Genomic DNA, 57,671 nt, shown 5'->3' on the forward strand with positions numbered 1-57,671 from the left:
CTGAAATGTCTCTTTTGCCATAATACTGGTAGTTAATGTTTTATTAAGCTCTGGATTCTAATATTTCTTTTTCCACGTTGTCGGGTACAGCAGCATACTCGGCAAATTCCATAGAGTATACAGCACGACCCTGAGTGATAGAACGGAGATCGGTTGAGTAACCGAACATTTCTGACAATGGAACCTTGCAAGTAACAACAGAACCTTCATTGTTGTTATCCATTTTACCTATGATACCGCGGCGTCCGTTCAGGTCACCGATTACATCACCCATGTATTCTTCCGGGGTGATTATTTCTACATCCATGATTGGCTCCAGGATGGTTGGTTTTGCTTTTTGGGCTGATCGCCGGAAAGCAAGCTTTGCACACAATTCGAAACTGAACGCATCAGAGTCAACATCGTGGTACGATCCGTCAAAGAGTCGCACACCGATATTCTGTGCAGGATAGTCAGCCTGGATACCGCCTTTCATAGCTTCACGGAATCCTTTTTCAACTGACGGTATGTATTCACGAGGTATATTTCCGCCTACAATTTCGTCAATAAATTTAAAGCCTTGAGTTACGGTAACTTTCTTGTCATCATCCTCATACTCTGAGAAATGATCGATAGGTCCGATTTCAAATTCCATATCGGCAAATTTACCGCGTCCACCGGTTTGCTTCTTGTAGGTTTCGCGATGTTCAACAACACCCTGAATGGTTTCACGGTAGGATACCTGCGGACGTCCTACATTGGCTTCAACTTTAAATTCTCTCTTCAGGCGATCGACAATAATTTCCAGATGAAGTTCGCCCATACCGGCGATGGTTGTCTGGCCTGTCTCTTCGTCGGTTTCAACCTGAAAAGTCGGATCTTCTTCTGCCAACTTGATAAGTCCAGTAGTAAGTTTTTCAGCATCTGCCTTTGATTTGGGCTCAACAGCCAGCTTGATTACCGGCTCAGGGAAAGTAATTTCCTCAAGCAAGATTGGTTCATCAATATCACAAAAGGTATCTCCGGTTCTAACTTCCTTAACACCAACTGCTGCTGCGATATCACCGGCTCGAACTACATCAAGGTCCTTCTTATCATTTGCGTGCATCTCGAGGATACGTCCGACGCGTTCTTTCTTGCCAGTCGTTGAGTTAAAGATATAAGATCCTTTCTCGAGTTCTCCCGAATACACGCGGAAGAAGGTCAGCTTACCCACATAAGGGTCAGACATAATTTTAAAAGCAAGTGCAGAGAATGGCTCTTGCACACTTGGCTTACGTTCCATCTTAACATCATGATCCTCAGGATCCTTACCGGTGATGGCAGGAATATCATAAGGACTCGGCATGTACTTGATTACCTTGTCAAGCAGTGTTTGAACACCTTTATTCTTCAAGGCAGATCCGCACATTACCGGAGTAATAGAACGGTTCAGTGTAGCTTCACGAATGGCATCTTCAATCTCTTCTTCTGTAATCTCTTCATCCATAAGATACTTTTCCATCAGCGTATCGTTATGGTCGGCAATATTTTCGAGCATAATCTTTCTGTACTCGTCAGCCTTATCCTGAAGTTCTTCCGGAATGTCGATTTCTTCGAATTCCATACCAAGTGACTGGTCATCCCAGATGATCCCGCGCATATTAATAAGGTCTACAACCCCGCGGAAATTCTCTTCAGAACCGATTGGAATCTGGATAGGTATTGGATTTGCACCGAGCTTGTCCTTCATCTGCTTAATTACATTGAAGAAGTCTGCACCGGTACGGTCCATTTTATTTACAAAAGCCATGCGAGGCACGTTGTACTTGTTCGCCTGGCGCCAAACCGTTTCCGATTGAGGCTGAACGGCTCCTACCGAACAGAACACACCGATCGCACCGTCAAGAACACGAAGTGAACGCTCTACCTCAACGGTAAAGTCAACGTGTCCCGGTGTATCAATTATGTTGATACGGTGATTTTTCCAGATACAGTGAGTAGCAGCGGAGGTAATAGTAATACCGCGTTCTTTCTCCTGTTCCATCCAGTCCATGGTTGCGGCGCCGTCATGCACCTCTCCCATTCGGTGAGTAATACCGGTGTAAAAAAGGATTCGCTCCGTAACCGTTGTCTTACCGGCATCGATGTGAGCCATGATACCGATATTACGGGTACGCTTAATCCTGTCTATAATTTTCGGGTCTGTTTTTGTAGTAGCTTCAGCCATTATTCTAAACTATGTCGTATATAAATCGTTATTAAAATCTAAAGTGAGCAAACGCCTTGTTTGCTTCAGCCATGCGGTGAACTTCATCTTTCTTTCTAACCGCACCGCCTTCGTTATTGGATGCATCCATCAATTCCCTGGAAAGTCTTCGGGCCATTGACTTGTCGTTTCTGCTGGAAGATGCCTTAATGATCCAGCGCATGCCCAGTGCCGTGCTTCTGTCAGGCCTAACTTCAACGGGCACCTGATAAGTAGAGCCGCCGACTCGTCGTGAACGAACCTCTACTACCGGAGAAACATTACTCATGGCGTTTTTGAAAACTTCCATGCCGTCTTCACCGGTCTTCTCTTCAATAATTTCAAATGCTTGATACAATATCTTTCTTGCAACGTTTTTCTTTCCGTCTCTCATCAGGTTGTTCACGAAACGGGTAACCAGCTTATCCCCAAATACGGGATCCGGTTGTACATCACGTTTATCTGCTGTTTTTCTTCTCATATTCTTGTCAGTTTATTTCCTACTGATAACGTTATCTTATTACTTAGGCTTCTTGGTACCGTAAAGGCTACGACCTTGCTTACGATCGTCAACGCCTGCCGTATCAAGAGTTCCACGTACAATATGGTAACGAACACCGGGCAAGTCTTTGACACGACCGCCACGAATCAATACGATACTGTGTTCCTGAAGATTGTGACCTTCACCGGGGATGTAAGCAGTAACTTCCATTCCGTTAGTCAGACGAACACGAGCAACCTTACGCAATGCGGAGTTCGGCTTCTTTGGAGTTGTGGTGTAAACACGGACGCAAACGCCACGCTTCTGTGGGCATCCTTCCAAAGCAGGAGCAGTTGTTTTGCTCTTCTTACTTTTTCTACCTTTTCTAATAAGTTGTTGTATTGTAGGCACGATTTTAACGCTTAATTGATTTTTCGGTCGAACAAGAGTTGCCAATGATAAGGAATTTACACCCAAAATGGCAAGAAGAATTGACTAAATATTTTCACTTTTTTCCCTTATTGTTGAGTTCTGCGTAATTCACCTGCAAATACCTCTATAAGTACCGTATTATTAAGATAAACTTATATATATCAATATATCAATTTGAAATTAATTGACCTTTCAGACCTTAGCACCAAAAGACTGAATGCCCTGGCGGAGGCCGGAATTGAGAGCGTGGGTGACCTGCTCAATTTCTTCCCAAGACGGTATTTAGACCGTACTACCGTTAGTCCTATCGACCGGCTCACCGGGCGGGGTGAAGAGGTAACCGTGGTGGGACGTGTGAAGGATATCCATGAGGCCGGTTACCGCAGAAAGAAACGTCTCGAAGTCATTATCCAGGATGAGACAGGTACCATGAAAGGAGTATGGTTTAAGGGAGTTTCCTATTTCAAGAAAACTTTCAAAGAAGATGAGATTGTGGCTTTCTTCGGAAAGGCAAAACGGTACGGACGCTCCATATCCATCGCTCATCCCGATGTGGATAAAGTGGGCGACCCCAGTGACCTGCAGGACCTCACCCGAATTGTACCCGTTTATCCGGGCAACAAGCAGTTTTCGAAAACTTATATCACCAGTAAACTTATTCACCAGTGGGTTAGCACGGTACTTAAACATGTACAGCCACCTGAATTTATCCCAAAAGAGATTTTAAAGGAGCAGGACCTGCCCGGAAGGAAGGAGGCCTACCGGATGATTCACCTGCCGGAATCACGGAATGAATACCTCAAAGCAAGGGAGCGATTTAAGTTTGAAGAGTTTTTCCTTTTTGAACTCAGCATAGCTAAAGTTAAGCACCGAATCGTTGAGCGCGCCAGCGGACATGTATTTAGCAATTTGGATAACTACACGAAACGTTTTTTCAACGAGCACCTGCCTTTTGAGTTAACCGAGGGGCAGAAGCAGGCATTGTCCGACATCAAGCAGGATGTTCGGTCCGGCCAGCAGATGAACCGGCTGCTTCAGGGTGATGTAGGTTCGGGTAAGACCATAGTAGCCATAGGTGCCATCCTCATGGCTTTGGATAACGGCTTCCAGGCTGCATTTATGGCACCCACTGAAATTTTGGCCGAACAGCACTATCGCACACTCATTGAATTACTGGAACCCCTGGATATTACCATCCGGCTACTGGTGGGGAATCAAAAAAATGCTCTGCGCACCGACATTTTAACCGATATCGAGGGCGGAAACTGCCAGGTAGTGGTTGGAACCCATGCCGTAATTCAAGATCAAGTCAACTTCCACAATCTGGGACTTGCGGTGATTGACGAGCAGCATCGTTTTGGAGTAAAGCAGCGCGCCGAGATGCTAGATAAAGGGTCCCATCCACATGTGCTGGTAATGTCGGCCACCCCTATTCCACGATCACTGGCCATGACGGTTTACAGTGATCTGGATATTTCTGTCATTAAAGGACTCCCCGGAGGAAGAAAGCCGGTCAAGACAGCAGTGCGTCCGGAGAAAAAACAGGACGATATATATGACTTTGTAGAAAAGAATTTGAAAGAAGGCGGACAGGCCTATGTAGTCTACCCGCTGGTGGAAGAGTCTGAAGCAGTGGATTTGAAAGATGCTACGGCCGGCTATGAAAAACTCAAAAAGCAATTTCCAAATTTCAATGTCGGGCTGCTTCATGGCAGGATGAAGTCTGAAGAAAAAGATACCGTGATGAAGCAGTTTATTGATAATGAAATCCAAGTGCTGGTCTCCACCACCGTTATAGAAGTAGGCGTTGACGTCCCCAATGCCAATATCATGATCGTGGAACACGCCGAGCGGTTCGGTCTCTCCCAGCTACACCAGCTACGGGGACGTATCGGGCGAGGTACCCGGCAAAGTTATTGTATTCTTATATATGGTCAGAAAGTTAGCACCGAAGCCCGCTTCCGGCTCAGTAAAATGGCCGAGACCACCGACGGCTTCAAAATTGCGGAAGCTGATCTGAAACTCCGAGGGCCCGGCGACTTCCTGGGGACCAAGCAGAGCGGGCTCCCTGAATTTAAGATTGCGGACATCATCGAAGACCAGTGGATACTGGCCCAAGCCAAGTCAGCCGCCTGGGATCTTATTAAAGATGACCCTGACCTTCAACGAAATGAACATCAGGAGTTGAAAAAAGTATTCACCCCCTATTATAAAGAAAGAGCGAAGTTTTATGGGATGGGGTAGGAGAATTGAGGGATTGAGGGACTGATTTACTGAGGAATAGGGGGATAAGGTATAAGGTATAAGGTAAAAGGATTATTAATAGTAGCTATCTATTTGTTCATCGCTCTGCGGTTGATGGGGACGCGGGCGCTCTGTGTCCATTTTATTAATTAACCAAGTTCAAGTAGTTGAAACTAAAAAATAGACAGCAGGCAAATAGTTAGTTGCTAACAACTAATTTAACGACATATGGAAAACTATTTCATTGAATATCCGGTTGGTGCCTTTCATTTCGCCTTTGCAATTATTGCACTACTATCCGGCACAAGTGTTCTGAGTTTTAAGAAAGGAACTTCTTTGCACAAAAAGATCGGATATGTTTATGCCCTTAGCATGTTACTGTTAAATGTTTCCGCGCTGATGATTTACAGGCTTTTCGATGGCTTTGGAATATTTCACTATGCTGCCATATTAAGTTTGGCAACAGTCATTGGCGGAATGGTACCGGCTTTACTAAGAAGACCAATAAAATCATGGTTTTACCTTCATTTCAGTTTAATGTATTGGTCCGTGATGGGCTTATATGCTGCTTTTGCTTCAGAGATACTTACCAGGGTACCCGAAACCCCCTTCTTTGGGATGGTAGGAATTGCAAGCGGAATCATAATGTTGGCGGCAGGACTTTACTTTTATAAAGCAAAGCAACGTTGGAAGAAACACCTGAGCTAAAATTACTATAAAATTGTTTCAATGATTTCCGCAAATAACAATGCGATCAGGTATAGTAAGGATAAGACGATTATTACGGACAAGATACCGATACTCCATACAATAACTTTGCTTTGTCGTTCTGTTTCTTCCGGATAATGCTCCAGGTCCTCCAGCAGGCGGGCATTTTTCAGATTGGCTTTCCAACCCACATCAAAGATTTCTCCCATAACCGGTATTGATCCGATGATAATATCCATCAAGATATTTAAGAGCATGCGTAGGATTATCGTGACTCTTGCTCCCAATATAACGGCATGAACCAGGAAATAGAGAGAAGCAACTCCGCCTAGCCAGTCGCCGATGCCGGGGATGAGTCCAATGATGGGATCGATACCAAAGGATATCTTTGTGCCAGGAATGGTAAACCTACTGTCCAGAAGTTCGGCAAATTGCTTTTGTTTGGATTTGGGTTTATTCTGGGACATATGCCTCATGATTAGATCTGTTCACTGAGGAGCATAATCTAAAAGTATCTCTAATTCAACACATCTTGATTCCGGATCTCGAACATCTTCGGGGCAGGCATGATGGGTCTTTGGTGTACGTTTTTTAGAAATTGCTCTATCATCCATCCCCCTAATCCTCGCCCTGAACGGGCGCAGATTAACCCCCTTGGAAGGGGGACTTTTAGTTACGCGAATTCTTTCTGCTTCTCGGCACGTTTGCGTTCGTTAGGATCGAGATACATTTTGCGAATACGAAGGCTTTGAGGCGTTACTTCCAGCAATTCATCTTTATCTATAAACTCGATATGCTGTTCTAGGCTCATATCTTTGGCCGGATCAATTTTTACAGAGTCCGCGGTTTGGGTTGCCCGATGGTTGGTAAGATTCTTTTTCTTCACCACGTTGACGACCATATCGTCGCTGCGGTTATTGATTCCAACAACCTGTCCCATGTACACTTTCTCCCCGGGCTTTACAAAGAAGGTTCCCCGATCCTGAAGCCCTTCCAGGGCATAACTGGTAACTTCCCCTTTTTCCAGCGCTATGAGTGCTCCACGATTTCTACCCGGAATCTCGCCCGCAAAAGGCTCGTAACGATCAAACTGCTGGTGCATGATTCCGGTGCCGCGTGTTTCCGTGAGCATTTCGCTACGAAAACCGATGAGTCCGCGAGAAGGTACTTTAAACACCAATCGATTATTGTCTCCCTCCTGTGTCATTGAAGTCATGATTCCCTTACGCTGCTGCAGGTTGTCAATCACACGGTTGCTATAGTCCTGGTGCACGTCCACAACTACTTCTTCATAAGGTTCGTGTATCTCTCCGTCAATCTCGCGATAGAGTACCTCCGGACGGGATACGGCAAACTCAAATCCTTCGCGCCGCATGGTTTCAATTAAAATGGCCAGCTGCAGCTCTCCGCGACCGGATACCTTATACACGTCCGGGCTCTCAGTCGGTTCTACCTCTATCGCTACATTCGTGCGGATCTCCTTCATGAGGCGATCTTTAATCTGGTTGGAAGTGACATAGTCACCTTCGAGTCCGGCAAAGGGTGAGTTGTTGACTCTGAAATACATAGCCATGGTTGGCTTGTCGATATCATAATATTCGAGAGCCGTCATGTCGGAGGTGGCTGTTAGCGTATCGCCGATATCCACATTTTCGTACCCGGCAAGGGCGAAAATATCTCCCGCTCCGGCCTGTTCCACAGGCTCGCGCTGAAGACCGTTAAAGGTAAATAGCTTGGTTGCCCGCGCTTTTTCTTTCACCTCTCCTTTTCGATTTAACAGTGCAATTTCCTGGTTTGTTTTAATAGTACCCTGCTCTACTCGTCCGATGGCAATACGTCCCACATAGTCATTCCAGTCAATACTGCTAATCAGCATTTTAAAGGGAGCATCGAAATTCTGTTCTGGTGGTGGAATTTTTTCTACGATCGTTTCAAAGAGCGGACTAAGATCTTTCCCCTCATCTTCAAGTTCATGTTTGGCAATTCCGTCGATTCCGATGGCATAGAGAATGGGGAAATCGAGTTGTTCATCAGAGGCATCCAAAGCTACAAAAAGGTCGAAAATTTCATTCAGCACATCATCGGGACGGGCATCCTTACGGTCGATTTTGTTGATCACAACGATCGGCTGGTAACCGAGCTGCAGGGATTTTCTGAGAACAAATTTAGTCTGTGGCAGAGGGCCTTCAGCCGCATCCACCAGAATAATTACCCCGTTGACCATTTTCAGAATACGTTCTACCTCTCCACCGAAATCAGCGTGACCCGGGGTATCCACAATGTTGATTTTGGTATCACCCCATTTAACGGCGGTATTTTTGGAACTTATGGTAATTCCCTTCTCCCGCTCCAGGTCACCGGAATCCATAACGCGGTCCTGCACATTCTGGTTTTCACGGAAGGTTCCGCTTTGCTTGAGCATCTGATCTACGAGTGTAGTTTTCCCGTGATCAACGTGTGCTATGATGGCGATATTTCGAATATCGTTATGCATATTGTGGTATTGTATTGTAAATCTGAAGTTTCTTGTTTGGGCTGCGGATCTGCACAGATGCAATAACCGATTTTATGACAGCCCCGCAAGATAAGGTTTTATCTTGCCAAATCATTATACCTGACCAAAAATAAATCTGTCACTCCAGCTATTCATCCTTTCTTTGACCCTGATGGCATGTTTTGGTATATATAGCAAGGCAAATGGGAGCGTTACTTCACCATGACACCCCGTGAAAGTACTCCTGTTTCTGAACCAAGATTTATCAATTAAACATCCCATCGAATGGATTTGCGTATAAAAGACCAAAGATTTATTGTTTGCGGTGCCAGCAGCGGATTTGGCAGAGCTATTGCCGAACGTCTACTTGCTGAAGGGGCATCCATTATTGCTATTGCACGAAGAGAAGAGAAGCTGGAGGAATTAAAAGAAGGCAATCCCAACAAAGTAGAAATAATTGCCGGCAACTTGCTTCAAGATGAAACCCATAATGATATTGAAGCAGCCATAGGCAATGATGCGATTCATGGAGTGGTGATTAATGCAGGCGGACCACCTGCTTTGACCCCGCTGGAGACGGCCATGTACGACTGGGATAAGGCCTATAAAAAAGTGATGCGCTGGAAGATTGATCTGAGTCTTCGTCTGGTCAGTTATTTCACCAATAATAACTATGGGCGCATGCTCTACATTGAAAGCCAGTCGGTTAAGCAACCGATTCCAAAGCTGGTGCTGAGCAATTCATTTCGTGCAGGCATGGTTGGATTTGCCAAATCCTTGTCGCAGGAAGTTGCCAAAGAGGGAGTTACCGTGAACGTGCTGGCACCCGGCTCTCATGATACTCCTGCCATTGAGCGGGTAATCAAAAAAGAGGAAGAAGACTCTGATATTAATTTCGATGAAATCAAACAAGCTATGGAAGAAAGCATTCCGGTAGGACGGTTTGGCAAAGGAGAAGAGATCGCCTCTCTGGCCGCCTGGCTGCTCTCACCCCGTGCTGCTTACGTTACCGGTCAAACGATAAGTCATGACGGGGGGAGTATTAAAGGGTTATTTGGTTAAGCAATTAGCAATTAGCAATTAGCAATTAGCAATTAGCAATTAGCAATTAGCAATTAGCAATTAGCAAAGGCTGCTGTTTTATGAAGTTTGTTTCAAATTCTATTTTACGATTTTAATTTATTTGAAAATGTGGAAACAAAAAGAAATCTCCCTATCGCCCAAGCCAAGGGGTTATCATATCATTACGGAAGAGATCGTATCGGAAGTACTGGAGATATCAGAGATTGAGACAGGGCTGGCCCATATCTTTATCAAGCATACCAGTGCCAGCCTTACCATTAATGAAAATGCAGATCCCTCGGTGCGGCGGGATTTTAAATCACATTTCAAACGCATGGTGCCGGAAGATACCTCTCTTTATGAGCACACCCTGGAAGGACCCGATGACATGACTTCTCATATCAAGAGTTCGATACTCGGCCATTCTGTTTCTATTCCTATAACAAATGGAAAGCTAAACCTTGGCACCTGGCAGGGAATCTACTTATGCGAGCATCGTAATAACGGTGGGAGGAGAAAGGTGGTTGTCACACTGAACGGCGCAACTTATTCTACCGAAAACTAGAAAAGCCATACTTAATTCAGGTAATTTTCTATCTTTTCTTATTCAAGGGATAAACAGACATGTTTAAATAACAATAAGGGGAATAGGAAAAATGAAACCAATCTATAAGAATTCCTTAGCTTTCGTCATCGGACTTATCGTCGGCGGAATTGTAAATATGGGTCTCATAATGGTGAGCGGATCCGTTATCCCTCCCCCAGAAGGGGTAGATCCTACTGATATGGAAAGCCTCAAACAGAACATGCATCTTTTTAAAGCCAAACACTTTATTTTTCCTTTCCTGGCTCATGCCCTGGGCACTCTAGCAGGTGCTTATCTGGCAGCAAAAATTGCTGACAGTCACCAGATGAAGTTTGCCTTGGGAATCAGTGCTTTCTTTCTGCTCGGGGGTATTACCAATGCATTTTTATTACCGGCCCCGACATGGTTTCTTGTCGTTGATTTGATATTTGCCTACTTACCAATTGGATGGTTAGGAGGAAATCTTGCAGTAACGAATAGTCAAATTTGATAGATAGAACACAGAATACACAGATCAGACAGATTTACAGTCACTAGATTTTTGTTTAAATAATTCTAGCGGCTAAATACCTGTACACGATGTGAACTAAGTGCCTGCAGTGCCTTAGTGGTAAGTAATGCGGAGAGGGAGGGATTCGAACCCTCGATACCCTGTTAAGGGTATACTCCCTTAGCAGGGGAGCGCTTTCGACCGCTCAGCCACCTCTCCAAGGAAGACGCCTAATATAAGTCCGTCAGTATTTGATATCAATGATTAATCGAAAAAAATAACGGGACGCTGAAACGATGGTGATCGAAGGTTTAATGGAGAACTGCGCTTATGGAATGTCACTGTTCAAAGCTATTAACCTATATCCGGTCTATTTTATCTTGGCATACTACTTTTCATCAAGTATATAGATCTGTGAAAGGTTTCTACCTTCTTGGGCATAATCAAGGCCATATCCCAGAACGAATAGTTTGGGTATGACAAAACCAACATAATCCAAGTCTACCTCGTGATGGGTCGCTTCCTTCTTGTGCAGCAAGGTAACCGTGGCTATGGTTTCCGGATTCTTTTTTTGAAGTTTGTCTACCAGATACTTCATGGATAAACCGGTATCGACAATATCTTCCACCAGAATGACATGCCTACCCTCAATATCGGCATCAATATCCTTAAGATCGGTAACCTGTCCGGAAGATACCTTTTCATCGCCATAGCTGCTCAGTTTCAGGAAATCCACCTCGCAAGGCTCCTGTACATGCCGCATAAGATCAGACAAAAAGATATATGCGCCATTTAATACTCCAATAAATATGGGACGCTTCCCTTTATAATCCCGGTTGAGTTGATCACCTAACTCGGCAACTCGGGCATCTAGTTCTTCACGTGTAATATATTCACTAAAGGTCTCCCCGTTGCACTCAACGGTTTTGGGACTATAAAATGACATTCTGAAATTCTATTTAATGATTAGGCATCGATCAGTGGTGTGATCACACTTCACGGATTCGGCGATGGTGCCGGGTGGCCTTCGATTTTCAATTGGCGGAAAGATAATGGCACAAATGGTTTCATCAAAAGAGACAATGACCAGCGCCGAATTTTTTTCTGAGGCACTGACTTTTCGGTTGGTCAGGTGGTCGGATACCTTCTGGTGACCTTCCATACCCAGCGGTTGAAATGCATCTCCCGACTTCCAGTTCCTCAGGGTAAGCGGCCATTCAAGCTTATCGATATCGAGGTACAATGCATTTTCGAAGTCAGGATCCTCGCAGGAACCGATTTCAAAAACCAGGTTATCCAAACTGAAAGGGTGGTTTTCCAGTTCGTCTTGTTTGAGTTCCAGTAATTTGAGAGCATCCGGACGATTATATACAATTTTAAACCGCTCCCTGTCTCGCAAGATCTCATAGTTCTCCGTCAGCTGTATAGCCTTTCCGGTTTGAAGCTCCTGTAATTTGTCAATTTCACTCAGGGCATCCCTGTTCAGTTCTATGCCCGGATGAACCTCTTTCATTTTCTTCAAAATCAATGCCTGTGCCAGTTCCGGTTCGAGTGAGATAAATTGATCTCTGTCCAGACAATCCCTGTCATCAGTGATTTGGTTGGAAATCCAATCCAGGGCCGTAGAAAAGAGTTCAGCCTGTGCGGGGAGTCTTTTCACGTTCTCTTTCCATCCCGGAAAGTGTTGATCGAGGCGTTCGAGCCATTCATTTCTCAAGAAATTCCTGGCAAATTCCGAACTCAAATTACTCTTATCTATTCGATAAGGGATGGCCTGTTGCACACAATATTTCATGATTTCCTCTCTTCCCGTCTCCAGAAGAGGACGAAACAGCTCCCCGTCCCAAATATCCATGGCTGACCAGCTTTCAAGTCCGGAGCCTCTGAACAGTTTCTGAAGGATGGTTTCTACCTGGTCGTCTTCATGATGAGCCAATGCGATACCATCCGCATCATATTCCTCAGCCAATGAACGAAATACCTCGTATCGCACCTTTCGAGCCCACTGCTGAAAATTTTTGTTATCAGCTTCTTCAGGATCTACTTTAACCGAATGGCAGTCGAAGCCCCATTCATAGGCCATCTGTTCTACCAGTTCAGCATCTTTTTCGGACTCCTCTGCCCTTTTCCCGTAGTTGATGTGAGCAACAATGGAATCAACATTCAATTTGTGAAATGTATAAAGTAGAGCCATGGAATCGGGACCACCGCTCACGGCAACGATAAAACGGGGAGCCGATACCTCAATGTAATCCTCCAGGTTTTGCCAAACTCTTTTTTCAATCTGCAATGATGCGGATTTGCTCATAGGAAAATGTCTCGATTTCTCCTTCCGGATTGATAATTGTCATTTGTCCCTTTTCATTGATACCCAAAAGTTTGCCCGGTTTCTCACGAATTTTATCCCCAATTTTAAGTTTTACCCAACGGCCGTACCCTTCAATCTTCTGATTGATCTCTTTTAACTGTGACTGATCGCGCTTATGCCACCGCCCATAACCGTATTCCATACGCGATAACAAACTTGCCAACAGCTCTTCTCGTGAGATCTCTTCTCCGGTTAGGAGCTTCAAGGATCCTGCAATATTCATGAGTTCTTTGGGGAAGTCTTCCTGGTTTACATTCAGTCCGATTCCCACCAGCAGCCGGTCGATCTTATTTCCGCTGAACGTAGATTCCGTCAATAGACCGGCAATTTTTTTATCGCCGACAAAAATATCGTTGGGCCACTTCATATACGGATTTAATCCATACCGGTCCTCTAGTTCATCAATAATAGCCTTGGCACAAACGAGGGTAACAATATGGAAGCGGCCGCTTTCACTTGGTTTAAAAGCTATGGTAAAGGTAAGGTTTTTTCCAGGCTTGGTTTCCCAGCTCTTATTGTACTGTCCCCTTCCTTTTGTTTGCGAATCAACAAGGCAAAGGAGACCGTGACTTATTTCCCTGCCGGGGAGCTTCTTTAGATAGGTGTTGGTCGAATCAAGCTCCTGAAAATAGACCAGGTCATGTCCGAGCCAACGGGTGGTTAATGCCTTCTTAAATGTGTTTACATCGAACAAGCGAATGCCGGTTATTGGTTACTAAGGATCATAATTGAACTTTGATATTCCAAGCGTCTGGCATGAGCTGTTTTATTTATAATTTTAAAAACTCACTACTCCTCGGCCAGACGACTTTTCAAGAGATCAATTTTTGCAATGGGCGTGGGATCTACGTTATTGATGATAGCGAGATAAAAGCTGGTCCAGTCTGCCATTTGAATGAGTGAAAACATCCTGGTCAGCCTGCTCTCCCCCCTAGTCGAAAGAACATGAATAGAGGCAACCTGGTCTTCGATCAGGTCTTTCACGATACGCATGCGCTTGCGGACCCGCTTATCGTCAGCCTTGTCGAAGAGCATGATAACGGAGAGCCTTCCGGTCAGATGCACGACCTGCTCCCATCCCACAATTTCATTATGAGTCATCTCCGGCAGTACATTCCCGTATGAAAGCGTCTTGCTGTTTTCTTCAAACTGGTTTCTCCATCTTTGGTTTACCGGCTTCATTACGGTACTATCGGAATAGACAATAGGAAGCGTGTCCTGTAACTCCCGGGCCAGCGACAGCGCCTCATTATCCGAGATATCAGATAATAATTCTCCCTGCTGACTTAAAAAAAGCTCTGTCTCGGAAAGTGCCTCTTCTCCCTCATCCAAAAACCCCAGGTAGCTGAAAATCCTAAAAAGCGGCACAAAACTGAATCCAAGAGCTGCCCGCGGAGGAATGCCTCCCGGAATCTTGATATAATCGAACTCTTCTTTTGTGGCATTAAGCAGCAGAGTCCCACCCGAGGTAATGGCGATAATCTGAGCACCCTTTTCCCTTGCCTGTTCCAAGGCTGACAAAGTTTCTTCGGTATTTCCGGAAAAACTACAGGCAATAAAAAGGGTATTTTCATCCACCCAGTTGGGTACAGAGTAGTGCCTGATAACTTCTACGGGATGGGGGCAACAGCCAAAGGAATAGGCTTTAATGAGATCCGGACCCATGGCGGAACCGCCCATACCAACGCAACAAATCTTATTGACTTTGTCACTATCAACAGAAAGACTTAGGTCTTCAGTAATTTTCATAGCCTCATCCCACTGGTTGGGAAATCCGGCTATAAGCTCCCACATATTCTGACCATCGACTGATGTAATCTGTTCTCTCGTAAGCTGCATATTGCTTTATCTCTCACTCCAACTTTTAAACAAGTTGTTTACTTCCTGGGTTGTGCCACAGTCTAATACCTTTTCAGCAAGTTGCTTCATCTCATCCAATGACCTGTCAATCAATAGGTGTTTAACACCGGCAAGTTTACCGGGTGCCATACTCAAGTCATTGATCCCCATCCCAAGCATGCAGGCTGCTGAAACAGGATCGGATGCCAACTCTCCACATACCGTAACCTGCTTGTTATAACGTACAGCTGAATCAGCCACCTTGGCAATGAGCTCCCAAACAGCGGGATGGCGCTGATTGTATATATCAGCAATTAACTCATTACCCCTGTCGACCGCCAGTACATATTGGGTCAAATCATTCGTCCCAATGCTTACAAAATCAACCATCTCAGTGAATTTATCAATTTTGAGAGCAACACTTGGCACTTCCACCATAATTCCTACCGGTACCTCCCGGTCAATGTCTTTACCCTCTGACTGTAATCGCTCCTGAACCGACCGGATCTCCTCCTTAACTTCAGTCAACTCTTCCAGTACGGTCACCATGGGCACCAGAATTTTTATGCGGCCTGGGAACTCACCGGCAATCGTTAATATGGCTTCAAGCTGCTCTCGAAGTAGTTTTCTGTTATCAAGAAGCAAGCGTATTCCCCTCCATCCCAAGAAAGGATTTTGTTCCTTTTTATTATCATCAAAAAGTTTATCGCCCCCGGCATCAAAAAGGCGCATGATGACCGGATCTGAACCGGTCTCTTTCATGATGGTTCGGTAAAACTCCTTTTGCATGGCTATATCTTCGAAATGCTCCTTCTCCATATAGATGGATTCGGTTCTGAGCAATCCGATACCCGAGGCCTTCAGGGCCCTTAAATGTTCCAGTTCCTCAGGGAACTCTATATTGGCACGCAAAATAAATGGGTGCCCGTCAGAAGTTTCTGATTTTTTATTGATGACTTCACTTAATTTCTTATCCCTCCGGCGGTTTTCCTCTATGGTTACCTCAAAATCCTTAATCCTGGTTTGGGTGGGATGTACAAATATCTCGCCTGTATCCCCGTTCATGGCAATGCGAGATTCCGAAGTAATGGACTCCGTGGCAGTTTTTGTCCCCACAATTGCCGGGATGCCAAGAGAGCGGGCGATGATAGCGGCATGAGAAGTAACCCCTCCCCGATCCATAATGATGCCTTCGATATTATAATTGGTCAGGCTAATTACTTCCCTCGGGCTCAAATCCTGTGCTACTACAATACATCCGGTTTCAATTCCAGGACTGTCACTCTCCTTGTTGATGTATTCCAGCAGACGATCCCTGATATCCGAAATGTCAATGGATCTCTCCCGGGCCAGAGGATTGTCTGAATTTTTCATCAATCTGATATAATCTTCGAAGGCTCGCTGAATGGCAAACTCTGCAGAGTAAAGTTCTTCCTTAATCAACTTCTCGATCTGGTCAGCCAAGACCGGATCATTAACCATCTCTATCTGGGCCTCAATAATATCCGTGGCTTCATTGGAATGAGAGCCGTTTTGCATTTCCTGAAGCTCCGATTCCATCTGAATACGCGCTTTTTTGAATTGGTTGATATGGTCAAGCACTTCACCCTTCTTAATCGTGGATGACTGAATATCAAACTCCTTCTTTTTGTAGACAAAAGCCTCCCCAATCACTGAACCGGATGAGGCAGGAGCTCCTTCCAATTCAATTTCTGTCCCAGACATATTACTTGTAAGATTTTCACTCATTAGGTTTTCTAATTTTCGCCGAAACCATTTTCAATAAGGCGACTGATTGCTTCTACTGCTTCTTTTTCATCCTTACCCTTGACCTCAAGTTCCAGTTCTGCACCTTTCTCTGCTGCCAAGGTCATTACACCAAGAATACTCTTCCCGTTAACACGGTATCCGTACATATGAATATAAAAATCAGATTGGAATTTACTGGCAGTTTTTACCAGAGCCGCAGCCGGTCTGGCATGAAGCCCAGCTTCATTAACTATGGTAACTTTCTTTTTGATCATGGATTGTGCCGGATTTTTTAGAGGCTTAAAATGCCAATATTCTGCACAAGTATCCACTTAGCACTTAGCACTTAGCACTTAGCAGTGGCTGGCAATCTCTCTATTTTGTGTCAAGTCATGAATTAATTTTTTAATCTTATTCATAAATGAGTCGGACGCGGTGCGTCCGTAGCTATGTCAACCGCAGAGCGATTGAGGAGGCCTTAGTTTATTTATTAGGTTCATTTCTAATTGTTAATTGTTAATTCATAATTGTTCACTGTTAATTGCTAATTGAATAAATTGCCGATTCCAATAATGATTTCTTACATTTGGAACACTTTGTAAACGCTCAAAAATGTAAGTATATGTCCGTAACTGAAAAAGACGTCAGATATGTAGCTCATCTGGCCAGATTACAATTCACCGATGAGGAAGTGGAAGGTCTTGCCAAAGATATGAGTAAAATTCTGGATTACATGGAAACGCTGGAGGAACTTGATACCAGTGATGTGGAACCTTTGGAACACGTCATCGATATGGAATACCGGCTCCGGGACGACAAAGCCAAAGAACCGCTACCGCATGAAGAAGCATTGAAAAACGCTCCTGATGCCGACTCCGATTACTTCCGCGTACCTAAGGTTATTGACTAGATACCACACCTACCTCTATGGCTCGAACATCCACGGATTCCCTGAAAGAGGACTTCATCTCCCGCCTTTCCAGAAATAAACAGCACGTTATTGCACTCATTGTGTTGTTTGTCTTACCTATTATTCTTTACAGTTCGGTATTGATCGGAGGCCAGACCTTCATGGCCAATGATGTGATGCAATGGCGTGCAGGTGCCGAATCCATCATTGAATATAAAGAAGCCCATGACGGGGAGAATCCACTTTGGGCGACCAACATGTTTTCGGGCATGCCCTCTTACGTCATCTCTGCTCCTCAATCAGTTCCAAGCCTTGACACCCTGGTAAAAGAAATTTCCGATTCTGCCTACCCCCTCCAATACTTCTGGGTACTTCTTGGAGGGATTTATTGTTTATTTATTTTACAGGGTATTCGTCCTTTTGCCTCTGTGGTCGGCTCTATTTTAATCGGTTTTACTACCTACATCCCAATCATTATTGAGGCCGGCCACAACACGAAGTTTGTGGCATATGCCATTATTACCTGGGTTCTGGTAGGTTATTGGATGATGAGCCGTTCTAATAAGAAACTCTTGGCCTTCTTCATATTCAGTCTTGCCCTGACCCTGGAACTGCGCGCCAACCACCCACAGGTCTTCTACTACTTTATCTACCTGCTTGGATTCTGGTGGATTTTCGATACCGTACAGGCATACCGGAAAAATGAGATTACCGAGTGGCTAACCCGTTCAGCTTATATTGCCGGAGCCGGATTATTGGCAATCATGGCCAGTCTGGAATCGTACTGGAGGCTTTACGAGTATTCACAATTCAGTACCCGGGGTGGCTCCACGCTGGATGTGGGTTCCGGCTCGGGTCTTGGCCTTGATTATGCCTTCAGCTGGTCGCAGGGGGTCGGTGAACTGCTTACCTTAATCATCCCCGGTATATTCGGTGGGGCTTCCGGTGAGGCTTACTGGGGTCCTAAGCCATTTACCAGTGGCCCCCATTACCTGGGGGCAGTTGCTTTTCTGCTTGCCTTAATAGGTCTCTTTGCCTATCGCAAAAAGATTAAGTACCTCTTCCTTGGGGTCGGTACATTAACAATGCTCTTCTCTCTGGGGGAGAACTTTCGGCTGCTGAATGAGTTTATGTTCAATTATGTACCATTTTTCAACAAGTTTCGGACCCCCGAAATGTGGCTGATTGTGACCGTTTTTTGCTTCTCGGTGCTTGCTGTATTTGGCATACATGCACTCTTTACTATGGCCAAAGAAAAAGTGAAACAGCCCAAAAAGCTTTACATACCTCTCGGAATGGCCCTTGGTTTGGGTCTGATTTTTGCCATGGGTAGCAATGCTCTGCTCTCCTTTGAAAAGCCGGGTGAACGTCAACAGTATGAACAGCAGGTAGCCCGGCAGAATAATGTCTCTGTTGATAATCCACAGGTGCAGCAGGCTGTTAGCAACTACATGGCGAATCAGCTGAAGCCTGCACGAAAGGCAATGGCCAAAAAAGATTCAATTCGTTACTTCGTCATCGTACTGCTAGCATCGGTTCTTATTTACCTGTTTTACAGCGGCAGAATTAGCAAAGGTTACTTCCTGGCAGCACTCATACTCTTTACGGCCTACGACATGTTGAGTGTTGGCAACCGTTATACCAGCAAAGACAGGCTAGTGCCGGACCGGATCACCGCAGAGCAGTATATTGAGCGACAAAAACGTCCGCTTGATGAGTTCATCATTAACAATATTCAAAGCGAAGAGGGATACCCTTACCGGGTATTTCCACTGCTTGACAACCCCTTTAACAATGCCGTTCCCGCGTATTTCTATCCAAGCATCGGAGGCTATACGGGAGCGAAACTGGCCCATTACCAGGATATGATCGACCGCCTGCTTATGGCCGGCCCCCAAGGCATCAATATGCCTATTTTGGATATGCTGAATGTAAAGTTTATCTCATCAGGACAACAGCTGCCCTTCCCTGATCTGCAACAGGTTTATGCCAACCAAAACAGGTTTGTCTACGAAAACACTAATGTACTACCCAAGGCATTCTTTGTTGACACTGTAGTAACTGCGGGATCACCCGGTGAAGCCGTACAGCTGATGGAGCCGGGGTCAGGATTCAATCCTGCTGAATTGGCCGTAGTAGAAACCGAACAAAGCCTGACCACGACTGCCGATACTGCCGCATCAGTTCAGGTTAGCTCTTATACAGACAACCGTATTGTATTACAAACATCCACTGAAGAACCCGGATTTCTGGTACTCAGTGAAATCTACTATCCTGCAGGTTGGCAAGCCACTCTAGACGGGGAACCGGTGCCAATCTATAAGACCAACTTTGTGTTGCGCGGATTTAGTATTCCTTCCGGAGAACATACCCTGGAACTTAGATTTAAGCCGACCTCTGCCATTTGGGGAGCAAGACTGGCATGGGCCGGACATATCATCATTTGGATCTGCGGACTCTTGGCGATTGGATTGATCTACCAAAGAAAGAGTTGAGATTTCTTTTTAGATATTCACTTAATCATTCTTTAGAAAGCCTTTGGCGAGGTATCTTTTAGCCTCATTAAGCCAAAATGAGTGCGGTACCCAACGGAAGATTTCCCAAAATGAAGTGACCTTTCCCTGGGCCCTTCGGATTTGGAACAGCTGGTATTTTCTCTGAGTCAGATTCATTTTTGCTTTGTGTTTCTTGTAAAACTCCAAATAACCGGCAAGTTGTGACTTTGGGTTCGTAATCTGTTCCGCTTCATGATCAAGATGAATAGTCTGCAGCGGTTTATTGACATTTTTAATAGGTCCGAAAGTTTCCGCCAGTCGCAGCCATAAATCATAATCTTGTGCAGCCTCAAGATTCTCATCAAAACCGCCTATTTTTTCCAGCCTCTCCTTTTTGACCAGTACCTGGTTGCCCACTTGGTTCGAATAGAGTAAATCATTGAAGGTGATTACTTTTTCTTTGCTCCACTGTACCGTTCTTTTGGGATAGGCAAGGCGAACATCGGAAGTGATGCAGGCAAATTCATCACTGTAAGCATCCACAAGAAATTTTATTCTATCGGGATGCCACTCGTCGTCGTCATCCAATCCTGCGATAAAAGTACCGGAAGAAGCTGCTATGCCCTGGTTGCGTGCGCGGCAGGCTCCAAGTGATTCTTCATTGCGTAGATGAATTAATCGATTCTCGTATTCAAAATCTTCAATTACTTTGGGAGTCAGATCTGTTGATCCATCATCAACAATCACTATTTCAATATTAGGATAGCTTTGATTGCGAACAGAGACAAGAGCGCGTGGCAGCATTCCTGACCTATTCTTTGTGGTAATAATTGCTGAAACCAGGGGATCCGTCATATGTAAGGGTTCGTCACGAGGGTGTATGACATTGGTATCATATATTAAATCATGTATTTTCAGCTTCAAATATATCGGTATTATCAAACAAATGAATCAGAATCCGGAAGTATCATTTATTATCTGTACCTACAACCGGGCAGACTACCTGGATGACACATTGAGCAGCCTGCTTGAGTTCGGCAATCCGGATTTTACGTATGAAATTGTGGTGATCGATAACAATTCAACTGATAATACGCCTCAAACTGCGAAGAAATTTGATTCCCTGGCTTCCGAAAAAGGAATAGAACTAAACTACTATAAAGAAGAAAAACAGGGCCTGTCTTATGCAAGAAACCGGGGGATTGGTGAAGCAAAGGCCAAACATGTGGTATTCTTTGACGATGATATCCGTGCCACCAAATCGCTGATTCCCTCCTGGTGCTCTTTCTTCAGGCAGCATCCCGAGGCGACAGCGGCCGGCGGCAAGATACATGTTCAGTTTGATGCTCCGCGCCCGAAATGGATGTCCCACTTTCTCTTGCCCCTGCTGGGTCACCACGACTTGGGGAGTGGGCAGAAAAAGTATCCATCCAACAAATACCCATTCGGAGGAAATATGGGCTTTGACAAAACCATTTTCGAGCGTATCGGATTGTTCGACACCGATTTGGGAAGAAAGGGCAAACAACTTAATGCCGCAGAAGAGAAAGAGCTTTTTCAACGGATTCGCAAAAATTCGATTCCTATCCACTACCTCCCGGGGGCATTTCTATACCACAGGGTTGGCCGAGAACGTCTGACGATTGATTTTGTCAGGAAGCAGGCACTTGGATTGGGTAGCAGTATGAAGATGCAATTGAATGAAGCCTCATTCTCAGAGTTTCTTAAAAACTGGCTCCTCGAACTCGGCAAGTTCCTGGCCACTGTTCCTATAGGACTTGGATATCTAATTAGTTTGCAGGGAGCCAAGACCAAACTGCTGTTCCAATTCAGATACTGGATATGGAAAGGTTATAGAGAGGAAACATGAAATTTATTCTCTCAAAATTGTTCTGGGGAATCCTGAGGCATTTTTTGTCAGATAAAAACTATGCTAAATTCCGGTATTGGCTAGAACTCGATACCTCTCTCGACCTGAAAAATCCTGAAAGTTTCACCGAAAAAATACAGTATATAAAACTGTACCAGCGAACCGATCTACGTAAACTTGTAGCCGATCGTATTCAGGTTCGTAACTATGTAGCAAACCGAATTGGGAAAGATCACCTGATACCATTGCTGGGTACTTACGAAACAATTGCCAGAAATGACTGGATAGGACTGCCCGATAAATTTGTACTCAAGGCCAACCATGGCTGTGGGATGCTGGAAATTGTAAGAGATAAATCCATCTACGATTTCAATCATATTCGTGAGAAAACCGAAGAGTGGAAAAATACAGATTACTATCGCGTAGGACGTGAATGGGTGTACAAGGAACTTCCACGCAAGATCATTGCAGAGGAGCTTTTATTGGATGAAGAGGAAGAAATCCCGGAAGACTTCAAGTTTTTCTGTTTTGATGGTCATGTTAAAGTCATACAAATTGATTTTAATCGCTTCGGAGATCAAAAAAGAAATTTGTACGATCGTGATTTTAATCTTTTAGATGCCCGCCTTCTCTATCCACGCTATGAAAAGCCTGTCTCAAAACAGGAAAATTTGGATCGCGCAATAGAAATTGCTGAAACATTATCTCAAAATTTCAATTTCATACGTGTAGATTTGTACCTTATGAAACAGCAAATCTACTTTGGTGAACTTACCAATTATCCGGGTAACGGTTTCAAACCTTTTGAGCCGGAATCCATGAATATTAAGATGGGTGAGCTTCTGACACTGTAAAATGCATTTGCAAAGTCAGCGATGGCACAGAAAATCAATAAACCATGAAACGGATTCATATAGTTGGGGTAAGTCCGAGGACAGGTACCACCCTCATGGCAGAAGCGATGGATGCCTGTTTTAATATCGATTACAGCACCGATCATGAAGACTCCCTTTTCCGCAGGGCTCCCGATGCGGCGCATATCTATTTATCAAAATGTCCCAGAGACATACTCATTGTCGGACCTAGCCTTATTTTAGATCCGCACTTATACGTAATCTGTATGATGCGTGATCCGAGAGATATAATCGTCAGCAAGCACAAAAAAGATCCCGATCACTATTGGGCCGGACTGAAATTCTGGAAGTATTACACTCGTGAACTACCCAAACTAATAAAACAATCGCGGTTCATATTGATTCGATATGAAGACTTCGTGCGTGATCCCGACCAAATTCAGAACAAAATTTTAAGCGAGATACCTTTTTTAAAAAAGCAGGCTCCCTTCAGCCGCTTTCATGAAGTGGCTACGGTCTCGGGTTCATCGGAAGAGGCATTGCGTGGAGTGCGACCAATAAGTCCGGCCAGTGTTGGCAAATGGAAGCAACATAAAAGCCGAATAGCCGGTCAACTCAAACTTCACGCTTCCATAAGTGAAGATTTAATAAGGTACGGCTATGAAGAGGATGAATCCTGGAAAACAACACTCAAGGGAATAGAACCCAACCTGGAACCCAGCCATTTTTCCGAACATATGACCCTCAAAGGAAAATTATCTAGAAGAGCCGGAAGATATGTGGAAGCCTTACGAAGAGCACTGGAATGTTTCCTGGGATTCCGTATTCCTATTCTGAAGTCCGGCTGATAGATTCCCATTACCGGATTATGGTTTCATTTGAATATTAGATCTGACAGAGACACTATATTTATGATATATTGAACCGAAATTTCAACAGAAGTTATCGTGCCGCTTGGGAGTAATATTAAAACAGAGTGTTCAGAATACCGTCATTTCCTACCTTGGAGTGGCCCTCGGTTTTGTATCTACCATACTGCTTTTCCCTAATATTTTGACGGCCGACCAGTACGGCCTCACGCGATTTCTCCTCTCCCCGGCATTTGTTTTCGCCCAGTTTGCACACCTGGGGATTAAAAACGTTGTTATTCGATACTTCCCCTATTTCAAGCACACCAGGGATTCCCGAAGCAGGTTATTTACCCTGACTGTGCTCGTGGCTATGGTAGGATTTTTGATATTTTCACTGCTTTTTTTCTCACTCGAAAATATCCTGATAGACTATTACCAAGAGAAGTCGCCTCTTTTTACGGAGTACTATCTATACCTGGTCCCACTGGTTTTCGCCATTCTATTTTTTGAGACACTGAACAACTACGTACGAGCCCTGCAGGATTCCATTACTGGTTCATTTCTCAATGAGGTTGTGATGCGAGTACTCATCATCATTTTGCTGATTGTTCACTTCTTTGATTTTATCTCTTTTGAATTATTCATGGTCGGTTTTGTCAGCAGTTACTGTCTGCAACCGCTTTACCTGGCAGTATACTTATATCGAAGGGATGAATTAACCTTTTCCAACCCTATCAACGATAACATCCGGCGATTGGCGAAGAGTATGAGCGTTTATGGGCTCTATTCCCTTCTTGGCGGAATTACTGTTCACCTGGTGGGCAATATTGACATTATCATGCTGGGGTCGCTGAGTGATCTGGCAAATACGGCGGTATATGCCATCGCTTTCTATGTAGGTTCGGTTATTACCGTACCACAGCGCTCTATCCTGAAAATTGCCATTCCGGTTCTTGCAGATCTCATCAAAGAGAAAAAACATGAGCAGATTTTAAATTTATACCGGCGCACTTCCTTGAATCAGATTATCGCCGGGAGTTTGCTCTTTATTGGTATCTGGGCCAATATGCATAATCTCCTTGGACTACTACCTGAAGCTTATCAAGGAGCAAAATGGGTCATCATCACTATAGGTGCAGCCAAACTATTTGATATGGCAACCGGTATCAATGGCGGTATCATCATGAACTCAAAATATTATCGTTTTGACCTTTATACCAATATCCTGCTGGTAATACTCACCATTACTACAAACTACCTGCTAATACCAACCTATGGTATTATGGGAGCAGCCATAGCTACGGCATTCTCCATATTTGTTTACAATGCTATAAAGATGGTATTTGTCTGGATCAAGTTCTCCATGCAACCCTTTCAATGGACCGCACCGGTTGTACTGCTTATTGCCGCAGTTTGCCTGTTGCTATCATTTGAAATACCCTACCTATTCAACTTTTATTTTGACGTCATTTTGCGGTCTCTGCTAATTGCCATTGTATTTTTAGGTTCAATTCTACTTTTTAACCTTTCCGATGATCTAAAGTCATTAGTCAATGAGACGTTGAAAAGAACAGGGGATTTACTGCACAAAAAATAGCGTTCACAAAGTACACATTATGAATCAAACTGAGTCAACTATGAAGGCCATACGTGTAATAAACAAAGGAGAAAGCTCATCTCTTGAAATCAAGGATTATCCTACACCGGAGCCAAAAGAGCATGAAATTAGGGTAAAAATTGAGGCAACAGCCATAAATCGCGCCGACCTGCACCAGAGGGCGGGGAAATATCCTCCTCCCGAGGGTGCCAGTGAAATACTTGGACTCGAGATGGCAGGCATTGTTGATAAGGTAGGAACTAAGGTCAAGCGCTGGTCGAAAGGGGATCATGTCTTTGGATTGTTGCCGGGCGGCGGCTATTGCCAGTATTGTACCATGCATGAAGATATGGCCATGCCGCTTCCCGAGAATCTATCCTTTGAGGAAGCTGCGGCAGTACCGGAGACTTTCCTGACAGCATACCAGGCGCTAAGCTGGCTGGGGAATCTACAACAGTTGGAAACGGTGTTGATCCATGCGGGGGGCAGCGGTGTCGGGACTTCGGCCATACAATTGGCCAAGCAGCTGTTTAGTGCTACGATTATCACTACGGCAGGTAAGCAGCGAAAACTGGAAACTTGCCGCCAGCTAGGTGCCCAATACGCATACAACTACAAAGAACAGGATTTCGCTGAAGAAATTACCAATGAGCTCGGTGAAAATGCGGTAAACCTGGTTGTGGACTTTATCGGGGCTCCCTACTGGGAAAAAAACATTGAGGTATTGTCGATGGACGGACGCTTGGTTTATCTCTCCTTCTTGGGCGGCCACCGGTTGGAAAGGATGAGTCTTTCGCCTCTGCTTAAGAAAAGGCTAAAGGTGATGGGTTCCACTCTTCGTTCCAGATCCTTGGAATACAAAATTGAACTCACCCAGGCTTTTAGCAGTGATTGCATGCGCCTGCTGGAGGAAGGAAGTTTGGGCCCTGTAATAGATTCGGTATTTGACTGGGAGGATACCGAGGAGGCCCATCAAAGAATGGAAGACAACGAAAACACCGGTAAAATTGTGCTCACGGGTATGTGATTTAGCCGCGAATTTTCATTCTCTTATAAAATATTGAGTGCTAAAAATCAGGTCGATTACAGAAAACTAAAGGCCAATTTCATTATTTATTGCTTTCAGTTAGTTAATAAACTGATTCGTATAAAGCTTGGCCGCGAATATTCACGGATATTTATGTGGTTTTCTTCTTTTATCAAAAATATAGCGTTGAAATTCTGTCTTGTCACCAAAGTTCAATAAAAGTCCCAAATCTATATCTGTCGCCTTCAAATAGTTTATTAATTGCGCTTTATGTTCCGAACGTATTTTAGACACAGATTTGAGTTCCAGGATTACTTTCTCTTCAACTAGAATATCAGCTCTGAATTCCCCAATAATTTTCTCGCGGAAATAGACTTCTATAGGATATTGTCTCTTTACGGAGAACCCGTAATCAATCAGTACCAGAGATAAAGCACTTTCATAAACCGACTCAATAAATCCGGGACCCAGTTCATTATAAACTTCATAAAATGCTTTGATAATTTTGCTACTCAATTCTCTATGCTTCAACATAATTTCAAAGTTTTATTACCGTGAAAATCCGCGGCTATAAGCATGACCATTTCATACAATGAACCTTACAGAAATTGGCTAAGGATTTCTGTTTGGAGTCTCTTATCTTTGAGCTGAATTATTTTTTTGAACCACACAGATAAGATACATGGCGCAGCCAAAGTTCAGCACACATCTCGGAATGGTAGATATCTTGCCCGACGAGGTAGGTAAATGGCAAGCAATTGAACGCATCATCCATGAAGAGGCCCGGAAGTTCAACTTCGAAGAGATTCGCACTCCCATCATGGAGCAGACCGAACTGATCGCCCGGGGTGTGGGACAGCTGACCGACATAGTCACCAAAGAGATGTTTGCATTTGAACGGGGCGACGACCACTATGTCCTGCGTCCGGAGTGTACCGCCCCTGTGGTTCGTGCGTTTGTAGAACATCACCTGGAGCAGCGAGGAGGTTCACAAAACTTATACTATATCGGTCCGATGTTCCGTGCGGAGCGACCTCAAAAAGGCCGGCAGCGACAGTTTCACCAGTTTGGTGCAGAAATCATCGGTCCGGATGATCCAATTGCCGATGTCGAAATTATTTCACTGATGCTCTCTATATACAACCGAGTCGGCATCACCAATACTACCCTAAAGATTAACTCCGTCGGTGATCCCGAAAGCCGTGCCGCTTATAAAGAAGCGCTTAAGAATTATTTCCGTCCACACCTTGACGAAATGAGTGAAATTTCACGAGAGCGTTTTGAAAAAAATCCGATGCGCATACTCGATTCGAAGGAGGAAGAGGACCAGGAATTTATAGCAAAAGCTCCTGTCATCACCGAATACCTGAGTGAAGAGACGGAAGAACATTATGCCAGGGTCAAAACGCATCTCGATGAGCTTGAAATATCCTACACCGAAGACCCGCACCTGGTAAGAGGTTTGGATTACTATACACGTACAGCTTTTGAGCTGATAAGTCCCGATCTCGGAGCCCAGGATGCACTGGGCGGCGGAGGTCGATACGATCTACTGGTTGAAGAAATTGGAGGACAACACACCCCTGCGGTCGGCTTTGCTGCGGGTATAGAACGGCTGCTGATAGCCTGCGAAGAGCTGGATATCTCTTTAGGTGAGGAAAAGTCCGTAGATATCTATATCGTTACGATTGGTGAAAATGCCAGAACCTGGGCCCTTAACCACCTGCCTAAACTTCGTGCCAACGGCATATCTGCAGCCATGGATTACATGGGCCGCTCGGTAAAAGCACAGATGAAAGACGCTGACCGCGAAAATGCCAAATACACCATAATCGTCGGTGATAATGAACTAAAAGAGGGAAAATTCACCCTAAGGGATATGAAAGCCAGTGAGGAAGAAGCACTGGATTTTGAAAATATTGTCGAGAGGTTAAAGAAGAAAGTATAGGCAGCTGTTAATAAAACTATCTGCTGCCCTGAATATTCATTCCATTTGATGAAAAAGTATTACGCGATAACGATTCTTATAGTCCTTGCAGCACTTTTCGCCTACCATTTTTACGCTGCTGACAAAGCCGAGCAAAATATTGATACTTCCATTCAGGAAATTACCTCCGAACTCAATCCACCATTATCAGTCAGTTATTCATCGGTTGAGGTAGGTCCTTTTAGCGGTGATGTTCACTTTACAGACCTAAATATCATTAGAAATCAGGATATCAGGCGGGCGCAGTCGGTACTATTTGACTTCAGCTATTTTGATTTTTTGAAGATCAGCCTGTTCGGGGCTGAGTATGGATTAAAAAGAATCGAATCGGCTAATATCAATTTTAACCGGCTCTCGATTACTAACCGGGCAAATCTTACAGAATTCAAGCTAAATTCATTAAATGCCGGCTACCAGGGAGAACTGTGGAAGTTGTTGCGCATCGGATTTCACGATTCCACCGCATCAAGTGAGCACACCCTAATTGCTGAGGGTTCAAATTTCACCATATCCCTACCGGGTTTTATCGGTATAATAAATACCGATACCCTGAATATAAGTAGTGTTTTAAAAAATAAATCCGGTAATGAATCTTTCTCAGCTACAGCATCGCTTAAAAAGCTTAGCTGGAATCCGACGGACTCTTTTAAAAATCAGTACCGTTTTTTCATTCAGGGCTTTGGTTACGAGCCGGATTCTATTCCCTTTCAGAAGGCTAAGCTTGATTTTGACTATAAATCGAAAACGCCAATTCTATCAATTAATGAGATGAGTCTTCAGTCTGAGCTTTTCACAGGTATACTAACGGGCAAACTGAATATCAATAGTGACACCCTCTCAGCAACCTCATTCGATAGTGCCTCCCTCCGATTTAGCGATCTCGCTCCCCCGCTTCAAAATGTGCTTTCCAACGCCGAAAAACTATTTGGCATCAAAATACCGATGGCCGACAGTACGATTTCGATGGGCATTTCAGGTACCTTCTTGAAGCCAACGATCAGAATGGATAATCAGTGATAATGATCAGAAGGTTCTTTTTGAAATCTATTCCAAAGGTTTTAGGAGTTAAAAAGGCTTAAACTAAAACAGGAACGGGATTAATGCCCCGTTCCTGTCTGTTTGTACGCAGATTTTATTGCTCAGACCTATACTACACAGCTTCTCCACCGGCTTTGCCTTCCGGCACATCAAAGGGCTGCTGAGTTTCCGCACCGAATTCCGGAGCACGGCTTAGGAAATAATAACCCAATAGACCACTAACTAAGGATCCCAAAAGAATACCAACTTTAGAGAACTCAAGCAGGTTAAATTGCTCCACCGGATCGAAGGAAAGGTTGGCTATGAACAACGACATCGTGAAACCGATACCGGCCAAAAGTGCTACACCGTACACCACCTTCCATGTCTCCTTGTTATTGGCCAGTCCGGAAAAGCCAAGTTTCGTAAGCAGCCAGGTTGAACCGAAGATACCGATCTGCTTTCCGAAAAACAGTCCAAGTGTAATACCCCAGGTCAACGGAGAGACAATAGCCTGACCCATGACTTCCGGATCAAATACAACCCCGGCGTTCGCAAAAGCAAAAACCGGCATAATTACAAAATATACGGAGGTATGAAGCTTATGCTCCAACCTGTGAAGGGGTGATTCTGCGTGTTCAAGGGTCTCATCCATATGATGCAGGGCTTGCTCCTTGGTGACCGGGAGCTTCTCATCTGCAGCCTGCTGAAACAGCTCAAATCCTTCCTGGGCATACTCAGTGAGCCGCTCTAATGACCAGCCCCTGCTTGCCGGAATAGCAAATCCAACGATAACACCGGCAATTGTTGCATGGACTCCCGATTTCAGTACTGCCCACCACATAATGAAACCAATAATCATATAGGGAGACAACTTGTTGACACCACGATAATTGAAGTAGAGTAACACAAGCAGGCAGATAGCACCAATGCCTAAAGCTCCCATACTGATCTGTTCGGTATAGAAAAAGGCAATAACAAGCACGGCGATGAGATCATCCACTACTGCTACGGCTGTCACAAACACCTTAGCCCAGATAGGCACTCTGGATCCCAGGAGAGCTAGCACACCGACTACAAAAGCGATGTCCGTAGCCACCGGTATAGCCCAGCCGTTCATCAAATCGGTTCCACCGTTGAATCCGTAAAAAATAAGAGCCGGAAGGATAGCACCGCCAAGAGCAGCCACAGCCGGTAGGATGGCCGATTGTACTGATGAAAGCTCACCGTATTTTAACTCTCGTTTAATTTCAAGCCCGATCAGCAGGAAAAATACAGCCATAAGCCCATCATTAATCCAGTGGTGCACCGACTTGTCGATGACCAGATCGGAAATACCGAGCACGATATGTGACTCAAGCATGTGATGATAGGCATCGCCCAGAGGACTATTGGCAATGATAAGGGCCGCTATAGTAGCGAAAAGTAACATCATTCCCGCTGCCGAATCTTTTTTAAAAAAACCGTAAACTCTTTCTTTTAAGCTTTTATTTGCCACGTGTCTGTTACTTTTAAGTTGAAAATTTAAAATGTGAAATCGGGTTGAAGAAAATCACTATTAGTGCGGAGGCTTCCAAACTAGGAACCCTTCTTGAGCTGTTTAGCCTGTTCTATCGCTTCTTTTTCACCGATTATTGAGATTTTATCACCTTCACGGATGATCGTGTCTCCGTGAGGAATCACGAGCTCTCCGTCTCTTTCAAGGATGGCTACAAGGCTGTCGCCCGGTAGCTTAACATCCTTAATTTCCTTGCCGATCATAGATGATGTTTCATCATCCTGTGTTATTACCAGATTGATAAAGTGCTCATCGCGAAGCATTATTTCGCGGATATCAGCCTCACCTTCTGCCGTCAACCAGCGATCCATGAAATGCCGTGTATCAACCATTTCGGCAATGTGAGCCAGTATGCGCAAGTGAGAACCCGAATGCTTTTCAGAACTGACCAGAAAGATGAAAGCTCGAACTTTCTGTTTATCGTCCTGTTTTTCACGGCTGAGGCTTTCAAATTGCTCGGCATCAATATCCAGTCCACCCTTCACTCTAATTAAAACCATCTCGGCGCGGATATCCTGCTCTACGCGAGCATGATTCAGGGCCACCCCCCGGCCTATAGGAATCGCGCCTTCCTGGTTTACACCATAAAATATCTTCGAGAGTTTGTTTTCAGGAAGTTCTGTTCGTCCGGCCAGCAGGCTCACCGCCTTATTAATAACCTCTTTATAAGATACTGATGAATCAAGGTTATCAATCACCATTGACCGGGCTACCACTTCCTCGTAAGGGTCTTCATCACGCAACCCCTTTTCCCGTAGGATAGTTCTCATCTCATGTTCAAGACCATGGTATCTCCTTTGTCCGAGCCGGGCATGCACGTGAAATATAGCACCCTCTCGTTCGATTTTGTTGTGCGCATAGTAGAAGTACCATCCCACGCTGAACACCGCAATGAGCGCAGTGAACATGATAGAGAGCAGCCCCATCTCTAAAATTAAGAACACGGATATTATCATCCCCATTATCTGCAACCAGGGATACAGTGGTGAACGAAATCCAGGATCATACTCTTCGATCTGACTCTCTCGCATTACAATCACCGCAAGATTCAGTAATCCAAAGAGAAGAAGCTGAAAAGCACTTGCCAGTTTGGCTACCGCCTCCACCTCAAAAGCCAGCAGGAAGAAAATCATCAGCAAGACCGTAGCGATGATTGCAATCTTGGGTGTTCCATATCGTTTGCTGATCTCGGAGAAACGTAAAGCCAGCAAGCGATCTCTTGCCATAGCCATAGGGTAACGCGAGGCCGACATAATACCGGCGTTACCTGTCGATGCAAAAGCAGCAATAGCAGCTATAACAACCAGGATAAGACCGGTAGGCTCTGGAAGCCAGTCCAGGAACACTTCTCCGGCCGTGGCTACAGGTGTCAGGTCAGAACGAAAAGCTTCCGGTTCGAGCAACCCCACCATTAGATACACGCCCACTACATATACAAAGACCGCTACAATTAACGACATGATCATCCCGAGCGGGATATTCCGGTCAGGGTTTTCAACCTCTTCAGCCACACTCGCTACTTTGGTCAGGCCCGCATAAGAGACGAAAACCATACCCACGGTAGCAAGCACCCCATTAACCCCATTGATAAAAAAGGGAGAGAACTGCTGCCGGGTGATCTCAAAAAAGTCCAGCGAGAATATATGAAACAAGCCCTGAACGATGTAGAAAAACATGATCCCAAGCAGTGCTGCGACGAGTATCTTTTGCAAGAAACTGGATTCCTTCGCCCCAATGATGTTCACCAAACCGAAGAAAATAGTGAGCACTACTGCAACCAGCGTAATGGGGACATCCATGAAGATACCTATGTAAGCGCCCATACCAATTAGGGCAAACGCACTCTTAAGAACAAGGGCCAGCCAGGATCCGAACCCACCGATGGTACCCATCAGCGGACCTAAGCTGCGATCGATAAAATAGTAAGTGCCCCCCGCTCTGGGCATCGCCGTACAAAGCTCGGATACGCTCAACATAGTTGGCAACACAAGCACACCAGCAAACAAATAGGCCAGGAATACGGAAGGTCCGGTTTCTGCCGCTGCTATACCGGGCAGGAGGAAAAAGCCCGAACTGAACATTGCCCCGGTACTTATGGCGAAAACATCCCAGAGGCCCAGCTGTTTTTCCAGTTTTTCATGCTTCATAGTAATAAAGACCGTATCTGTTTAAACGATTAAGCGTTGATAACATTTTTCCGGTACTCAAGCTATTATAGCTTTATAATTAAGGAGTTTACACTGAGCTACCTTAATTGATTTTGGCCGGACAAAATATATGTTTTTTTATTAATTGAAAATCAAAGTTTACCATACATAAGTAAAAAGAAGTCAATTCTGTTTCAGCTCTTTTACTTTTTTGATGTCATCGACTTCACCAATAATGGAGAGCTCATCTCCTTCCTGGATGATGGTATTGCCGTGAGGAATTCGTATGACACCCTCACGCTTTATTATGGCAATAAGGCTCTCCCCGGGCAGTTTAATGTCATGAATCTTTTTTCCTATCATAACTTTGGTACCGTTATCCGGACGCACAGTAATATTGATGAACCGTTCATCCCGCAATAAAATTTCCCTGAGTTCCCCTTCATTTTGGGCGCTCAGCCATCGATCCAGAAAATTATCCTGATCGATTATTTCAGCCATATGAGCCAAAAAGCGGAGATGTTGTGTGGCATTGCCTTCGGAGCTTACCAGAAAGAAGATCGCATAAAGCTTTCCATTTTCATCTTCCTGTAAAGCCGTTTTGTTCTTGTATTTATCTGCCAGGGTGATGCCATTTTTAATTCTAACAATAAAGAGTTCCGGCTCGGCTTTTACATCGAGCCTGGTATGGTTGAGGGCTGCTCCTTCACCGATGGGTATGGCTCCGAAATCACTCATAGAGCTGAACTCTTTCATGAGTCGCTCTTGGTCAACCTGAAGCTTCATACAGAGATCCTGACTGGCTTTTTTAATGATCTCTTCATAGCTAGTATGTGAGTCCTTAACGTCAAGTACACCTGCTTTACTCACCACCAGCTCATAAGGATCTTCCTCACGAAGTCCCTTCTCCTGCATGATATGCCGCATCTCATGTTCCAGCCCACGGTCCTTAAATTGCCCCAATCGTTCATGCACATGATATATGGCTCCATGCCGGTCGATCTTTCCATACGCATAGTAGTAGTACCAGGCCACCGACAGTATGGTAATGGCGGCGGTAAATACAATAGACACCATACCCATCTCAAAGATTAGCACGCCTGAGGTTAACATTCCTACTATCTGAATCCATGGATAAAATGGAGAGACGTAACCGGGATCATATTCCTGGATCTGGCTCTCGCGCATCACAACGACAGCTAAATTCAGGAGCCCGAACAATAACAGCTTAAAGGCACTGGCCAGTTTGGCAACCTCCTCCACATTAAATACCAACAGCAGTACAATCATCATACCGGCAGTGGCAAGTATGGATACTGTAGGAGTATTGAATTTGCCGATCTCCGCAAGTTTGGAATGTACCAGCTTATCACGGGCCATAGCCAGAGGGAAACGGGAGGCTGACATGATTCCGGCATTACCTGTTGAGGCAAAAGCTGCGATAGCAGCAATTACTACGAGTAATAAACCCACATCACCGGGAAGCCAAGTCAGGAAAATCTCACCGGCTGTAGCCACCGGGGTCAAATCTTCCCTAAAAGCACTAGGTTCAAGAACGGCAGTCATCAGATAGACCCCGCCAACGTAGACTGCGATAGCGGTAATAATCGACAAAAACATTCCTCGTGGTATATCCCTATCCGGATTTTCCACCTCTTCAGCTACACTGACTACTTTGGTCAGTCCGGCATAGGAAACAAAAACCATCCCCACTGTTCCAAAAAAGCCTTGAATGCCATTTGTGAAAAATGGGGTAAACTGTTCCCGGTGAACATCAAGAAATCCTATAGAAAAGACATAGGAAAAACCCTGAACTAAATAAAAAGCCATGATGGTGATCAGAGTGATGACCAAAATATTTTGCAGCCTGCTGGTCTCCTTGGCTCCAAAGATATTTAATGCCCCAAAAGCTATGGTAAGCGTGATGGCTACCGGCGTGATAGGTACTTCAAAAAAAATCGAGATATAGGCTCCCATACCGATCAGAGCAAAGGCACTTTTGAAAACCAGCGAGAACCATGATCCAAAACCTCCAATGCTTCCCATAAGAGGTCCCAAACTGCGGTCGATAATATAATAACTTCCGCCTGCCCTGGGAAATGCCGTTGCCAGCTCTGCTTTACTGAGCATTGTTGGAATTACCAAAATCCCGGATACCAGATAGGCCAGGAATACCGATGGCCCGGTCTCTCCCGCTGCAATTCCCGGCAACAAAAACAATCCAGAGCTGAACATAGCCCCCGTTGCGATTGCAAATACATCAAATGCACCGAGCTGTTTTTTTAGTTTGTCAGAATCTTCAAGTACTGGCAAAACGAATGAATCTCTTTATTTGGCTCTTCTGTTTTTATTGAGTCGGGTTGATCAGCAGTAAGATTTGCTATAGTAAATTGCTGGTCTTGTCCTTACTATCCCTGATTTTATCCCTATCGGTTATTCAGCATTCGATATTTTAAATGAACTCAGTAACCTGGTCACCATGCGAATGCCGTAACCAAAAATTAGCAGACCGATAATCCCCTGAATTTTTACGCTCAGTACCGGGTGTAAATCGAAAATCACAATAATGGCATATTCTGCTGCCGCAGAGCATATCAATAGTACTGCAAGCCATAGTAGTTCGTAAATAATTTTTCTCTTTAACCCGCTTTCCATAAACTCTATATGTGTATTTCGGGATTCATTGAATTAGTCAATGTAACTATACTTAAAGATATAGCGTTTCGTTTAATTTCAAAGTAAACCCTAAACGCTACAGTCAAGACCCAAAACCGGTGCCAATCTTGAGTTAATTTCAGCAGTTTCCCGGGCTTCAAAGTGCTCTTTGCTAATGTAATCAATGTTCCCCATCTTGCCCCGTAATTTTATTCCAACAAGAGGATGAACTAAGATCCTTTCGATAGCTTTTTTATGACCGAACATTTGTTCATTGCGATAGCAAGTATTTTGGTATTCGGAATCGGTGCCCAGTGGGCCGCCTGGAGATTTAATCTGCCTGCCATTCTACTTCTGCTGATATCGGGTATCCTGGCAGGACCTATATTCGGATTTCTAAATCCCGATACCCTTATGGGTGATCTGCTGACGCCTTTTATATCGGTTTCAGTTGCCATCATACTATTTGAAGGCGGACTCAGCCTGCGTTTTTCAGAACTCAAAAATGCGGGAGGAATCATAGGGAACCTAGTCAGTATAGGTGTCATCCTAACCTGGGTTATCATCTCCATTTCTGCGCTCTACATTTTTAATTTTGGATGGGAGCTCTCCATCTTGCTTGGAGCCATATTGGTTGTAACGGGGCCTACCGTGATTATCCCGCTCTTGAGACAGGTTCGCCCTTCAGGTCAGGTAGGATCCATACTGAAATGGGAAGGTATTGTTATCGATCCTATAGGTGCTATGCTGGCTGTGCTGGTCTTTGAGGTCATCCTGGCTACCAGTGTTTCAGCAGCTACCAGTGTGGCCATAATCAGTATTGTCAAAACGATCGTTTTTGGTACACTCTGTGGCCTGGCCGGTGCAGCTGTCATTTATTTTCTGCTTAAGAGACATGCACTGCCGGATTTTCTTCAAAATCCCGTCAGCCTGACGATTGTCGTTGTGGTGTTCACCGTTTCAAATATGCTTCAACATGAATCGGGTCTTTGGGCAACGACACTGATGGGTATAGCACTGGCAAACCAGAAATCAGCATACATCCATCATATTATAGAGTTCAAGGAAAATCTCAGAGTCCTCTTACTATCGGCACTATTTATACTCCTTGCCGCAAGAGTCGAACTTGACAAACTCATAGCCAACCTGAACTGGGATATGGTTGCATTTCTCGGGGTCGTTATACTCATAGCGCGACCTGTGACCGTTTATATCTCAACCATCTTCTCAGATATCAGCTGGCGCGAAAAGTTTTTTCTCTCCTGGATGGCGCCTCGCGGGGTTGTTGCTGCTTCCATCTCCTCAATTTTTGCCATAAGCCTCACGCAAAACGGCTTTGAGCAAGCCGATCAGCTGGTTCCTATTGTATTTATTGTCATTATTAGTACAGTTGCAATTTATGGGCTCCCGGCATCGTGGGTGGCCAGAAAACTGGGTGTGGCAAAGCCTGTGCCCAACGGGGTATTAATACTTGGTGCCAAGAAATGGTCAATTATTGTGGGCAAGAAAATTCAGGAAGAGGGTTTCGATGTACTGATGGCAGATTCGAACTTAAACAATGCCCTGGAAGCCCGTTCCGAAAATCTGGAAACCTATCACGGCAATATTTTATCTGAATTTGCATTGGAAGAGATAAATCTTGACGGTATCGGTCAGCTTCTTGCCCTCACTCCAAATGATGAAGTAAACTCTTTGGCAGCACTCCGTTTCGGTGAAATATTCGGTCGCTCTCACGTTTACCAGCTACCTTCAAACACCAAAAGGCAGGAAACCGACAATGAAGTATCCAATCATTTAAGCGGACGTATACTTTTTGATGATGATTTAAATTTCGCACAATTGGCGAAGCACATAACGTCTACCGAAGACTTGTCTATGCTTGAAATAACCGACGAGATTGATTTTGATGAATACTTCCGGGAAAAAGAAGATGGAAGCAGGCCCATTCCCCTCTTCCTGATTACAAATAATAATGAGCTGCGACCTTTTACTCAGAATCATCAGCTGGCTATTACCAGTGGGGTCAAAGTCATCTACATTGAACTGGAAAGTGTAACTGTAGCTGACTCTTAACCTGTAGCATACTTTTAAGAGCAAAAGTTTTATATCGGATATCGTGATCTAACAGCATTCTATGGTATCAAACGGCTGGAATATTTGGATTGACACCGGTGGCACTTTCACCGATTGCATAGGTATTGATCCGGACGGAGTCATGCACAAAGCAAAGGTGTTGAGTAGCAGTTCTCTGAGAGGAAGCGTTGTTAAATCGCTGAAAGCCAATCGTTATATTATTGAGCAGGATTGGGAAGCGCCTTCCCGTTTCATAGAGGGATTTCAGCTGAACCTGCTGGGAATTACGCATCCAAAGTGCCTAGTCACTTCATTCGACGCCCAAAATAATACTCTTGAGATCGATACCTACCTGGAAGACCTTGAAGAAGCAGAGAGAATATCTTTTGAAGTTATTTCTCCTTATGAAGCACCTATTCTCGGATGCCGGTTGCTGACCAAAACGGCCCCCGATGAAGACCTCCCTCCGATGAGTATCAGGCTGGCAACTACGAAAGGCACCAATGCCCTTTTAGAAAATAAGACAGCTCCTACCATGCTACTTATCAATGAGGGATTTGGAGATTTACTGATTATTGGGGATCAGAAACGGCAGGATTTATTTGCCAAAAATGTAATCAAACCCGACTTACTGTATAATGAGGTATGTGAATTATCCTGCCGGATCAGTGCCAATGGAGAAATCCTGAAGGATTTCCAGCCGGGAAATCAGGATGAAATAATTACCAAATTTCTAAAAGAGCCTTATGCCGCTTTTGCTGTCTGTCTGATGAACAGTTATCAAAATCAAACTCATGAACAGGAGCTCAGGAAATATTTGGAAGATTTGGGAGCAAGTTTCATATCCGTCTCTTCAGATTTAAGTCCGGTAATAAAAATTCTGCCCCGGGCCCAGACTACCGTTGTAAACGCTTCTTTAAGCCCGGTACTCAAAAAATACCTGGATAGTGTCAAATCCGGGATAGGCAGATCCTCGCTACATGTAATGACCAGTGCAGGGGGATTGATCAATGCTGATAACTTCGAACCCAAGGATAGTCTTCTGAGCGGTCCCGCCGGAGGCGTGGTGGGTGCAAGCAGCATCGGCCGGAATAACGGATTCCAAAAAGTGATCTCTTTTGACATGGGTGGAACCAGCACGGATGTTGCCCGTTTTGACCATGATTTTGACTACGTTTTTGAGCACAAAGTAGGACATGCCAAACTCAATGCCCCTGCCCTCTCCATAGAAACAGTTGCAGCCGGGGGCGGCTCCATCTGTAGCTACGATGGAAATAAACTAACGGTCGGTCCCGATAGCGCCGGTGCGTATCCCGGCCCCGCTTGTTACGGTGCAGGCGGACCGCTGAGTCTAACAGATATCAATCTCCTCTTGGGCAGGCTGGATGAAGCTAATTTTGGCATTCCCATCGCACTGGAACAGAGTGAGGTGAAATTCAAGCAGTTGCTGGAAAATATTGCAGAAACCAGTGGAGAAAACCCGGATCGCAAGGAAATTTTGGAAGGATTCCTTCAGATAGCAAACGAGCGTATGGCAAATGCCATAAGGAAAGTATCCATGCGAAAAGGATATGACCCCTCTGAATATGCATTGGTAGGTTTTGGTGGTGCCGGTGCCCAGCATGTGTGTGCTATTGCAGATGAACTCGATATAAATAATATCCTGATACCCTCCCATGCGGGTCTGCTCAGTGCCTATGGTTTGGGAACGTCTGTGATTGAGCAATTTGCAGAAAAACAGGTTCTTGAAAACCTATCAGAACTGGAGTCAAAACTGGATTCCTACTTTAAAAGTCTCACCGAAGAGGCCAAAATGGCTCTTCAGGAAAAAGAGGATGTCAGGCAGAGCCAAATACATGTCAGGAAAGAGCTTGCGTTCATGCGCCTGAAAGGTCAGGATAGCACCATAAAGATCGATTACAGCGAAAATACCGACCTCAAAACTGCATTTAAGGAGGCTTACAAAAACAGATACGGACATTGGATCGAAGGTTCGAAAATCGAGGTAGAGTCCATTCGTGCGGTGGCCTCAACCCGGCCATCTGAAGACGAATTCCAATTAGCCGATTACACTCAAAAGAACACAGGACCTGTCAGAACCAAACCCATTCAATTTCACGGCCAAACTTTGGATACACCGGTCTATATTCGCAATCAGGTAGCTACAGGAGTGCGAGTAGAAGGCCCTGCCTTGATCCTCGATCCCTACAGTACCATTGTCATAGAGCCGGGATGGAATGCCTCTGTCAAAGACGACGGTACACTGCTTTTAAGTAGCAGTACAAATAATGAACTAATCAGAAAACAGTCACAGTCGCAGTCCGTTGCACTTGAACTCTTTACCAACCGTTTTACTTCCATTGCAGAAGAGATGGGGGAAATGCTCAAGCGAACTGCCCGATCCGTCAACGTAAAGGAGCGGATGGACTTCTCCTGCGCGCTTCTGAATAGAGAAGGAGAACTGGTGGTCAATGCCCCACACATTCCTGTGCACCTGGGTGCCCTGGGCCTCTGCATAAGAAGACTTTCTGAAAGTATTTCCATGCAGCAAGGTGATGTCATTGTGACAAATCATCCTGCTTACGGTGGATCGCACCTGCCCGACGTTACCGTAGTAACCCCTATATTCAGCGCTTCAAAACAGCTTTTGGGCTATGCAGCAAGTCGTGCACATCATGCTGAAATCGGGGGTACACGTCCGGGTTCTATGCCTCCCAGCGCCCGTACCCTGTCGGAGGAAGGAGTAGTGATTCCCCCGATGTATCTCGTTCGCGCCGGCGTCCCTCAATGGGACAGCATTCGTGAGCGGTTAACCAATGCCATATACCCTACCAGGGCTATTGAGGAAAACATGGCAGACCTTCAGGCAGCAGTTGCTGCCAACCATCGCGGGGCTGAATCCTTGCGTACACTGGCTGAACGTTACGGGGAGGATACAGTTACTAGTTATATGGCTGCTATAAAAAATGAAGCAGCCATCAAATGCAGACAGATGCTGAAAAAAATTCCTGACAGCACATCTGATAGCCTGGAATATCTTGACGACGGAAGCACACTGAAAGCTGTCATCAAGAAAGAGGGGGAACAGCTGGAGATTGATTTCAGCGGAACCGAGAAAAACCATCCGGGAAATCTGAATGCCACACCGGCCATTGTAAACAGTGTCATCATGTATGTCCTGCGGCTGCTCATTGATGAACCTCTCCCACTGAATGAGGGCTTGCTTGATCCGATTACTATTCGTTTGCCCGAATGTATGTTAAATCCGAAGTTCAGTGAGGATCCTGCGGATTGTCCTGCCGTTGTGGGTGGAAATACAGAAACAAGCCAACGTCTTGTCGACCTTTTACTGAAACCTTTTAATGAGCTTGCCTGTAGCCAGGGAACTATGAACAATGTGCTTTTCGGTAACGAACAATTTGGCTATTACGAAACCATCGGCGGAGGGACCGGGGCCGGACCGGGATTCCACGGGACTGATGCGGTTCATCACCACATGACCAATACTGCCGGCACTGATCCCGAAATCCTGGAGCATCGCTACCCTGTTCGCCTAGAGAAGTACGCGGTTAGAAAAGAGTCAGGTGGCGTTGGGGAATATCGTGGAGGAAATGGCATAGAACGTGAACTGACTTTCCTTGAATCGGTTTCTCTTTCGGTACTGACCCAACACAGGGTTGAAGTCCCTTACGGACTGAAAGGAGGAAAACCCGGTGCGGCAGGGAAGCAGTGGGTCATACGAAAAGACGGTAGCAGGCTAGCACTCTCATCAATAAGCGGAGAAGAGTTGGAAGCCGGGGACCGCTTCATAATTCAGACCCCGGGCGGTGGAGGATATGGAGAAAAGGCAAATGGCAATTGACAAATTTCAGACAAGCACCAAATTGAAATTCATGAATATCAAAACACCAATAACACCTACTAACTAAAGGTTTTAATTTAAAATTTGTGTTTTAATTGATATTTGTAGCTTATGGTTTGAAGATTAACCAATACATTTAGTTTTTGCGAAAGCGTCTTTTAAATATTTTATTCTGGTCCGTTCTTTCTGCCGCCTTCATTGGGCCGGGTACCATCACTACAGCTGCATCCGCCGGGACCGGTTTTGGTTTCACCCTACTCTGGGCTCTGTTATTTTCAACGATCGCCTGTATCATACTTCAGGAAGCCAGTGCACGCTTGACTCTCAGTTCGGGTAAAAACCTGGGCGAAGCAATGAAACTTCGCTTCCAGGAGAGTTTAGCCGGAAAGATAACAGGATATCTTGTACTCATTTCTATTCTGTTAGGCTGTGCCGCTTATGAGGCAGGCAATATCCTGGGCGGAGTTGCAGGTGCCGCGCTCATTTCCAATGTACCCGCTTTCATACTGACACTCATAATCGGGTTGGTAGCTTTTCTATTGCTATGGTTTGGATCAACAAAAGTAATTGCACAAATACTTGGCATCATTGTGGCAATTATGGGCTTCTGTTTCTTTACTACAGCAATACTGATGAAGCCTCCTATAGATTCTATTCTCAACTCGGCACTGATTCCCAGATTCCCAACCGGTTCGGAAATTTTGATAATCGGTCTAATCGGTACCACGGTCGTTCCCTATAACCTCTTCCTTGGCTCTGGAATCAAGCACACCCAAAATATAAAAGAGATGCGCTTCAGCCTGACGGCTGCCATCATACTTGGAGGCATTATATCCATGGCGGTTCTGATTGTTGGGACTTCTATTAGCGGTGAATTCACCTATGATGCGCTGGCAGGTAGTCTGGGCGATACCCTGGGGAGTTGGGCATCTCTATTCTTTGGAATAGGTTTGTTTGCAGCCGGACTCAGCTCTGCCCTCACGGCACCCCTTGCAGCGGCTTTGACGGCAAAAGGATTCATGGGGAGTGAATCCGATGAAAATTGGAAGGATGCCGGAACATATATGAAACTGGTATGGGGTTCGGTCTTAATGATCGGAGTATTTTTCGGTGTACTGCAGGTTCAACCTATTCCGGCCATTATACTTGCCCAGGCACTTAACGGTATCATATTGCCCTTCGTCACAATATTTTTGCTACTCGTCATGAATGATGCTAGCCTTTTAAACAGATCATCGATCAATTCTCATGCTTATAATTTGCTAATGGGAATCATTGTGTTTACTACTTTGGTTATTGGGTTAACCAATGTGGCAAAGGCTCTGAACAATATCAGCGATGCGGCACTCGTAAATGAAGAGTACATCCTGTATGCGGCAACCGTTATTGCCCTATTTGTTGCCTGGCCGGTGATACATAAAATAAAGGAATATCGGAAACGCTGATATTTTTATAAGCATGGAGAATTTGTCCGGAATTACACATTTTGCAAATATAGAGTTATGGTTAGGCAAGGTATCATATCACTGATTCTGTCTCTGGTCGGCTTCCTTTTAGGAAGTTGTGCCTCTAACGAAATCATACAGCGTGGTGACTCGCCAAAAGCCTCTTCCACTTATACCACCTCCTTCCCCACCCGGGACGCTTCTGATCAGATTCGGTCCATCAAAGAGTCGGTTATCCGCATTTCATCTACCGGCATCTACCGTACCTATATCTTTGAAGACCGGATGCTGACGAGAGAAGAACTGAATGGCATGGACATTGAGGAGGTTGCAACCCGGGATATTACCAGCAACGAAAGTACTGCAGGTACCGCTATTTCACTGTATAGTGATGATCGAAATGTTGCATTAATTACCAATGCGCATGTCGTCAACTACCCCGATACCCTTTTTGCTTATGTAGATCGTGAGGGGGTACCTAAGAAAACCTATATCCACTCGGTTAAAATCAAGAAGAGTCAGAACAATTTAATTTACGACTTGCCCAATGTAGGCAAATTTGAAATCCTTGACCTGAATGTAGATTCCGATCTCGCCCTCTTGAGAGTTAATAGATCCAGCTTTCCCAATTTACGTGCCCCGGGACTTCAGATTCGAAGGGGTGACCCGGCCGATCTTGAATGGGGTTCCTTTGTCTATATTATCGGCTATCCGAAAGGATATCCAATGATTACTCGGGGCATTGTAAGCAGTCCGGAGCGAAATGAATATGATGATTTCCTGACGGATGCCCTTTTCAATCCCGGTATCAGCGGTGGACTCATCATGGCTACACGTACCGATTTCAGAACCTTTGAATGGGTGGGTATGACCAATACCGCCTCGGCAGATCTGTCTAAGCTGCTGGTTCCCGATCCCTTGAAATCATCTGAATACCAAAACTTTGATATATATCGAGATTCCATCTTTATAGAGACAAAAACCAGCCTGACTTACGGCATTACACAGGCGATTCCTATGAAAAGAATTATGGAGTTCCTGGAAGCAAATGAGCGATCTTTACAGCGAATGGGCATCCGAATGCACAGTCTAAAAAATCCTTGATTATTATGATCACTCAACACTTCATTCGGACGAGAATATCTTACTCCTAGAGCTACCGGTGCCGCAAGTCTGAAATAAATCTTATCTGCATTTTATAAGATCATCAAAGCCTGCTATTTTCCGTTTCATTTTAAATCAGTTGAGTTGTTTATATGCGCGTATTAAAATTCGGCGGCACATCCATGGGTGATGAACATACATGGAGAAGAGTCCTTGAGATCATCAAAACTTACGACAGACCGATCGTCATCGTATCAGCCACTGCACGCACCACACGTCAACTGGTTGCAGCTGCAGAGCTTGCTGCCGTGGATTTCGGACGTGCAAGTACGATGGCTATTGAAATTAAAGAGAGGCACGAGCTGCTTATCCGGAATTTCCTGGACCGCATGAATGATCGGAACGGTAATAATATCAATGAGTTGACCGAACAGTGCGAAAGATGGATAGAAGATCGAACCAAAACCTTGCTGCAGCTTCTCAATGAGATAGCTGAGGAAGGTAATTTAACGTCCAGGCTAAAAGATGCCGTTGCCGGCATTGGCGAACAACTCTCTTCCCGCCTCTTCAGCTATTGCGGATCGGCTTTCGGCTTGCAAACCTCATGGGTTGATGCCCGATCCATCATCAAAACAGATTCAAATTTTGGAAATGCAAATCCGGATTTATCATTAATTGCAAAAAACTCAGAAGAACTTTCACTTTTGTCAGCTCAAGGAATGATCCCGGTTATGGGCGGTTATTATGGTGAGGACTCCAAGGGAGAAGCTACCACGCTAGGTTTTGAAGGATCTGATTTCAGTGCAAGCCTGCTAGGCTCAGCCCTGGATGCCGAAGCCATTGAAATATGGACTGATGTCAGCGGCATCTATACCTGTGACCCCAGAATTGTGGAAGACGCCTTTCCAATAAAAAAAATGAGTTTCCGTGAGGCTACTGAGATGGCCTATTTCGGCGCCAAGGTATTGCACCCTTCAACCATGAATCCGGCCGAAGAAAAGCAGATCCCGATATTGGTTAAAAATATCTTTGAACCTGATCATTCGGGGACGATCATCCGTGGAGAAACCGGTGAGAATGGAAAGGCCAAAGCTATGACTTTTCTGAAGGATGTAACCATAGTGACGGTAACCTCGCCACATACACGCATGGGTTATGATTTTCTATCCGGAGTGTTCAAGGTGCTAAAAGACTATCATCTTTCTGTAAATGTGGTCACCACGACAGAGGCCTCCATCTCCCTTGCCCTATCTTCCGGACAGATTCATGCTGATATGATTGATTCCATGGAAGAGCTTGGAGAAGTACAGACTAAAGATAAGCAGGGAATCATTAGCCTGATAGGGTGTAACTTTGAAACGATGGAGGAAGTATCCGGTCAAATTTTTGCAGCTATTCCAAAAACACCGGTAACAATGATTTCCTACAGCAGTGAAAAGAAGAATTTAAATATTGTGCTTCCGGAAAACCTGCTCACATCATCCGTTCAGGCCATCCATAAAAAACTATTCGACCGTTCAGAAAAATGACGGACTATCAGTTTTCTTTTTCAGGATTCTGACGTGCCGAATGGATTTCTTCCTTTTCGGTATCTTCATTTACAATGCCCAGCCTGCGGGCTCTTTCCATCCACTTACGACGTGCCATTTGCTGCATATCATCAATAGCATCCACCTCATCCACGATTTCCATCCCCAGCAGCGTTTCAACCAAGTCTTCCATGGTCACTACTCCGGAGAATCCCCCATACTCATCAACAGCTACCGCAATGTGTTCCTGATTCTGGAGCAGTTTTTCAAAGAAATTCTGCAGCGAGATGGTCTCCGGAAGAATTAGTATCTCGCGTTTGAGATCCTTTAGCTTGATATCCTCGTTGCCTTTCGCCAGGCAAATAAGCAGGTCATTTTTGAGAATATATCCGGTAATATCGTCCTCCGTTTCTCCATAAACGGGTAGTCTGGAAAAGCGCAGTTCCTCTACCTGATCAAGAATATCGGCAACAGTCTTCTCTTCATTAAAGCCGACCACCACAATTCGCGGGGTCATAATATCCTTGATACGCAGGGATTTGAAGCGGACCAGGTTTTTCAAAATATCGGACTCCTCCTGTTCAAATATTCCCTCTTCCACCCCACGGTCGGCCAGCGCACTGAGCTCTTCCCTACTAAACGTGGCATGTTTCGTACTGCCGGAAAGCAATTTGGTAATCAACATGGAGAGCTGCACAAATGGGTAAAGTATCCAGATCATGCCTTTCAGAATGCGTCCGGAAACCGGTGCCAAGGTTCGCCAGTAGGTAGCTCCCAGCGTCTTTGGAATAATTTCGGAAAAGAATAGAATCATCAGCGTCAGCACCGCTGAGGTGATTCCCACGTAACCACTGCCGAAAACCAGTTGTGCCTGTGCACCGACGCCGGCAGCCCCGACGGTATGTGCGATCGTATTCAGGGTAAGTATTGCAGATAGCGGTTGATCAATCTTATCTTTCATGCCGCGCAGCATCTGACCGACACTCTGATTCTCTCTTTCCAGAACGGCTATATACGACTGATTTACAGAAAGCAATACCGCCTCCAGAATGGAACACAGAAATGATACGGCTATGGCAAGTATGAGGTAAAGAATTAATAGAGTCATAAAACATTAAAATAGCGTTTTTATCTTGCACCCCAAAGCTTTCTTACTTCCAAAAAATGTAAAACGGCTTACAGGTTGATATAAATCATCAGAGCGTATCAGAGGAAGATTAGCATTTAATCATTAGCCTGTAAATGCCTAACTTCTGCATTTTGATGAATAACCAAACCGTGTTAATGCATTGCTTTCTTTAGAAAATATTACACTTTCGCTGGGCGACAGGCAACTGCTGGATGATATCAGCATCCTTATCAATAAGGGGGAGCGTATCGGACTCGTAGGTCCGAACGGAGCCGGTAAGTCAACCCTTCTTAAAATTATCGCCGGTGAGATGGAGTTCAATGAGGGTACTATTCAGCTATCGAAAGCTGAAACCGTGGGCTACTTGCCCCAGGACGGAGTAGACCCCGATCCGCAGCTTACGGTGATGGAAGAGGTTGAAAGTGCTTTTGAAGGAGTACTGCAACTGGAACAGGATGTTAAAGAGCTTCAACAGAAACTGGCTGATCTTGAACCGGGTAGCGATGCCTATGACGAAGCGATGAAGAAATACGGGAAGCTTCAGGACCGATTGGAACAATCAGGTGCATATAGCCTGCATGCCGATATCGAAAAAATTCTGATGGGGCTCGGTTTTGATACCAAAGACTTTTTTCGTTCAACCCAGGAGTTCAGCGGTGGCTGGCTGATGCGTATAGCCCTGGCCAAACTATTACTGCAAAAACCCACCTACCTGCTGCTGGATGAGCCGACCAACCACCTTGACATCGAATCCTTACAGTGGATAGAGAATTTCCTGCTTGAATACGAGGGAGCTGTAATCATTGTATCCCACGATAAAGCCTTTCTCAATAAAATTACCAATCGCACCCTGGCTCTCGATCGGGGAGATATTAACGACTATGCAGGTAATTACGACTACTATGAGGAGAAACATGAAGAGCGTATGGAGCACCTGCGGCAAGCCTACAAGAATCAGCAGCGCGAGATAAAGCAGACACAGGAATTTATCGATCGTTTTCGCTACAAAGCCAGCAAAGCCAAGCAGGTACAGAGCCGTATCAAACAGCTCGAAAAGATGGATGAGATAGAGTTGGATGAACACGAAGAGGAAATTTCGTTCTCTTTCCCACCGCCCGAACGAAGCGGTGCCCAGGTGATGAAGCTGGAAGATATCAGCAAGAGCTATGATGATGTGCAGGTTTTTGAGAACCTGACTTACACCGTTGACCGGGGTGACAAAATTGCCATTGTCGGTCCAAATGGAGCCGGAAAATCGACACTGGTGCGTATTCTCGCCGGACATGAGCCGGTTGATTCCGGAAATCGGGAGCCCGGTTATAATGTAACCACATCTTACTTCGCACAGCACCAAGCCGATGAGCTCGATCTGAATGAGGATGTACTCGGTATCATGAGGGACGCTGCACCCAAGGAATCAGAAACCAGGCTGCGTACGATACTGGGTTGTTTCCTGTTCCAGGGTGATGATGTCTTTAAGAAAGTATCTGTACTCTCCGGCGGTGAGAAAAGCAGGCTTGCCCTTGCTCGCATGCTACTGAACTCGGCGAACTTTATGATCTTTGACGAGCCGACCAACCATCTAGACATGCAGTCGAAAAACATTTTGCAGCAGGCCCTCGATCAGTATGAAGGTACTTTCATGATTGTATCCCACGATCGTGATTTTCTGGATCCGATAGTAAATAAAGTACTGGAGGTTCAGCCCGATTACATTCGCACCTACCTTGGAAATGTTTCCTATTACCTGCAGAAGAAAAAAGAGGAGGAGGAAGACCTTAAAGTTGAATCAACCGGAGGAAATGAAAGTCCGGATAAGGGTGGCAAGGAGCTATCCCGAAAAGAAGAGCGACGGATTGAAGCTGAAATACGACAAGCCAAATATCAAAAAGTTAAGCCCCTCAGTAAAAAGCTGGAAAAAACAGAATCACGAATAGAGAAACTCGAACAGCGAAAAAAAGAGATCGAAGATAAAATGGCTGATTCCGGGTTTTATGATAATTCCGAACGAGTCAAAGAAACAACCATGGAGTATGAAAAGCTGAAGGCTGAGCTGGTAGAAGTTTATTCGGAATGGGAAGAGCTGGCTATGAAGATCAGTGAGATTGAAGAGGAGTTTGAGGTTTAGGGATTAGGTATAGGGTATAAGGTAAAAGGGGAATAAGGTTGTTTAGTCAGGCTTTCTTTGTCCCTCTTAAAATGCTCTTCAACCTATTCTCGTTCTCTCTTCAATCCTCTCAACGGTAGATGCTTGGCTTGGACGCTTCGCGTTCGTTTCCTAAAATCTACTACCCTTACCGTAAGTACTCGAGAAGCGAATCAGCTTATAATTATCGAAGTTTAATTTTAAGACAGCATTGAGTAACCTATACCCATTACCGCTTCAATTTAACATATAGTAATATGGGAAAACTTAACGGGAAAGTAGCCTTGGTAACCGGGGCTACAAAGGGAATTGGCAAAGCCATTGCAGAACTTATGGCAGCGGAGGGAGCTACAGTGGCACTAAACGGCCGGGATGCAGTTGCAGGTGAAATGATAGTAAAGAACATCTTGGGACAAGGACAAAAAGCTGTCTTTTTGAAGGCAGATCTCAGTTCACCCGAGGCGAACCATAACCTGATTGCCTCGGTCATCGAAAATCTCGGCGGGCTCGACATACTTATTCCCAATGCCGGAGTTTTGGGTCTAGGATCGGTAACAGATGTCAGCATCGAAACCTGGCGTAGAACATTGGATATCAACCTGAACTCGGTTTTCTATCTTTTGCGCGCTGCCATTCCCCACCTGAAGGCTGATGGAAAGAGTGGTTCAGTCGTAGTCACAGGATCCATAGCCGCCCATAAGGGCTTTCCTAATCATGCCGCCTACTGTGCATCCAAAGGAGCCCTGGAAGCACTCGTCAAGCAGGCTGCGGTTGATTATGCTCCCGAAATCCGCATCAACATGGTTAATCCCGGCCCGACAGACACCGAACTCTACAAAAATTCTGCCGTTGCATTTTCTAACCCGGAGACGGTACTGGATAAAGTGCCCGACACACTGCCCATGAAACGCATCGCCAATCCCGGAGAAATTGCAAAGGCCGTCCTCTTTCTGGCAAGCGATGATTCATCCTGGACTACCGGTTCTGTATTAACGGTAGATGGTGGCGCCTCTGCAGCGGGGTGAGATGAAAGGTATAAGGTATAGGGTATAAGGTCAGCCTAGTAAATATACACGTAGTGTGCGAAAGCTGCGTCTACTACAGAGCAGGTTGACGATAGCTGAATGTGAGTTGATTGACGATAAGTTCATAATTAGATAATCCTTATACCGTATACCTTATACCTTTCTACCCCATCTCCTATACCTTATACCTCAACTACTTGGCAAATATCTGCTCTTTATTCCTAAAAGCTTTGAATTCAAGGGCGTTACCGCTAGGATCCAGAAAAAACATGGTGGCCTGTTCTCCCGGCTTTCCTTTAAACCGCACATAAGGCTCAATAACAAAATCCACATTCTCTGATTCTAAGCGTTCAGCGAGCTCTTCCCACTCGTCCCATTCAAGTATAAGTCCGAAATGCTTTGCCGGTACCTCATGGCCATCGACCTCATTGGTGCTGGATTTACCTGCCTCTTCCGGACTCAGGTGAGCCACGACCTGGTGTCCCCAAAAATTAAAGTCTATCCACTTGTCAGAACTCCTTCCTGTTTCACAGCCCAGGATATCGCGGTAAAAGTGAAGGGTCTGTTCCAGGTCAGAGACAGGAAATGCCAAGTGAAAAGGTTGAATCTTTTTTTCAGACATAGGTCAAGAGGAATTATTTGAATATGCAGTTGATTGTTTGTTTAATTGCTATTGAAAATATAAATCCCGTACAGATTATGAAATCTAAAAAGCTTGAATTTCCCGGCCACTCAGGTGAACTCCTCTCCGCTCGACTGGATTTTCCGGATGATGGTGAGGCAAAATCTTATGTACTGTTTGCACATTGTTTTACCTGCTCAAAAAATCTGAGCGCGGTAGGCAACATTGCTCGGGCATTAAATGAAGAAGGTTTTGCTGTTTTCCGCTTTGACTTTACTGGACTGGGTGAAAGTGAGGGTGATTTTGCAAATACCAATTTCTCCTCAAATATTGATGATTTGATAGCTGCTTCTCAGTATTTGGCAAATGAGTATCGGGCTCCCGGCATCCTGGTCGGTCACTCACTTGGAGGCGCCGCTGTGCTACAAGCCGCCCACGACATTGAAAGCTGCAAAGCAGTAGCGACCATAGGAGCTCCCTCCAATCCTGATCATGTAAAGAAAAATTTCAAACCCAAGCTGGATGAAATAGAAGAAAGGGGTGAAGCGGAGGTAACGCTGGCCGGACGCTCTTTTTTAATAAAAAAGCAATTTCTGGACGATCTGAATCGAGCAAATATGAAGAATCGGATTATTAACCTTGGACGAGCACTGGTTATATTTCACTCACCCATTGATAATACGGTGGGAATTGACAACGCAGCTGAAATTTTTATCCAGGCAAAACATCCCAAAAGTTTTATATCTCTGGATAATGCCGACCATCTTTTATCTAATGAGGAAGATAGCAGCTATGTAGGTTCTATGCTCGCAACATGGTCTTCGAAATATCTTTGATTTGAATGCCTAACAATCACATCTTGTTACGATTAAGGAAATCGATAATCATTAATCAGTAAAAGTACTATGAAATTATTTAAAAATATTTTTCTGGGATTATTTGCATTAGCATTCGTTGCGGCCGGTTGTGCGCAGCAAACCGAAGAAAGCTCACAGGAAATGGATGCGCAGAGCATGCAAGAGACTACCGACTTCACCAAAGCGGTAGCCCAAATCCATGCAAAGGATGGTGGAGAAGTCCTCGGTTCTGTAACTTTTGAGCAGTCAGATGAGGGGGTAAATGTCAATGCACAGCTTTCCGGTCTTGAAGAAGGAAAACATGGGTTCCACATTCACCAGTACGGTGACTGTACAGCAGCTGATTTGACCTCTGCAGGAGGGCATTATAACCCATACAACACACAACATGGCGCACCCACTGATTCTGTGCGACATATGGGCGACATGGGTAATCTACCGGTTGGAGAAGATGGAAACGGTACATTGGATTACCTAGACAGCATGATAGAACTAAATGGTGCAAACAGCATTATCGGTAGAGCTATTATAATCCATAGCGGTGCCGATGATCTCTCTTCTCAACCTTCAGGTGCTGCAGGAGAACGAGTCGCCTGTGGTGTAATCGGTGTTGCCAATACCGGAGAATAGTACATTTTTTTCAGGAATCATCCTCTCAGGTCAAAGACCGTTTTGGGCTACTGACCGGGAGGATTTGATTCTTTGAAACCATCAGTCAATACAAAAAAGATTACCATTCCGGCAACAAAGGTCATAGCAGAGACCCCAATCAACACGCCTGAAGGCTGAATTATCAGTATGGCAGCTACAAACTGTACTATGATGATTAGATAGAGAAGATAAGCTATAGCCAATCTTTTTATTTTGTTCACAAAATAAGCACCGAAGGGAGCCCCCAGCATTACCACCGGTATACAAACCAGCCAGAAATCAATGGCTTCCTGTTGCATGTCCTGCAATATAAAGAAGTGAAGAAGAGTACCGACCACAGCGTTCGAAGCCATAAGTATTACAGAAGTCGGTGTTGCTATCTTTTCAGATAAATTGTACTTGAGCGTTACGAAAGCGAATGTACAGATGTCTATTCCATTTCCGAATATGGCACTGAGAATACCTCCCAGCATTCCGATGAAAAACAGTTCCGCTTTTTGCCGACCGTTCAGTGACGATAAAGAAGTTACTGTGTCTCTTTTCCTGATGTGGTTGATTACAAAAAGTGCGATTCCGAAACTCAACCAAAAAGAGACAAAGACCATTTTAGCATAGGCCGGTGATACCAGCGGTACAATGAAAAAAGTGGCCAGAATAATACCGAGGGTCCCCCCCGACATGGCCAGCCAGAGATAGGTTTTTTCAATGGTTATGCGTTTGGCTACAATCCAGAGTGTTGCTGCGGTCATGCCGATGCTCTGAATGGCAAGGCTGAAATTACGGGCGACATCCGGTGCGATTTGAAAACCGAGAGTCATAACAGGATAGGCAATAGCCCCTCCCCCCTCTGAACTGGCCCCGGCTATGAACGAACCAAAGATCATAGTCACAGTCATGTACCAGTCTCTCAGAAAAAGTACCCAGCTTTCACTCAGATTCATATAACTGACCCAGACCAGGTAAACCAGCAGTACCGGGAGTCCGAATATCAGAAGGGTTCTCTTATCAAGTTTCATTTCACATTCTTTGTTAGGAATTTTCGTTTAGACCATACAATAAAACCTTGCCGGAATCCGACAAGGTTTTGACAATGTGACCCAACCATAACCCTCCGGTTATGGTTTCCAGGATTTCATTTTTTCTGACAGCACCTCTTTGATGCGACTGACGGGAACCCGATCCTGGGTCATATCATCGCGGTAACGAATGGTTACGGTATCTTCCCCTTCCGATTCTACCCCGTCGAAATCAACCGTGATACAGAACGGCGTTCCGGCTTCATCCTGACGGCGGTACCTCTTGCCTATTGAACCGGACTCATCATACAACACATTATAGTCTTCCCGTAAATCTGCCGTTATTTTATGGGCAAGATCCTGAAGCTTGTCTTTTTTGATCAGGGGAAAAATCCCCACTTTGGTGGGTGCAATCTCGGGGTTCAGCTTCAGTACTGTACGGGTGTCACCGTCCACTTCTTCTTCACGATATGCATCGCAAAGTACCATGAGAACTGTGCGATCCAGGCCAACCGAGGTTTCAATGACATAGGGGGTATATCGCTTCTGTTGCTGCTGGTCGTAAAATTCCAGCTTCTTCCCTGAATGTTCGGCGTGCTGGGTAAGGTCAAAATCCGTTCGGTTGTGGATACCTTCTACTTCCTGCCAACCTATGGGGTATTCATACTGTATATCGGCAGCGGCTGCAGCATAGTGAGCCAGCTTGTCTTCTGGATGAGGATGGGTCCGTAATTTACTCTCACGAATGCCCAGCTCTTTGTGCCATGCGATGCGCTCCTCGAGCCAGCGATCATACTGTTCGGCATCGGTACCCGGCTCCACAAAATACTGCATCTCCATCTGCTCAAATTCCCTCATACGGAATACAAACTGCCGCGCTACCACCTCATTGCGAAAGGCCTTACCGACCTGGGCAATTCCGAAAGGAATCTGCTGGCGGGAAGTATCCATCACATTTTTAAAATTGACAAAAATACCCTGTGCTGTTTCCGGGCGCAGGTAAACGGCATCCTCTTCCCCGCTTCCCGAGGAGGTAGCTCCAAACTGGGTTTTAAACATCAGGTTGAACTGCCTTACTTCCGTCCAGTCAAAGGCTCCTGATTCCGGTGCCCGAATCTCATTTTCCATGATGATTTTATGCAGATCCTCACAGAGCCCTTCCCTGCTGCCGGCCGTATCCAACATCTGCTGCAGCTCGTCGGCTTCCTCGAACTTTTCATTACTCCTCAGTTTGGCAATTTCACCTTCGATGAGCATGTCAGCCCGGTAGCGCTTTTTCGACTGCTTGTCATCAATCATGGGATCATTAAAGCCTTCCACATGACCGCTGGCTTTCCAGACATCAGGATGCATAAATATGGCGGCATCCACGCCCACAATATTCTCGTATTTCTGGGTCATGGCCTTCCACCAGTTATCCCTGATATTCCGTTTCAGTTCTACTCCCAGCGGGCCGTAATCATATACCGCTCCCAGCCCCCCGTAAATGTCAGATGATTGAAAGATAAAACCGCGTGCTTTGGCCAGTGAAACAATTTTGTCTAGACTATCCAATTCTTTTACAGACATGTAAATACAAAAATACTTAGTGTTGAAATTGAAAGGCCAAAGATAGTAAAATTTAGAGCTTTAATTAATGTCCCTTTTATCGCTATCTTTAGGGCTTCATTTCAGACATATCCTCTAAAGGTCTTCCTTTCAAAAGTTAATTCATGGATATGGTATCCTGAGTACAACACTAATTAATTTCATTTTTGATAGATGCATTCTTTCCAAATTGGCATACTCGGTGCGACCGGAGCAGTTGGACAAAAATTCATACGCTTGCTGCAGGAACACCCTTGGTTTACTATTAAAGCTCTGGGTGCCTCTGAACGATCATCCGGGAAAAAATATAGCGAAGCAGTTCACTGGATTGAACCAATTGAACTACCTCTAGAGGTAGCTGAAATTAAAGTTGATGATTGTGATCCTTCAGCTTTCTCTGGTGTTGATTTTGTGTTTTCAGGGCTGGACTCATCGGTAGCAACAGAAATTGAACGAAATTTTGCGGAGGCCGGAATACCGGTTATCTCTAACGCCAAGAACTACAGAATGGATGAGAGTGTACCGCTCATGATACCGGAAGTTAACCCTGGGCATGCCGATCTGATCAAGACACAGACTTTTTCAAGCGATGGAAGCGGCTGGATTGTGACGAATCCCAACTGTGTTTCTGTGCCATTGGCCATGTCCCTGAAGCCTCTGCAAGATGAATTTGGTGTCAGCTCAGTAGTGGTTACTTCCATGCAATCGGTTTCCGGTGCCGGCTATCCCGGGGTTCCAAGCCTCGATATCATAGCTAATGTAGTCCCTTTCATTGGAGGAGAAGAAGACAAAATACAGACCGAGTCTGCCAAGCTGCTCGGTACCTTGGGTTCAGGAACAGTTGATTTTGCAAAAATGGATATTCAGGCAACTGCTGTGCGGGTACCTACGATCGAAGGCCACCTGCTATCAGTTTCTGCCGGTTTGTTGGATACACCCTCAACCTTAGAGGATGTCAGCCGGGCAATTACCGAATGGGAAAGTCCGATCGCAGATCTCGACCTCCCATCCTCACCTGAAAAACCAGTTAAGCTCTACACCGAAAATCGTTTCCCGCAGCCGCGCCTTCATACCGACCGTGAAGGCGGGATGCAAACGGCTATCGGGCGCCTGAGAAAAGGTACCGTACTTGATATCGGATATGTTACCATGGCCCATAACACTGTGCGTGGAGCGGCGGGCGGTGCAATTTTAAATGCCGAACTGCTGGTGGCTAAGGAGTATATCAAATAATAAAGCAGGTGACATTGGCTATATCCATCATGACTCATCTTCAGATTGGTAAAGTAGACTCATCCCGGTTTATGGAAGCATCACGAAATGTATTTATTCTATTCGGAACATTAGTAAAGAAAGTACACTAGCCGGCATTCTTATCAAACTGGTCTAACTTGTATTCCGACAGCTGAAGGCGAGCCTGGGAGATCAGAGTCTCGGCTTCGTCCCTGTGCTTGCGCTTCACTTTAAGAGTGCAGGATGCTAATTCTGAACCGGGTAGATCCTTGAAGGTTTTCATGGATGTCCCATTGAGAATGATTTTAGTGCTAAACCATCCCTTCTTAAATTCTATGGATTTCAACTCAGAAAAAGGAATCACCGTCTCTTTTAGGCCCGATTTAATCACTCCCAAGATGGAATCCTTTACTTCGAACTCCAATTCCAGCTGCTCCTTGTTGACTTTCAGCAATCCCTCTGCCTGCTGAAATCCATTGTTGATTTCAGGTATAATGAAGGGCACGGTTTTATTGCTATTGTAATCCATTTAGAGGGATGTTTTGAATGTTAGCAAGCATGATATAAAATTTTTTAAAAAATTTTGTAAGGAATTGACATCTCGTCGGTCATACATATAGACATCACAACATAAGCCGTTGTATTAGAGAGCAATAATGTCCTTAGGGGCGTAAATGTTGATTCATTTGCGCCCTGTTTTATTCCCACCTTTATTCATACAAGAGAGAACGATGATTAAGTTACCCGCCCTTTTTCGTGAATGGTTTCTATCCGTTTCATCACCGGCAGCAAGAACGGTATTGATGATTATCCTCTTATGCAAGCTGAGTTGCCTGCCCATTTATGGCCAAAGCATTAATTTTGAAGACGGGTTCTCAGACGGCGACTTCACCCAAAACCCTGCCTGGATTGGAGATACGACCCATTTTGTGGTTACCCGTGTGAACGATAACTACCAGCTCCGATTGCGGGGTGATCAGAATAACGGCGGAATTGCTTACCTGAGTGTGCCTTCCTCGGGTACCATTGGTGACTGGGAGTTCTACATTAACTTTGAAGGGTTCGCTCCTTCCGCCGGAAACAAAGCAGAAATCGTACTGATGAGCGACATCTCAGATCTTACTGGTGCCTTCAACGGTTACGTATTGCAAGGCGGGGAAAACGGCAGCGAAGATGTCTTTCGCATCATACGGTTCGACAATGGTTCACCGGCATCGATAGTCCTTTCAGGAACCACTAATATTTCCGCCGGGGGTGACTACAGGGTGAAAGTAAGCAGAACGAATGATGGAACATGGATGCTTTCAGTGGCCAATACATACGAGGACTTACCTGTACCCGAAGCAACTCCTCAAATAGACAACACCTACACATCTACTGCGTATTTCGGTGTGAAGGTTACCTATTCAGCCACCCGGTATAACCGGTTCTTCTTCGATTTTAAAATTGATCTGCCGCCATTCGCTGTTCAAAATATCACCGCATCTGCATCTTCCGTTAATGTGACATTTAACAGAAATTATGACCCGTCGACTGTGCAGGCTGCTGACTTCAACACAACTCCAGACCTTGGCCCTCCTGCTTCAATATTATTCACCTCGCCTTCAACAGTGCGTCTGAATTATAATTCTAACATTCAGGGAAATCGTTATGAGCTGTCAGTAAATAACATTTGGGATGAGCATGGAGAGCAGATAGCATTGAATAGCAGGTATGAATTTTATGTTTTCGATCCATCATTCCGAAATGATGTGGTGATCAATGA

The 57,671-nt window shown here is 45.0% G+C and carries 46 protein-coding genes and 1 tRNA gene (1 of these 47 running past the window's edge); 25 read left to right on the forward strand and 22 right to left on the reverse strand.

All coding sequences use genetic code 11. From position 1 onward, the window contains the following. Window positions 1–43: 43 nt before the first annotated feature. The 3 genes from fusA to rpsL are packed head-to-tail and all read right to left on the reverse strand — an operon-like array spanning window position 44 to window position 3,098. A complete protein-coding gene (gene fusA / locus G3570_RS15295; protein WP_165143742.1) occupies window positions 44–2,188 on the reverse strand; it encodes an elongation factor G in 2,145 nt (714 codons plus the stop codon). A 31-nt stretch (window positions 2,189–2,219) separates the two neighbouring features. Beyond that, window positions 2,220–2,687: a 30S ribosomal protein S7 gene (rpsG, locus tag G3570_RS15300; RefSeq protein WP_165143743.1), complete on the reverse strand. Its 468-nt coding sequence runs from the start codon at window positions 2,685–2,687 to the stop codon at window positions 2,220–2,222. A gap of 39 nt (window positions 2,688–2,726) precedes the next feature. Continuing rightward, a complete protein-coding gene (rpsL, locus tag G3570_RS15305; protein WP_165143744.1) occupies window positions 2,727–3,098 on the reverse strand; it encodes a 30S ribosomal protein S12 in 372 nt (123 codons plus the stop codon). Between the two features lie 195 nt (window positions 3,099–3,293). On the opposite strand from rpsL, the gene recG reads away from it, so the two are divergent. After that, window positions 3,294–5,363, forward strand: coding sequence for an ATP-dependent DNA helicase RecG (gene recG, locus G3570_RS15310; protein WP_165143745.1), 2,070 nt, complete (start codon window positions 3,294–3,296; stop codon window positions 5,361–5,363). A 228-nt stretch (window positions 5,364–5,591) separates the two neighbouring features. Next, window positions 5,592–6,071, forward strand: coding sequence for a DUF2306 domain-containing protein (locus tag G3570_RS15315; RefSeq protein WP_165143746.1), 480 nt, complete (start codon window positions 5,592–5,594; stop codon window positions 6,069–6,071). Between the two features lie 5 nt (window positions 6,072–6,076). Here the strand turns inward: G3570_RS15315 and G3570_RS15320 are convergent, their stop codons facing one another. Further along, a complete protein-coding gene (locus G3570_RS15320) occupies window positions 6,077–6,538 on the reverse strand; it encodes a DUF4112 domain-containing protein (RefSeq protein WP_165143747.1) in 462 nt (153 codons plus the stop codon). A 206-nt stretch (window positions 6,539–6,744) separates the two neighbouring features. Beyond that, window positions 6,745–8,565 carry a translational GTPase TypA gene (gene typA / locus G3570_RS15325; protein WP_165143748.1) on the reverse strand — a complete coding sequence of 607 codons (1,821 nt, stop codon included), beginning with the start codon at window positions 8,563–8,565 and terminating at the stop codon, window positions 6,745–6,747. A 285-nt stretch (window positions 8,566–8,850) separates the two neighbouring features. Here typA and G3570_RS15330 point away from each other — a divergent pair, with 285 nt between their 5' ends. The 3 genes from G3570_RS15330 (at window position 8,851) to G3570_RS15340 (ending at window position 10,703) form a co-directional block, all read left to right on the forward strand. Beyond that, entirely contained in the window at window positions 8,851–9,627 is a 777-nt protein-coding gene (locus G3570_RS15330; protein ID WP_165143749.1) for an SDR family oxidoreductase, read from the forward strand. 127 nt (window positions 9,628–9,754) lie between these two features. Then, on the forward strand, window positions 9,755–10,192 hold the full coding sequence (locus G3570_RS15335) for a secondary thiamine-phosphate synthase enzyme YjbQ (RefSeq protein ID WP_165143750.1): 438 nt from the start codon (window positions 9,755–9,757) through the stop codon (window positions 10,190–10,192). A 91-nt stretch (window positions 10,193–10,283) separates the two neighbouring features. Next, window positions 10,284–10,703 (forward strand): multidrug effflux MFS transporter, encoded by a 420-nt coding sequence (locus G3570_RS15340; RefSeq protein WP_165143751.1) that lies wholly within the window; start codon window positions 10,284–10,286, stop codon window positions 10,701–10,703. Between the two features lie 130 nt (window positions 10,704–10,833). Here G3570_RS15340 and G3570_RS15345 read toward each other — a convergent pair. The 7 genes from G3570_RS15345 to G3570_RS15375 all read right to left on the reverse strand — a co-directional run bounded on the left by G3570_RS15345 (window position 10,834) and on the right by G3570_RS15375 (window position 16,934). Beyond that, window positions 10,834–10,922: transfer RNA gene (locus G3570_RS15345), tRNA-Ser, on the reverse strand. 169 nt (window positions 10,923–11,091) lie between these two features. Beyond that, window positions 11,092–11,649 carry a hypoxanthine phosphoribosyltransferase gene (gene hpt, locus G3570_RS15350; RefSeq protein WP_165143752.1) on the reverse strand — a complete coding sequence of 186 codons (558 nt, stop codon included), beginning with the start codon at window positions 11,647–11,649 and terminating at the stop codon, window positions 11,092–11,094. 9 nt (window positions 11,650–11,658) lie between these two features. After that, window positions 11,659–13,011 carry a tRNA lysidine(34) synthetase TilS gene (gene tilS, locus G3570_RS15355; RefSeq protein WP_165143753.1) on the reverse strand — a complete coding sequence of 451 codons (1,353 nt, stop codon included), beginning with the start codon at window positions 13,009–13,011 and terminating at the stop codon, window positions 11,659–11,661. After that, window positions 12,983–13,765 carry a biotin--[acetyl-CoA-carboxylase] ligase gene (locus tag G3570_RS15360; protein WP_165143754.1) on the reverse strand — a complete coding sequence of 261 codons (783 nt, stop codon included), beginning with the start codon at window positions 13,763–13,765 and terminating at the stop codon, window positions 12,983–12,985. The genes tilS and G3570_RS15360 overlap by 29 nt, the downstream gene beginning before the upstream one ends. A 95-nt stretch (window positions 13,766–13,860) precedes the next feature. Next, a complete protein-coding gene (locus tag G3570_RS15365) occupies window positions 13,861–14,910 on the reverse strand; it encodes a bifunctional phosphoglucose/phosphomannose isomerase (protein WP_165143755.1) in 1,050 nt (349 codons plus the stop codon). Window positions 14,911–14,916: 6 nt separating this feature from the next. Beyond that, window positions 14,917–16,635: a phosphoenolpyruvate--protein phosphotransferase gene (gene ptsP, locus G3570_RS15370; protein ID WP_165143756.1), complete on the reverse strand. Its 1,719-nt coding sequence runs from the start codon at window positions 16,633–16,635 to the stop codon at window positions 14,917–14,919. Between the two features lie 32 nt (window positions 16,636–16,667). Next, a complete protein-coding gene (locus G3570_RS15375) occupies window positions 16,668–16,934 on the reverse strand; it encodes an HPr family phosphocarrier protein (RefSeq protein WP_165143757.1) in 267 nt (88 codons plus the stop codon). A gap of 347 nt (window positions 16,935–17,281) precedes the next feature. Between G3570_RS15375 and gatC the strand changes: the two genes are divergently transcribed. Further along, window positions 17,282–17,569 (forward strand): Asp-tRNA(Asn)/Glu-tRNA(Gln) amidotransferase subunit GatC, encoded by a 288-nt coding sequence (gatC, locus tag G3570_RS15380; RefSeq protein WP_165143758.1) that lies wholly within the window; start codon window positions 17,282–17,284, stop codon window positions 17,567–17,569. Window positions 17,570–17,586: 17 nt separating this feature from the next. Further along, window positions 17,587–20,064: a YfhO family protein gene (locus G3570_RS15385; RefSeq protein ID WP_165143759.1), complete on the forward strand. Its 2,478-nt coding sequence runs from the start codon at window positions 17,587–17,589 to the stop codon at window positions 20,062–20,064. Between the two features lie 21 nt (window positions 20,065–20,085). Here G3570_RS15385 and G3570_RS15390 read toward each other — a convergent pair whose 3' ends face one another. Beyond that, complete coding sequence (locus G3570_RS15390; RefSeq protein ID WP_165143760.1) at window positions 20,086–20,988, reverse strand: glycosyltransferase; 903 nt, start codon at window positions 20,986–20,988, stop codon at window positions 20,086–20,088. Window positions 20,989–21,010: 22 nt separating this feature from the next. Here G3570_RS15390 and G3570_RS15395 point away from each other — a divergent pair, with 22 nt between their 5' ends. From G3570_RS15395 to G3570_RS15415, 5 genes are all read left to right on the forward strand, one after another. Next, window positions 21,011–21,934, forward strand: coding sequence for a glycosyltransferase family 2 protein (locus G3570_RS15395; protein ID WP_165143761.1), 924 nt, complete (start codon window positions 21,011–21,013; stop codon window positions 21,932–21,934). Further along, window positions 21,931–22,788 carry an ATP-grasp fold amidoligase family protein gene (locus G3570_RS15400; protein ID WP_165143762.1) on the forward strand — a complete coding sequence of 286 codons (858 nt, stop codon included), beginning with the start codon at window positions 21,931–21,933 and terminating at the stop codon, window positions 22,786–22,788. Before G3570_RS15395 ends, G3570_RS15400 begins: the two co-directional genes overlap by 4 nt. Before the next feature lie 44 nt (window positions 22,789–22,832). Beyond that, window positions 22,833–23,636 carry a sulfotransferase gene (locus G3570_RS15405; protein ID WP_165143763.1) on the forward strand — a complete coding sequence of 268 codons (804 nt, stop codon included), beginning with the start codon at window positions 22,833–22,835 and terminating at the stop codon, window positions 23,634–23,636. A gap of 106 nt (window positions 23,637–23,742) precedes the next feature. Continuing rightward, the gene (locus tag G3570_RS15410; RefSeq protein WP_165143764.1) at window positions 23,743–25,236 is read left to right on the forward strand and encodes a lipopolysaccharide biosynthesis protein; all 1,494 of its coding nucleotides are present in this window, start codon (window positions 23,743–23,745) and stop codon (window positions 25,234–25,236) included. 40 nt (window positions 25,237–25,276) lie between these two features. Further along, complete coding sequence (locus G3570_RS15415; RefSeq protein WP_165143765.1) at window positions 25,277–26,263, forward strand: NAD(P)H-quinone oxidoreductase; 987 nt, start codon at window positions 25,277–25,279, stop codon at window positions 26,261–26,263. A 141-nt stretch (window positions 26,264–26,404) separates the two neighbouring features. Here G3570_RS15415 and G3570_RS15420 read toward each other — a convergent pair whose 3' ends face one another. Beyond that, a complete protein-coding gene (locus tag G3570_RS15420) occupies window positions 26,405–26,797 on the reverse strand; it encodes a GxxExxY protein (RefSeq protein ID WP_249067198.1) in 393 nt (130 codons plus the stop codon). A gap of 148 nt (window positions 26,798–26,945) precedes the next feature. On the opposite strand from G3570_RS15420, the gene hisS reads away from it, so the two are divergent. Next, window positions 26,946–28,211, forward strand: a complete 1,266-nt coding sequence (gene hisS, locus G3570_RS15425; protein WP_165143766.1) for a histidine--tRNA ligase — start codon at window positions 26,946–26,948, stop codon at window positions 28,209–28,211. Window positions 28,212–28,259: 48 nt separating this feature from the next. Then, window positions 28,260–29,267, forward strand: coding sequence for a hypothetical protein (locus G3570_RS15430; RefSeq protein WP_165143767.1), 1,008 nt, complete (start codon window positions 28,260–28,262; stop codon window positions 29,265–29,267). A 133-nt stretch (window positions 29,268–29,400) separates the two neighbouring features. Here the strand turns inward: G3570_RS15430 and nhaA are convergent, their stop codons facing one another. From nhaA to G3570_RS15445, 3 genes are all read right to left on the reverse strand, one after another. Next, window positions 29,401–30,765, reverse strand: a complete 1,365-nt coding sequence (gene nhaA, locus G3570_RS15435) for a Na+/H+ antiporter NhaA (protein ID WP_165143768.1) — start codon at window positions 30,763–30,765, stop codon at window positions 29,401–29,403. Between the two features lie 80 nt (window positions 30,766–30,845). Further along, window positions 30,846–32,972: an amino acid permease gene (locus G3570_RS15440; protein ID WP_165143769.1), complete on the reverse strand. Its 2,127-nt coding sequence runs from the start codon at window positions 32,970–32,972 to the stop codon at window positions 30,846–30,848. 183 nt (window positions 32,973–33,155) lie between these two features. Beyond that, window positions 33,156–35,285 (reverse strand): amino acid permease, encoded by a 2,130-nt coding sequence (locus G3570_RS15445; RefSeq protein ID WP_249067200.1) that lies wholly within the window; start codon window positions 35,283–35,285, stop codon window positions 33,156–33,158. A 597-nt stretch (window positions 35,286–35,882) separates the two neighbouring features. Between G3570_RS15445 and G3570_RS15450 the strand changes: the two genes are divergently transcribed. The 5 genes from G3570_RS15450 (at window position 35,883) to G3570_RS15470 (ending at window position 45,640) form a co-directional block, all read left to right on the forward strand. After that, the gene (locus G3570_RS15450; RefSeq protein ID WP_165143770.1) at window positions 35,883–37,700 is read left to right on the forward strand and encodes a cation:proton antiporter; all 1,818 of its coding nucleotides are present in this window, start codon (window positions 35,883–35,885) and stop codon (window positions 37,698–37,700) included. A 61-nt stretch (window positions 37,701–37,761) separates the two neighbouring features. After that, window positions 37,762–41,562: a hydantoinase B/oxoprolinase family protein gene (locus G3570_RS15455; protein WP_165143771.1), complete on the forward strand. Its 3,801-nt coding sequence runs from the start codon at window positions 37,762–37,764 to the stop codon at window positions 41,560–41,562. 143 nt (window positions 41,563–41,705) lie between these two features. After that, window positions 41,706–43,007, forward strand: coding sequence for an NRAMP family divalent metal transporter (locus G3570_RS15460; RefSeq protein ID WP_165143772.1), 1,302 nt, complete (start codon window positions 41,706–41,708; stop codon window positions 43,005–43,007). A 57-nt stretch (window positions 43,008–43,064) separates the two neighbouring features. Beyond that, window positions 43,065–44,111, forward strand: coding sequence for a S1 family peptidase (locus G3570_RS15465; RefSeq protein WP_165143773.1), 1,047 nt, complete (start codon window positions 43,065–43,067; stop codon window positions 44,109–44,111). A 152-nt stretch (window positions 44,112–44,263) separates the two neighbouring features. Continuing rightward, entirely contained in the window at window positions 44,264–45,640 is a 1,377-nt protein-coding gene (locus G3570_RS15470) for an aspartate kinase (protein ID WP_165143774.1), read from the forward strand. Window positions 45,641–45,647: 7 nt separating this feature from the next. Here G3570_RS15470 and G3570_RS15475 read toward each other — a convergent pair whose 3' ends face one another. Beyond that, on the reverse strand, window positions 45,648–46,748 hold the full coding sequence (locus tag G3570_RS15475; protein ID WP_165143775.1) for a hemolysin family protein: 1,101 nt from the start codon (window positions 46,746–46,748) through the stop codon (window positions 45,648–45,650). A gap of 181 nt (window positions 46,749–46,929) precedes the next feature. Here G3570_RS15475 and G3570_RS15480 point away from each other — a divergent pair, with 181 nt between their 5' ends. Both G3570_RS15480 and G3570_RS15485 read left to right on the forward strand, forming a co-directional pair. Further along, window positions 46,930–48,897, forward strand: a complete 1,968-nt coding sequence (locus tag G3570_RS15480; protein ID WP_165143776.1) for an ABC-F family ATP-binding cassette domain-containing protein — start codon at window positions 46,930–46,932, stop codon at window positions 48,895–48,897. A 275-nt stretch (window positions 48,898–49,172) separates the two neighbouring features. After that, window positions 49,173–49,940 carry an SDR family NAD(P)-dependent oxidoreductase gene (locus G3570_RS15485; RefSeq protein WP_165143777.1) on the forward strand — a complete coding sequence of 256 codons (768 nt, stop codon included), beginning with the start codon at window positions 49,173–49,175 and terminating at the stop codon, window positions 49,938–49,940. 193 nt (window positions 49,941–50,133) lie between these two features. On the opposite strand, the gene G3570_RS15490 is transcribed toward G3570_RS15485, so the two are convergent. Next, window positions 50,134–50,562 (reverse strand): VOC family protein, encoded by a 429-nt coding sequence (locus tag G3570_RS15490; protein WP_165143778.1) that lies wholly within the window; start codon window positions 50,560–50,562, stop codon window positions 50,134–50,136. Between the two features lie 77 nt (window positions 50,563–50,639). Between G3570_RS15490 and G3570_RS15495 the strand changes: the two genes are divergently transcribed. Then, entirely contained in the window at window positions 50,640–51,398 is a 759-nt protein-coding gene (locus G3570_RS15495) for an alpha/beta hydrolase family protein (RefSeq protein WP_165143779.1), read from the forward strand. 69 nt (window positions 51,399–51,467) lie between these two features. After that, the gene (locus tag G3570_RS15500) at window positions 51,468–52,049 is read left to right on the forward strand and encodes a superoxide dismutase family protein (RefSeq protein ID WP_165143780.1); all 582 of its coding nucleotides are present in this window, start codon (window positions 51,468–51,470) and stop codon (window positions 52,047–52,049) included. Between the two features lie 47 nt (window positions 52,050–52,096). Here the strand turns inward: G3570_RS15500 and G3570_RS15505 are convergent, their stop codons facing one another. Together G3570_RS15505 and G3570_RS15510 are read right to left on the reverse strand one after the other, a co-directional pair. Next, window positions 52,097–53,086, reverse strand: a complete 990-nt coding sequence (locus tag G3570_RS15505) for a sulfite exporter TauE/SafE family protein (protein WP_165143781.1) — start codon at window positions 53,084–53,086, stop codon at window positions 52,097–52,099. 99 nt (window positions 53,087–53,185) lie between these two features. Next, window positions 53,186–54,655, reverse strand: a complete 1,470-nt coding sequence (locus tag G3570_RS15510) for a glycine--tRNA ligase (RefSeq protein WP_165143782.1) — start codon at window positions 54,653–54,655, stop codon at window positions 53,186–53,188. A gap of 192 nt (window positions 54,656–54,847) precedes the next feature. Between G3570_RS15510 and asd the strand changes: the two genes are divergently transcribed. Next, window positions 54,848–55,906: an aspartate-semialdehyde dehydrogenase gene (gene asd / locus G3570_RS15515; protein ID WP_165143783.1), complete on the forward strand. Its 1,059-nt coding sequence runs from the start codon at window positions 54,848–54,850 to the stop codon at window positions 55,904–55,906. 127 nt (window positions 55,907–56,033) lie between these two features. Here the strand turns inward: asd and G3570_RS15520 are convergent, their stop codons facing one another. Beyond that, a complete protein-coding gene (locus G3570_RS15520; RefSeq protein ID WP_165143784.1) occupies window positions 56,034–56,435 on the reverse strand; it encodes a hypothetical protein in 402 nt (133 codons plus the stop codon). A gap of 202 nt (window positions 56,436–56,637) precedes the next feature. Here G3570_RS15520 and G3570_RS15525 point away from each other — a divergent pair, with 202 nt between their 5' ends. Beyond that, window positions 56,638–57,671, forward strand: partial view of a lamin tail domain-containing protein gene (locus tag G3570_RS15525; RefSeq protein ID WP_165143785.1) — the 5' end (the start) only. It continues 2,389 nt past the right edge of the window; only the first 1,034 of its 3,423 coding nucleotides appear in the window; its start codon is at window positions 56,638–56,640; its stop codon lies beyond the right edge, outside the window.

This window comes from Halalkalibaculum roseum, assembly GCF_011059145.1.
GTDB classification, from domain to species: domain Bacteria; phylum Bacteroidota; class Rhodothermia; order Balneolales; family Balneolaceae; genus Halalkalibaculum; species Halalkalibaculum roseum.

Bases quoted from the DNA above. Each gene is read 5' to 3' on its own strand.
- fusA (WP_165143742.1), bottom strand. From the start codon at position 2,188: ATGGCTGAAGCTACTACAAAAACAGACCCGAAAATTATAGACAGGATT.
- rpsG (WP_165143743.1), bottom strand. From the start codon at position 2,687: ATGAGAAGAAAAACAGCAGATAAACGTGATGTACAACCGGATCCCGTA.
- G3570_RS15315 (WP_165143746.1), top strand. From the start codon at position 5,592: ATGGAAAACTATTTCATTGAATATCCGGTTGGTGCCTTTCATTTCGCC.
- G3570_RS15320 (WP_165143747.1), bottom strand. From the start codon at position 6,538: ATGTCCCAGAATAAACCCAAATCCAAACAAAAGCAATTTGCCGAACTT.
- typA (WP_165143748.1), bottom strand. From the start codon at position 8,565: ATGCATAACGATATTCGAAATATCGCCATCATAGCACACGTTGATCAC.
- G3570_RS15330 (WP_165143749.1), top strand. From the start codon at position 8,851: ATGGATTTGCGTATAAAAGACCAAAGATTTATTGTTTGCGGTGCCAGC.
- G3570_RS15335 (WP_165143750.1), top strand. From the start codon at position 9,755: ATGTGGAAACAAAAAGAAATCTCCCTATCGCCCAAGCCAAGGGGTTAT.
- G3570_RS15340 (WP_165143751.1), top strand. From the start codon at position 10,284: ATGAAACCAATCTATAAGAATTCCTTAGCTTTCGTCATCGGACTTATC.
- hpt (WP_165143752.1), bottom strand. From the start codon at position 11,649: ATGTCATTTTATAGTCCCAAAACCGTTGAGTGCAACGGGGAGACCTTT.
- tilS (WP_165143753.1), bottom strand. From the start codon at position 13,011: ATGAGCAAATCCGCATCATTGCAGATTGAAAAAAGAGTTTGGCAAAAC.
- G3570_RS15365 (WP_165143755.1), bottom strand. From the start codon at position 14,910: ATGCAGCTTACGAGAGAACAGATTACATCAGTCGATGGTCAGAATATG.
- ptsP (WP_165143756.1), bottom strand. From the start codon at position 16,635: ATGTCTGGGACAGAAATTGAATTGGAAGGAGCTCCTGCCTCATCCGGT.
- G3570_RS15375 (WP_165143757.1), bottom strand. From the start codon at position 16,934: ATGATCAAAAAGAAAGTTACCATAGTTAATGAAGCTGGGCTTCATGCC.
- gatC (WP_165143758.1), top strand. From the start codon at position 17,282: ATGTCCGTAACTGAAAAAGACGTCAGATATGTAGCTCATCTGGCCAGA.
- G3570_RS15385 (WP_165143759.1), top strand. From the start codon at position 17,587: ATGGCTCGAACATCCACGGATTCCCTGAAAGAGGACTTCATCTCCCGC.
- G3570_RS15395 (WP_165143761.1), top strand. From the start codon at position 21,011: ATGAATCAGAATCCGGAAGTATCATTTATTATCTGTACCTACAACCGG.
- G3570_RS15400 (WP_165143762.1), top strand. From the start codon at position 21,931: ATGAAATTTATTCTCTCAAAATTGTTCTGGGGAATCCTGAGGCATTTT.
- G3570_RS15405 (WP_165143763.1), top strand. From the start codon at position 22,833: ATGAAACGGATTCATATAGTTGGGGTAAGTCCGAGGACAGGTACCACC.
- G3570_RS15415 (WP_165143765.1), top strand. From the start codon at position 25,277: ATGAAGGCCATACGTGTAATAAACAAAGGAGAAAGCTCATCTCTTGAA.
- G3570_RS15420 (WP_249067198.1), bottom strand. From the start codon at position 26,797: ATGTTGAAGCATAGAGAATTGAGTAGCAAAATTATCAAAGCATTTTAT.
- hisS (WP_165143766.1), top strand. From the start codon at position 26,946: ATGGCGCAGCCAAAGTTCAGCACACATCTCGGAATGGTAGATATCTTG.
- G3570_RS15430 (WP_165143767.1), top strand. From the start codon at position 28,260: ATGAAAAAGTATTACGCGATAACGATTCTTATAGTCCTTGCAGCACTT.
- G3570_RS15440 (WP_165143769.1), bottom strand. From the start codon at position 32,972: ATGAAGCATGAAAAACTGGAAAAACAGCTGGGCCTCTGGGATGTTTTC.
- G3570_RS15450 (WP_165143770.1), top strand. From the start codon at position 35,883: ATGACCGAACATTTGTTCATTGCGATAGCAAGTATTTTGGTATTCGGA.
- G3570_RS15455 (WP_165143771.1), top strand. From the start codon at position 37,762: ATGGTATCAAACGGCTGGAATATTTGGATTGACACCGGTGGCACTTTC.
- G3570_RS15465 (WP_165143773.1), top strand. From the start codon at position 43,065: ATGGTTAGGCAAGGTATCATATCACTGATTCTGTCTCTGGTCGGCTTC.
- G3570_RS15470 (WP_165143774.1), top strand. From the start codon at position 44,264: ATGCGCGTATTAAAATTCGGCGGCACATCCATGGGTGATGAACATACA.
- G3570_RS15475 (WP_165143775.1), bottom strand. From the start codon at position 46,748: ATGACTCTATTAATTCTTTACCTCATACTTGCCATAGCCGTATCATTT.
- G3570_RS15485 (WP_165143777.1), top strand. From the start codon at position 49,173: ATGGGAAAACTTAACGGGAAAGTAGCCTTGGTAACCGGGGCTACAAAG.
- G3570_RS15490 (WP_165143778.1), bottom strand. From the start codon at position 50,562: ATGTCTGAAAAAAAGATTCAACCTTTTCACTTGGCATTTCCTGTCTCT.
- G3570_RS15495 (WP_165143779.1), top strand. From the start codon at position 50,640: ATGAAATCTAAAAAGCTTGAATTTCCCGGCCACTCAGGTGAACTCCTC.
- G3570_RS15500 (WP_165143780.1), top strand. From the start codon at position 51,468: ATGAAATTATTTAAAAATATTTTTCTGGGATTATTTGCATTAGCATTC.
- G3570_RS15505 (WP_165143781.1), bottom strand. From the start codon at position 53,086: ATGAAACTTGATAAGAGAACCCTTCTGATATTCGGACTCCCGGTACTG.
- G3570_RS15510 (WP_165143782.1), bottom strand. From the start codon at position 54,655: ATGTCTGTAAAAGAATTGGATAGTCTAGACAAAATTGTTTCACTGGCC.
- asd (WP_165143783.1), top strand. From the start codon at position 54,848: ATGCATTCTTTCCAAATTGGCATACTCGGTGCGACCGGAGCAGTTGGA.
- G3570_RS15520 (WP_165143784.1), bottom strand. From the start codon at position 56,435: ATGGATTACAATAGCAATAAAACCGTGCCCTTCATTATACCTGAAATC.